Source organism: Streptomyces sp. NPDC000594 (assembly GCF_040299965.1).
Classification (GTDB): domain Bacteria; phylum Actinomycetota; class Actinomycetes; order Streptomycetales; family Streptomycetaceae; genus Streptomyces.
On sequence record NZ_JBEPCY010000037.1, the window covers coordinates 1 to 57,041 of the forward strand.

Consider the following 57,041-nt stretch of genomic DNA (forward strand, 5'->3'; position numbering starts at 1 on the left):
CATGGACTCCCTCCTCCGCCTTGCGATTGCACGCACCAGACCCCGCCCGGCCCGCCCTCCGGGCGAACGACGCTACTTTGAAGACACTCCCTAGCCCGCCTCTCCTACGGCCAGGCCCGCGCGCTGCTCGACCAGCACACCGCGCACGCCGGGCCGGGCACCGGCTGGGACCTGCACGAGTACCGCCACTCCGGCTTGACCCACCTCGGCGAGCAGGGCGCCTCCGAGCTGATGCTGATGGCCAAGTCCCGGCACAAGAAGGTCGAGAACGTCCGCCGGTACTTCAAACCCTCGGCGGCCGCCATCGCGGACGTCACCGCTCTGCTCGCGCCCGGGGACGCCCGCCGCTGACCCGCGCGCGGAGCGGTGCGCGCTGGTGTGCGCTCCAGCGCGCTCCCCGGCAGGGCTGTTCGTCCTGGTGGCGGGGCTGGTGAACTGGTTCACGGCCAGGCCCCGCGGTGCACCACCCTTCACGCCGACACCGGCTACCCGGTGACGGGCCACGGGCTGGCCGGAGGAGCGTGAACGTCGTGCGGTTGCCCCCTGACCCCCTGACCCCCTGACCCCCTGGACCTGCGGGACGTGCGTCGCCGTGTCGATGCGGTGCTGCAGGAGTTCCTCGACCACCAGGCCCTCCCCGGTCGTCCAGGCCCGCGCGTCCAGGAAAAGTCCAGCAGCGGCCCGGAGGGGCGGGCGTCCAGCCGGTGCGCCGCGGTCGACGGATTGCCCGGCACCGGCCCCTGGGTCACTCGGCCGGTGCGCGGGCCGAAGGGCCCGGTCGCTCAGGTTCCGCCGGGTTTGCCCGTCGAGACCAGCAGGAGGACGGACGAGCCCGGTGCCACCGGTTCTGCGCCGCCCCGGGGCTGACTGCTGATCACCTGCCCGGCGGGAGCGTTCCAGTCCGTGTGCCGCATGATCGTGCAGCTCAGTCCGAGTCCGCGCAGCAGGCTTCCGGCCTGTTCGACCGGCATGCCGGCCAGGTCCGGCAGCGCGATGCCCGCTCCCGCGGTCTGCTCCTGCTCCTGTGTCGGAGTCGCCTCGGCGCTTCCGCTCTTGGGGGTGCCGGTGGCGAGCGGGGTGCACGCCCCGTTCGCCGGTGGGGACAGGGACGGGGAGGCGCCGGGCGCGGGCGGCACGGGCTTCAGCGCGAAGAACCCCACCGTGGCGCCCGCCAGCACGCAGCACGCCGCAGCGGTGGCGAGGAGCGCCCGGCGGGTGCGGCTGCGGCTGACGGCTCGCTCGATCGCGGCCGCGTCGACGACCGGCGCCGTCGGCCCGTCGGCGAAGGAGGCCACCGCGGCACGCAGCTCGGCTTCGAGGCCCGGCTCGAACGGGGCAGGTCCGGACGACGTGTTCCTCACTTCGTACCTCCGAAAGCGGCCGACGGCGTGTGCGGCGCCTGGGCGCCCGATACGGAATCGCGCAGCTTGGCCAGGCCGCGGGCGAGCTGGGACCTCACCGCACTCGAAGAGATGTCCAGGACGTCGGCGACCTGCCGGGCGTCCAGATCGTGCAGGTAGTACAGGACCACCACGCTGCGCATGCCCATCGGCAGCCCGAGCAGTGCCTCGATCAGTTCCGCGCGCAGATCCACCTGCCCGAACCGGTCCCGGGGGTCGGCCGTCTCGGGCACCCCCGACAGCCCGGGGCGCTCGCCCCGGCGCGACAGCCGCCGCCAACGGTCGTTGGCCAGGTTGACCAGCACTTTGCGCACGTACGCCTCCGGCGAGTCCGCCACCGCGACCTTCCGCCACTGTCGGCACGCCCGCTCCAGCGCCTCCTGCACCAGATCCTCGGCCACGTGCACGTCACCGGTCAGCGCATACGCGGTGCGGAACAACGCTCCCGACCGATGTGCGACGAACTCCGTGAATCCGATGCCCGGACCGCTCCTGCGAAACCTCACCCGCCGACCTCCTCTCCTCGTCCCGTCCCGATCACTGCCCCCATGACGGCGGAGCGGGGCCGAGTGCTGCACCGAGCCGCCGGCAGTGACGTGAATCACAGCCGGGACGGAAGGGTGTCCCAGGACCTCGCGCCGCTGCCGCCCGGGGTGCGGGCGGGGCCCGGCGAAGCGGAGGGCCGCCGGGCGGGCGGCCCGCAGTCGGCCGAGCCGTCAGAAACTCGACCGGCACCCCGGACCTCCAGGCAGTTGATCAACACGACTGCCGAAGGTTCAACCACCACGGAACCGCAGGTCAACGGGCTCTGGAGAGCACGGAGGGCTTAGCGCCGGTTTTCGTTCCGATGTTCCTCAATCCCCGTTGCCCCGACAGCCAGTCCGAGCGGCCTCCAGCCGGCTGAAACCTCCCACGCGGCCCGCCGCGCTGGCCACGAAGCTTGAAACCTCGGCCAGAAACCCTGAACACACAGGCCAAGTGGCGTGAAACTGGCCAGTTGGCCTGCAAGGCCTCAGTGGTGTGGAACACTTTTGCAAGCACTTGCTTGCAAAAGTTAGCGAGGGTGGGCACCATCGGAGCATGGCATCACTCAACGTCGGCAATCTCGGAGAGTATCTGCGCGAGCAGCGGCGCACGGCCCAGCTCTCGCTGCGGCAGCTCGCCGATGCCGCCGGGGTGTCCAATCCGTATCTGAGCCAGATCGAGCGCGGGCTGCGCAAGCCCAGCGCCGAGGTGCTCCAGCAGGTCGCCAAGGCGCTGCGGATCTCCGCGGAGACGCTGTACGTACGCGCCGGGATCCTGGACGAGCGGGATCGGGACGAGCTGGAGACGCGGGCGGTGATCATCGCCGACCCGTCCCTCAGCGAGCGGCAGAAGGCCGTACTGCTCCAGATCTACGACTCCTTCCGCAAGGAGAACGCCCTGGAGGCGGAGGCCGCGGCGGATCCGGGTGGCTCCATAGCGGACGCGGGAGCCGGCGCGGCCGAGGCCGCGACGGACACCGACTCCCGCGCCGGGGCGGACACCACGGCCGAGGGGCCCCGCGATGCCGCGGGTGGCCCCGGCGAGGCCGGCACACCCTCACACTGACCGCGTTCCAGGAGGACCATCCATGGCCATCACCGAAGACCTCCGCAAGACGTTCACCGACCCGACCCCCCTCTACTTCGCCGCCGGTACGGCCGACCTCGCCGTCCAGCAGGCCCGCAAGGTGCCCGCGCTCATCGAGCAGCTGGCCGCCGAGGCCCCCGCCCGGATCGACGCCGTGCGCAACGCCGACCCCAAGGCCGTGCAGGAGAAGGTGACCACCCAGGCCAAGGAGGCCCAGGCCACCGTGCAGTCCGTGGTCACCGATGTGATCGGCGGCTTCGACGCCGATCTGAAGAAGATCGGTGAGACCGCCCAGGACCTGGCCCTGCGCGGAGTGGGCGTCGCCGCCGAGTACGCGGTGAAGGCCCGCGAGACCTACGAGAAGGTCGCCGAGCACGGTGAGCAGACCGTCCGCTCCTGGCGTGGCGAGGCGGCCGAGGAGCTGACGGAGATCGCCGTGGCCGTGGAGCCCGAGCCGAAGCGGGAGCCCGCGCCGGCCGCCGCGGCGAACCCGTCCCGGACCCGTCAGGCCAAGGCCGCCGACGGCGGTGGCGCCAGGACCGCCGGTGACGCCCCCGCGAAGCCCGCCGCCCGCAAGACCGCGCCCCGCAGGCCCGCGGCGAAGAAGAGCACCCCGCCCGCCGCCCAGTAGAAGCGTGCGGACCTCACGGGCCGGGCACCCTTCGGGGCGTCCGGCCCGTTCCACGGGTACCGTGGCGGGGCCGGTCGCTTCCATCACTCACAAGGTCTAGGCGGTGCTGACGATGCTGCACGTGAACTTCGAGAACACCCTGATGCTGATCGTTTCCCTGGTGTTCCTGGTCACCTCGGTGGTGGCGTTCTGCATGGCGCTCTTCACCAGGGAGGACGCCTTCCGCGCCGCCGACAAGCAGACCAAGCCCTTCTGGCTGGTCGTCCTCGGTGTCACCGTCGCGGTGAATCTGCTGGTCGGCTGGTTGTTCCTGTCCCTGCTGGGACTGGTCGCCTCCATCGTCTTCTTCGTCGATGTCCGGCCCGCGCTCGCCCAGGTCACCGGCCGGGGCAAGGGAGGCCGCGGCGGACGCGGCGGCTCCAGCAGCGACGGCCCCTACGGCCCGTACAACGGCGGCCGGTAACACCGCCCGCCCCGGCCGGGGCGGGCGACGGCCCGGTCAGGCCCCGCCCAGCAGCAGCACCGCGAGATCGTCGGTCAGCTCCCCGCCGTTGAGCCGCCGCACCTCTGCGACGGCGGAGTCGAGCAGCGCCTCGCCCCGGAGCCCCTCGGCCAGCTGCCGGTTCACCACGGTCAGCATGCCCTCGTCACCGAGCCGCCGCCGCTCGCCCGGGGCGGCCCGGCCCTCGATCAGCCCGTCGGTGTAGAGCATCAGGCTCCACTCGGGCCCCAGCTCCACCTGATGGCGCGGCCAGCGCGCACACGGCAGCAGCCCGAGCGCCGGACCGTGGTCGTACGGCAGCAGCCGCCCCGCCCCGCCGTTCTGGGTGATCAGCGGCGCCGGATGGCCCGCCAGACACAGCTCGGCCCGCTCGCCGTCCGGAGCGATGTCGACCGTGCAGAGCGTCGCGAAGATCTCCTCGCTCTCCCGCTCGTGCTCCAGCACCCGCTGGAGCGTCGACAGCAGCTCGTCCCCGTACAGCCCCGCCAGGGTCAGCGCCCGCCAGGCGATCCGCAGCTCCACCCCGAGCGCCGCCTCGTCCGGGCCATGGCCGCAGACATCGCCGATCATGGCGTGCACCGTGCCGTCCGGGGTGCGGACGGTGTCATAGAAGTCCCCGCCGAGCAGCGCCCGGGAGCGGCCCGGACGATAGCGGGCGGCGAACCGCAGCGCCGACCCCTGGAGCAGCGGTGTGGGCAGCAGCCCGCGCTCCAGCCGGGCGTTCTCCTGGGCCGTGAGCCGGGACTCGGCCAGCTTCCGCTGGGCGGTGTCGGCGCGCTTGCGCTCCACCGCGTACCGCACGGTGCGCCGGACCAGCCGGCCGTCCAGCTCGTCGCGGAAGAGATGGTCCTGGGCCCCGAGCCGGACCGCCTCGGCGGCCCGCTCGGCGTCGTCCGAGGTGGTCAGGGCGAGCACCGCCTGCCGGGGCGCGAGCCGCAGCACCCGCCGCAGCGGCTCCAGACCGTCCCCGCCGCCGTCCCCGCCGTCCGGCAGGGCGAGGTCCACCAGGACGCAGTGGACATCGTCGGTGAGCAGCCGCCCGGCCTCGGTGAGGTTGCGCGCGCTGCGCACCCTGACCCGGGAGCCGGGGGAGTCCAGCAGCTCCGGAACGGCGAAGGTGCCCGCCGGATCGTCCTCGATCACCAGCAGGGTGAGATCGCCGGTGGCCGGGACGGGACCGCGGGTGACGGTCTCCACGGCGCCCTCCACGGTGGCTGCGCTCTGCTGGAGCGGTACGGATACGGGTGGTGCGGGCATGGGTACGGGTCCTTCCCTCCCCCCGGGCGCGGCGCGGCGACGTTCGTCGCCCGCCCGTCGGGGACCTTAGCGGTCCGTCCGGCCGCAAGGGAACGAGAACGGGCCGGGGAGTGGCGATATGCCGGGCATGGACCGGCGGTTGGGGCTCCGCTCATGACGAACATCACGCCTTCGGCGGCCCGCCGTCACGGGGTGGACACCCTCGGTCAGCCGGCGGAGGGCTGCCCTCTGGCTGCTCCGTGACACCTCCGTGTCCCGCCGGCCGCACGGTGGATCACTCCGCCGGGCGCGCCGGCCCGGTGGACGGTGGTGCGCTACGCCGACGGGCGGACCACGCCGAGGATCTTCATCGAGCCCGCGCCCGCCACCGACACCATGCGTCCGGGACGGGGCGCATGGATGATCTGTCCGTCGCCTATGTACATCCCCACATGGCTGGCGTCGGCGTGGTAGATGATCAGATCGCCGGGCCGCATGTCCTCCACCGCCACCCGGGGCAGCTTCCGCCACTGCTCCTGCGAGGTGCGGGGTATCGCCACATCCGCCGCCGCCCACGCCTTCGAGGTCAGCCCCGAGCAGTCGAACGCCCTGGGCCCCTCCGCGCCCCAGCCGTACGGCTTGCCCAGCTGCGCCCTGGCGAAGTCCACCGCCTCGGCACCCGCGCCCGACCCCGGGCCGCCCTCCCGCGGGCCGTCCGCCTGGCGGCCATCGCTCCCCGAGTCACCCGCTCCGTCGGCCGTCTCCTGCCGCAGCTCGGTGGCCTCCAGCCACTCCCGCTGCGCCCGCTCGGCCGCCGCCCGCTCCAGCGCGAGCATCCGCTCGCGCTCCTTCTCCTCCAGGCTGCTCTCCAGCTCGCGGGCCTCGGCGATCCTGGCGGTGATCTCCTTCTTGGCCTTCTCCTGCGCCTGGCGGTCCCGGTCGAGCCGCCGCCACTCGGTGCCGGCCTGCCGGGTGTACGCCTCCAGCTCCCGCTGGGCGCGGTCCAGCTCGGTCACCAGGTCCCCGGTGGCCTTCATCCCCTGGCGCACCCGCTCGGCGCTGTCGAGGAACAGCCCCGGGTCGTCCGTCAGCAGGAACTGGGCGCCCTGCGGCAGCCCGCCGCCCCGGTACTGCTCCCGGGCGGCGGCGCCCGCCCGCTCCTTCAGCCGGTCGAGCCGCTCCGCCCCCTGGTCGGCCTGGCGTGCCAGCTTCACCAGCTCGGCCGACTGCCGCTCGGTGCGCTCCTTGGCGAGGTTGTACGCGTCGGTGGCGGAGACCGCCTGGTGATAGAGGTCCTCTATCTCCAGGCGCACCTGCTCCAGCGAGGGTTTGCCCGGTGTCCCGGGCGCGGGCGGCTCGGGGGCCAGGGGCGGCCCCAGCGGCACGGTCGCCACCGTCCCGGCCGGGGCGGCCAGTGCGACGCCCGGTGTCACGAGCACGGTCAGAGCGCAGACCACGGTGATCGCTGCGGTGGTCCAGCGGCGTCGTCGGAGCACCGATCCCCCTCCTGGGCTCTCCGGCCGGCGGAGTGCCCATTCCTCTGATGTACCGTCTGATGGATCGCCTGATTTACCGTCAGTAACGCCCACGGCGACTACGTGATGGTGCCACGGAGCCCGCCGAAACGACAGGGTCGACCGCCGTCCACCCCCGGCGGTGGACCCGGCGGTGGCCCCAGTTGCGGACCCGGCGACGGGCACCTTCCGGCGACCGCCTCCGACAGCGCTGACGAACGGCACCGCCCCCGCGTTCCCTCGATCATCGATTCACAGGAACATTCACCCGTTCGAGCGAATGTTCGAGAGGGCTGCTCGGGGAGCGGGCCGGTCAGGGCGGCGGCGGGCCATCGGAGGGGATCGCTCAGAAGGTGGCCCCCGGGCCCGGCGCGAGCGCCGCCCACTCGACCGTCACCTCTCCCTGCCGCCACCGCCGGTGGTCGTCCGCCAGCGGCCAGTCCGCCCCCAGCTCCCGTACCGCTCTGATCCAGCGCTGCCGGGCACCGAGCGAGGCATAGGGGGCCGCCGCCGCCCACGCCCGGTCGAAGTCCCGCAGAAAGGCATGGACCGGCTCGCCCGGCACATTGCGGTGGATCAGCGCCTTCGGCAGCCGCTCCGCCAGGTCCGATGGCCGGTCCAGGGAGCCGAGCCGGGTCGCGAAGGTCACCGTGCGCGGCCCCGACGGCCCCAGCGCCACCCAGACATGCCGCCGCCCGATCTCGTCACAGGTCCCCTCCACCAGCAGCCCCTCCGGCGCCAGCCGCCCGCACAGCCGCTCCCAGACCGCCCGGACCTGGTCCTCGTCGTACTGCCGCAGCACATTCGCGGCACGGATCAGCAGAGGGCGCCCCGCCACCGGGACCTCGAAGCCGCCATGGCGGAAGGCGAGCCCCTCCCGCTCATAGGGCCGGGCCGCCTCGACCCGCTCCGGAGCGATCTCGATCCCGACGACCGCACACCGGGGATCGGCGGTCCGCAGCCGGCGCAGCAGCTCAAGCGTGGTCCAGGGGGCCGCGCCGTACCCGAGGTCGACCGCGAGCGGATGGTCGCTGCGGCGCAGCGCCGGGCCCTGCACGGCGGCGATCCAGCGGTCCATCCGGCGCAGCCGATTGGTGTTGGTCGTCCCGCGCGTGGGGGTGCCGACCGGGCGGGAGTGGGTCATGGGGACGAGCCTAAGCCGACCGTACCCCCGGGGAGTCCCACGGTAACGATTGGGCAAAGTGGCCGGGGCGCGGAAATGGAATCCTCCCTCCCGCCGTTGTGGGCCGTGGAGAGCGGACCCAGCCGGGCCGGCTCGCCATGCCCCGAGACCGCCCCCGCCAGCCCCGCCCGGCACCCGGCCACCGCGCCCGGCCGGAACGAGGAGGAAACGCCGACGTGAGCCACTACGGCCAGTACGTCTCCCGGCTCGGCAGCACCGGCGATGTCACCGGACGGGTCACCGAGCGGGCCGCCGAGGCCGTTGGGCGGGCCACGGATGTCACCGGGCGGGTCACCGAAGCCGGGGGACGGGCCACGGATGTCACCGGGCGGGCCGCCGATACCGGAGGACGGGTCACCGGCGCCGCTTTCCGGGGGCCGCGCGTCGCCCTCTCCGGCCCCTCCCGCGTACCGCGCCGGATCGCGATGCTCAGCGTCCACACCTCCCCCCTCCACCAGCCCGGCACCGGCGACGCGGGCGGGATGAACGTCTACATCGTCGAGCTGGCCCGCCGTCTCGCCGCCCTCGGCATCGAGGTCGAGATCTTCACCCGGGCGACCTCCGGAGGGCTGCCCCCCACCGTCGAACTCACCCCGGGTGTCCTGGTCCGCCATGTCGACGCCGGACCGTACGAGGGGCTCGCCAAGGAGGAGCTGCCCGGCCAGCTCTGCGCCTTCACCCACGGGGTGATGCGCTCCTGGGCCCGCCACCGGCCCGACCACTACGACCTGGTCCACTCCCACTACTGGCTCTCCGGCCATGTCGGCTGGCTCGCCGCCGAACGCTGGGGCGTGCCCCTGGTCCATGCCATGCACACCATGGCCAAGGTCAAGAACGCCTCCCTCGCCGAGGGCGACACCCCCGAACCCGCCTCCCGGGTGATCGGCGAGACCCAGATCGTGGGCGCCTCCGACCGGCTGATCGCCAACACCGCCGAGGAGGCCGATGAACTCGTCGCCTTCTACGACGCCGACCCGGCGAAGGTCGCCGTCGTCCACCCGGGGGTCAATCTCGACCGCTTCCGCCCCGCCGACGGCCGGACCGCCGCGCGGGCCCGGCTGGGCGTCCCCCAGGATGCCTTCGTCCCCCTCTTCGCGGGCCGAATACAGCCCCTGAAGGCCCCGGACGTGCTGCTGCGCGCGGTCGCCCGGCTGCTGGAGCGGCGTCCCGAACTGCGCCCCCGGCTGTATGTCCCGGTGGTCGGCGGCCCCAGCGGCAGCGGACTCGCCCGCCCCGAAGGGCTCCAGAAGCTCGCCGCCCGGCTGGGTATCGCCGATGTCGTCCACTTCCATCCGCCGGTGCGCCAGGAGGCGCTCGCCGACTGGTTCCGCGCCGCCTCCGCACTCGTGATGCCGAGCCACAGCGAGTCGTTCGGCCTGGTCGCGATCGAGGCACAGGCGGTGGGCACCCCGGTGGTCGCCGCCGGGGTCGGCGGTCTGCCGGTCGCCGTGCGCGACGGTGAGACCGGCATCCTGATCGCCGGCCATGACCCCGACGACTACGCCGACGCGCTCCACCGGCTGCTGGCCGACCCCGCGCTGGCGGACCGGATGGGGACGGCGGCGGCCCGGCACGCCGGGACCTTCGGCTGGGACCGGGCGGCGGAGGCCACCGCCTCCGTCTACGCGGCTGCCCTGCGCGAACACCGGGGCCGGGTACGCTCGCACCATGTCTGACGCACGGCAGGCCCCGGATCCGGCGACGCCCTCCGCCCCGGCCGCAGGCGCCGGCACCGCCCCCGGGGCCGGAGACGACCCCGGCACCGCCGAGGAGCAGGGGCCCGGTACCGCCGTCGCCTCGGTCATCGAGCGCACCCTCACCGACGCCGGCCTCTCCTGGGAGACCCCCGCCCCCGGCTCCTATGTGGTCGCCCTCCCCGGCACCCGGAAGCTCTCCACCACCTGCTCGCTGCGGGTCGGCCGCCACTCCCTCTCCCTCAACGCCTTCGTCATCCGCCACCCCGACGAGAACGAGGCGGCGGTCCACCGCTGGCTGCTGGAGCGCAATCTCCGGCTGTACGGGGTGACCTACGCGATCGACGGCCTCGGCGACATCTATCTCACCGGCCGGCTCCCGCTCGCCGTGGTCACCTCCGAGGAGCTGGACCGGCTGCTCGGCTCGGTGCTCGAAGCCGCCGACGGGGCCTTCAACACCCTGCTGGAGCTGGGCTTCGCGGAGGCGATCCGGCGGGAGTACACCTGGCGGGTGTCGCGCGGCGAGTCCACCCGCAATCTGGACGCGTTCACACACCTGACCAAGGATCTGCCGACCACGGAGTCCTGACCCTTTCCGTGCGGCCTCGTTGACCAGCCATCACTTTTCCGCGCCTCCCGGGTGCACGACCCCTTCCCGCGCCCGTGCGGGCCATGGCATGCTCACCCCGCGCACTGACGTACACGTGAACATCGTTCATATCCATGATTCTGCAAGGGAACTCGGGAGCCCCCGGGCCGTCTGATGTCCGGGCGCGGCGCGGAAGGCGGGTACGGGATGGAGAACGACCGGCGCGACATCGGCAGACGCACCCTGATCGGTACCGCCACCGCCGTGGCGGCGGCCTGGGCCTCCAGGGGGAGCGCCGCCGCCGCGGGGCGGGAGACGACACGGCCACCCGGCACGGCGACGGGCTCCGGCACGGCGATGGGCCCCGCGACGATGGGCCCCGGTGCGGCCGCGGGTCCCGGAGCTCCACAGCCCCCCGCCGCCGCGCTCTGGGAGGAGTACCGGCGCACCCCCTTCACCCATCCGCAGATCCCCTATGTCGGCCGGGCGGGCAGCCGCAGCCCCCGCCGCCGCCATCGCGCCCGTACCGTCAGCGCCCTCGACCACGGAGCCGTCCCCGGCGGATCCACCGACTGCGCCCCCGCGATCAACCGCGCCCTCGCCGCCGTCGGCCGGCGCGGCGGCGGTACGGTCACCCTGCCACCCGGGGTGTTCCGGATCGACGGGGTCATCCGGATCGCCCACAGCGGTGTCGTCCTGCGGGGCGCGGGCAGCGGCCGGACCACCCTGCTCGCCACCCGCCATCTGACCGAGCTGATCGGCCCCTACGGCAGCCGGTACGGCGGCGACAAGTCCTCCTGGTCCTGGGCGGGCGGGCTGATCTGGCTCTGCCCCGAGGCCCGCTGGACCTCCCTCGTCGACGCGATCAAGGCGAAGGACTGGCCCTTCGAGGGCTGGACCGGCAACCGCCGGGACGAGTGGCGCACCCTCACCCCCGTCCGCCCGGCCCGCCGGGGCGACTGGACGATCACCGTGGCCGACCCCCGGGGGCTGTACCCGGGCCGGCTGGTGCTGCTGCGGATCGCCGACGACGACCGGTACACCCTGCTGAAGCACATGGCGGGCGGCGGACCGGGCCCCGAGTCCTATGAATGGTCCGACAAGACCAAGCTGACCAGCTATGTCCCCTACGAGTGGCCGGTACGGATCATCTCGGTGAAACAGGACCGGGTCACCCTGGAACGTCCGCTGCCGCTGGATCTGCGCCCCGAGTGGGACCCCCGGATCGTCACCCCGGTCGCCCCGCTCACCGACGCGGGGGTGGAGGGGCTGACCCTGGAGGCGGTCGAGACCCCGCAGTCGCCGCATCTGCTGGACAAGGGGTACAACGGCGTCACCTTCCAGTGCGCGTACGACTGCTGGGCCGACGACATCACGGTCCGGCACGCGGACAACTCCTTCGGGTTGGTCGCCGCCTCCGCCTGCACCCTCACGCGCACCCGGGTGGAGGGGCGGGGCAACCACCACCCGTACTTCTGCCGGGAGGGCGCCCACGACAATCTGGTGGAGGACTTCACCGTCGCCCGCGCCACCGTCCCGTTCCCGCCCGGCACCCAGCTGCACGGCATCAATGTGGAGGGGCTCTCCAGCCACAATGTCTGGTCGCGGGGGGTGATGGGGATGGGGACCTTCGACACCCACCGGGGCATGCCGTTCGCCAATGTCCGGACCGAGATCACCGTCGACAACAACGGGCGGCACGGCGGGGACGCCTCCGCCGGACCGCTCTACGGCGCCCGGTTCGCCCATTGGAATGTGACGGTCACCAATGGGCGCGCCGGTCTGGTGCGGATCGACGGGGTCGCCCCCTGGAGCGCGACGGTGGCGATCTCCACGGTCCGTGAGTTCGACCAGACCGACCGCCCGGACTTCACCGGGGCGCTCGACTCCCGGCTGGAGGCGTACGGGGCGCCGGGCGGGGTGTGGCCGCCCAATCTCCACCGGGCCCAGCGCGCGCTCTGAGCCGGACCCGCGCCCCCGCACCCCCTGGGCGCCCGCCGCCCGGGGGCCGGGGGCCGGGGGGCGTCCCCCACCCGCTCACTGGGCGTGCGCCACCCCGTACCCCCGGTGAGAATCCCCCTATGGCTTCTGTGCCGGGTGACGGCGGCCCCGGGGACCCGCGCCGCACCTCCGGGGCCCCGACCGGAGCGCCGCCCTCCGCCGGAGGTGCCGGAGGGACCCCCTCCGGACTCCCGGCGGCGGAGGGCGCCACCCCGGGTGCCCCGGGACACCCGGAGCACCCGGGGCACCCGGAACCCCGCCGACAGCTGGCCCTCGCCGCGATGATGTTCGCGGTGGCGATGACCTTCATCGACCAGACCATCGTCGCCATCGCCGCCCCGGACATCACCGAGGAGCTGGGGCTCACCACCGCCGGCATCCGCTGGGTGGTCAACGCCTATCTGCTCGCCCTCGCCGCCTGCTTCGCCCTCGGCGGCCGGCTGGCCGACATCCACGGCCACCGCCGGGTCACCCTCATCGGCACCCTGATCTTCGTGACCGCCTCCGTCCTCTGCGGCTGCGTGCCCGCCGGGGAGTACGCCCAGGCATGGATGATCACCTTCCGCGCGGTCCAGGGCGTGGGCGCCGCACTGCTCTTCCCCGCCGCGCTCGCCGTGGTCACCGCCGTCTTCCCGGTGGAACGCCGGGGCCGCGCCCTCGCCCTCTTCTTCGGGCTCTCCGGCGCGCTCACCGCCATCGGCCCGCTGCTCGGCGGGGTGCTCACCGCCTGGACCTGGCGGGCGATCTTCTGGGTGAACGTCCCCGTCGCCCTGGTCGCCGTCGTCCTCACGGTGCTCGCCCGCATCCCCGACACCGGACGCCGCGAACGGCTCGACATCCCCGGCGCGGTCCTGGTCGCCCTCGGGATGGCACTGAGCGTCCTCGGCCTCCAGCAGGCCTCCGAATGGGGCTGGGCCTCGCCCGCCACCTGGGGCTGTGTCCTGGTGGGCGCCGCGCTGCTGGTGGTCTTCTGTGTGTACGAGCTACGGGTCCCCGCCCAGCCCCTGATCAAGCTGCGGGTCTTCCGGGACCGCGCCTTCAGCGCCGACACCGCGACCGTCTTCTTCGCGATGCTCGCCTTTGTCCCGCTCTTCTTCTTCGCCTCCGTCTACGCCCAGGTCTCGCTGGGGAAGTCGCCCAACGAGGCCGCCCTCTACCTGCTCTGGTTCTTCCTCGGCTTTGTGATCGCCACCCAGATCGGCGGCCGGATGCTGGACAAGCGGGGCGCCCGGCCCGCGCTGCTGCTCGGCTCCGCGATCGGCGCCGTCGGCTTCTGGCTCTGGTCCCTGAAACTCACCGATCTGTCGTTCTCGGCGCAGTGGCCCTATGTGGTCCTCGCGGGCGCGGGCATCGGGCTGCTGCTCGCCCCGGCGTCGACGGACTCGGTGAACCGCGCCATCGACGCCTCGTACGGCGAGGTCACCGGGATCACCCAGACGGTCCGCAACTACGCGGCGGCGGTGGGACTCGCGGTGTACGGGACGGTCCTCAGCCGGGTCACCGTCGACCGGATCACCGGGACGCTGGAGTCCAGGGGGGTGCCCGACGCGGTGGCCGCGGAGGCCGCCCAGGGCATCGCGCGGACGGTGGCGGGCCATGGCGGCGGACGGGAGCCGCTGGCGGGGGAGGGGCCGGTGGGGGAGGCGCTGCGGGACTCGGCGGGGGCGATCCGGATGGACTTCGCCGAGGCCAATCAGTGGGTGTTCCACGGGATGGCCCTCGCCCTGGTCGCCGCGTTCCTCTGCGCGCTCGCCCATCCGGGCACCCGGGTGACCGCCGCCGGCCCCGGCGCCCCGGCCCCGGGCCCCGGCGGTCCGCCTCCCGAGCCCCCCAAGGCCCCCCAAGCACCCTGAGCACTTCCGAATGCCCTCTTCGGTACGTCCACGGCGCGCCCGAGGTTCAATCGGCACGGCCTGAATCCATGGAAACGGCTGAAAGAACAGGGCGCCGTATATCGGGAATCGGCCATTCGCCGGGCTCTCCGACAGGGCTATGTCCGTATAGCGGTGCATCCGCTTAGGGGTTTGTTTCAGGAATGTTGCACAGGCCAACCCGCCTTCAACTGCGGTGCCCGGGGGTTCCTTCAGCCCTGGCGCATATCTGACTCGGGAACACCTGCTCTCTTTACCGCTGTGTGACATCCGATGGACCATCGGTCGGCCGAGAGCACTTCCCTCGTCAGGAACAGCGCGATCATGACGTGATTTTCCCCCGACACATGCCGGAAAGGCTTCTCCTGTGCGCCAGTTAAGGCGAATAATCCTGCCCTCCGTGGCCACGCTCGCCCTGATCATCGGAACGGTCGAGATCGCCGCCGCCAAGCCCTCCGTCCCCGGAGGCCCGGACAAGGCCGGTGCCACCACCACCGCGACGGCCGCACTCTCCGACGGGTCGGCCGTCGACTCCCGCGGTGACCTCGCCAAGCTGGAGAAGTACTGGACGCCGGAGCGGATGGCGAAGGCCATCCCCGCCGATGTCCCGCCCGGCGCCCCGCTCACCGAGGGCGCCCCGCGCAAGGCCGGACCCACCGGCGCCCCCGGCTCCACCCCCGCCGCCAGGCCCACTGTGAAGGGGGACCGGGCGGCGCCCCGGATCAATGAGTCGGCCGCGGTCGGCAAGGTGTACTTCCGGAACCCGGTCAACGGCCTCAACTACATGTGCTCGGCCGCCGCGATCAACAGCGCGTCCAAGCAGATGGTCACCACCGCCGGGCACTGTGTGAACACCGGCGGCAGCGGCAGCGCGGGCCAGTGGATGCAGAACTGGGTCTACATTCCCCGCTACCGGCAGGGCGCCCGCCCGTTCGGCACCTTCGCGGCGAAGCAGTTCCGCTCCTTCACCAGCTGGGTCAACAGCAGCGATCTCACGCGTGATGTCGCCATGGTCACCACCTGGCCGCTCAACAACAACAAGGTCGTCAATGTCACCGGCGGCCACGGTCTCAGCTGGAACTTCAGCCGTAATCAGCCGATGACCATCTTCGGTTACCCCGGAAACCGGGACAACGGCGAGCTGCAATGGGTCTGTCAGGGAACCACCCGGGCCTACGGCCTCTTCGACCCGCGCATCGAGATGCAGTGTGATTTCGGCGGCGGATCGAGCGGCGGTCCCTGGCTGCGTGAGTTCAACGACGCCAATGGTCTCGGCTCGCAGAACGGTGTGATGAGCACGATCAGCTCGGGCGGCTGGAATCAGAGCCCGTACTTCGACGACAGCGTGAAGGCGATGTGGGACGCCCAGGGCAGCATCACCTGACCTGACCCGACCCCGCTCGGGCCGGCCGGCCGGAACGCCGGCCGGCCCCGTCCTCCTTCGGGGGGACCTTTCCGCCCGCGGCCACCACGCTCTCCGGCAGCTTCCGCATCAGCGCCCAGTACCCCACCGCGGCGAGCGTGCCCAGCGCCGCGGACATCCCCCACAGCCAGGCCGCCCCGAAGCCGTCGATCACGAACCCCGCCGCCAGCGGTGCCACCAGCGTCGCCACCGACCAGGTCAGCGCGTACACCCCCTGGTAGCGCCCCCGCCCGTGCACCGGCGAGAGCCGTACCACCAGGCCGGTCTGGGTCGGCGCGTTCACGATCTCCGCCAGCGTCCAGACGACCACCGTCAGCGCGTACAGGCCCACCGATCCGGCGAACGCGGTCAGCCCGAAGCCGTACCCCGCCAGCAGCGAGGAGACGATCAGCAGCCGGCGTGGATCGCGGTGCTCGATGAGACGGGTGACCGGGATCTGGAGGACCACGATCAGTACCCCGTTCAACGCCATGACCGTGCCGAAGTCCGAGGTGGAGAGCCCGTCCGCGCCCATCGCCAGCGGCACCCCGACATGGCCCTGCATAAAGATCAGCGCGATCAGGAAGGAGAGTCCGACCACGCCCATGAACCGGCGGTCGCGCAGTACGGTCCCCAGACCGACCTCGGGCTCCTCCACCCCCGGCGCCGCCGGGTCGCGCTCGGGCCGGGACTCCGGCACCTTCACATAGACGAGGACCGCGCAGAGCAGGGTCATCGCCGCCTCACCGAGGAAGCCCGCCAGATAGCTGTACTCGGCGATGAAGCCCGCCGCGACCGCGGAGATCGCGAAGCCGAGGTTGATGGCCCAGTAGTTCAGCGAGAACGCCCGGACCCGGTCCTCGGGCGGCACGATGTCCGCCATCATCGCCTGGACGGCGGGCCGGGAGGCATTGGTCGCCATGCCCACCAGACAGGCCACGGCGGCGATGGCCACCGGGTGGTGCACAAAGGCGAGCGCCGCCACCGAGACCGCGGTGCCCAGCTGGGCGATGAGCAGGGTGGGGCGGCGCCCCAGCCGGTCGGCCATCACCCCGCCGCCGAGCGATGAGACCACTCCGCCGAGCCCGTAGAGCGAGACCACCAGTCCCGCGAAGGCGGCGGAGTACCCCTGGTCGGCGGTGAGATACAGGACCAGGAAGGTGGCGACGAAGCCGCCCAGCCGGTTCACCAGGGTGCTGGCCCACAGCCACCAGAACTCCCGGGGCAACCCCGAGACGCTCTCCCTCACCGCACGGCGCACAGCGGCAGCGGACATCTGTTCCCCCCAGGACCCCAGGACGTTCACGCCGATGGCGTAAGTGGCTCATTCGGTAGGCGCACGTTACGTACGGGATGCGCCGGAAGGCCAGTCGATTGACGTTCCCCGTCAATCGACCGTCAATCGGGCGTCGATCGGGGTCCCGCCGTCTCGTCCACCGGCCGGTCCGGCCGTCTCGCCGACCGGACGCGGGGCCGGTCCCCGCACGTCCGTGCGCAGGGCTCGGATACTCTCGGAGCCATGGCCGACGCACCGTACAAGCTGATCCTCCTCCGCCACGGCGAGAGCGAATGGAACGCGAAGAACCTGTTCACCGGCTGGGTGGACGTCAATCTCACCGAGAAGGGCGAGAAGGAGGCGGTCCGCGGCGGCGAGCTGCTGAAGGACGCGGGTCTGCTCCCCGATGTCCTGCACACCTCGCTCCAGAAGCGCGCGATCCGCACCGCCCAGCTCGCGCTGGAGTCCGCGGACCGGCACTGGATCCCGGTCCACCGCTCCTGGCGTCTCAACGAGCGCCACTACGGCGCCCTCCAGGGCAAGGACAAGGCCCAGACGCTCGCCGAGTTCGGCGAGGAGCAGTTCATGCTCTGGCGCCGCTCCTACGACACCCCGCCGCCGCCGCTTGCGGACGGCACGGAGTTCTCGCAGAGCGACGACGCCCGCTACGCGAGCATCCCGCCGGAGGTACGCCCCCGTACCGAGTGCCTGAAGGACGTCGGCGTCCGGATGCTCCCGTACTGGTACGACGGCATCGTCCCGGACCTGCTGGCCGGCCGCACCGTCCTGGTCGCCGCCCACGGGAACAGCCTCCGTGCGCTGGTCAAGCACCTGGACGGCGTTTCCGACGAGGACATCGCCGGGCTGAACATCCCCACCGGCATCCCGCTCGTCTACGAGCTGGACGCCGACTTCAAGCCGCTCAAGCCGGGTGGCACCTACCTCGACCCGGACGCCGCGGCCGCCGCCATCGAGGCGGTCAAGAACCAGGGCAAGAAGTAGCGCGACCGGTAGCGAAGGAAGCGGCGCACGCGTCCCGTACGGGCCGTGCGCCGGGCGCGGAACGGACCGGGACCCCCGTCCGTCCGGAGATCCGGGCGGGGCGGGGGCCCCGGGCAGTGGTACCGCCGGCGGTCAGCCGCAGCCCCCGCCGCACTGGCAGGAGCCGCCCGACTGGCAGCCGCAGCCGCAGCCCGGACCACAGGCGCAGCTGGAGAGCGGTGCGAGACCGGGCGGGGTCTCGCGTGGGATGGATGTCGTGGAATCGGCCATGGGTCCCTCCTCAGGAGCGTACGAGCCATGACGGAGCGGGCGGGTGGTGAAGGCAGCGCCCCTGGCCATTGGACGCCCGGCGCGGCGGGCGCATCAACAGCGCGTGGAGGCATGCGCCGGTCCACCCGAATGCGGACCTTATGCGCCCTCCTCCGTGGTGCTGGGCTGGAGCTCATTGGCGTGCTCACCTGTCACCAGGTACACCACCCGCTTCGCCACCGATACCGCGTGATCGGCGAAGCGCTCGTAGTAACGGCCCAGCAGGGTCACATCGACGGCGGTCTCGATGCCGTGCTTCCAGCGGTCGTCCATCAGATGCTGGAAGAGCGTGCGGTGGAGCAGATCCATCTCGTCGTCGTCGGTCTCCAGCTGGAGCGCCAGGTCTATGTCCTTGGTGATGATCACTTCGGCGGCCTTGGCCATCAGTCGCTGGGCCAGCTGCCCCATCTCCAGAATGGTCGCCTGGAGATCCCGCGGCACCGCGGAATCGGGGAAGCGCAGCCGGGCCAGCTTGGCCACATGCTGGGCCAGATCGCCCGAGCGCTCCAGATCCGCGCTCATCCGCAGCGAGGTGACCACGATCCGCAGATCGGTGGCGACCGGCTGCTGCCGGGCCAGCAGGGCGATGGCCCGCGCCTCCAGGTCATGCTGAAGGCTGTCAACCTTCTGATCTGCGGCAATGACACTTTCGGCCATCTTGAGATCCGCGTCGAGCATGGCCGTGGTGGCGCGCCCTATGGCGGAGCCGACCAGCCTGGCCATCTCGACCAGCCCCTCGCTGATCGAGTCCAGTTCCTCGTGGTACGCGTCCCGCATCGAATTCCCTTTCGACAGGTGAACGGGTGTCCGCATGGCTCTCGGACCCCCACGCTCCCACGGTGGGCTCGCAACGCGTCCGACGCCTCCCGGCCAAATGAACCGGCCCGGTCCCCTCGGTGAACTCTGGGCGACGACTGATCGCGCCGCCCCCCGATCGGCTGTGAGCATGTCCGACGCCCCGCATAACCTGGAAGCATGGACGTGAACGCGGCGGTCGCCGCAGTGGCTGCGATCGCCGGTCTGCTGACCGGCGTGGTCGCCATGCTGGCGTTCCGCTGGAGCGAGCGGGAGCAGCGCAGGCCCAGCCGGACCTCGCTGCATACCGACGCGGTGCTGCCGCCCGGTGTCGACACCGTCCTGTCCGTGCTGCGCTCCTCCGCGGTCGTGCTGGACGAGAGCGACTCCGTGGTGAAGGCCAGCTCGGCGGCGTACGCCCTGGGGCTGGTGCGTGGCGGAAAACTGACGGTCGACGCGATGCTCCAGATGGCCCGGGACACCCGCAGGGACGGCGAGATACGCCAGGTGGAACTGGATCTTCCACGCCGGGGCACCGGCCGGGGCGAGGCGCTGGCCGTCTCCGCCCGGGTGGCTCCCCTCGGCTCCCGGCTGGTGCTGCTGCTGGTCGAGGATCTGACCGAGGCGCGCCGGATCGAGGCCGTGCGCCGGGATTTCGTGGCCAATGTCAGCCATGAGCTGAAAACGCCCGTCGGCGCGCTCTCGCTGCTCTCCGAGGCGGTCATGGACGCCGCCGACGACCCGGAGGCGGTCACCCGCTTCGCCGGGCGGATGCAGATCGAGGCGACCCGGCTGACCAATCTCGTCCAGGAGCTGATCGACCTCTCCCGGGTGCAGAACGACGACCCGCTGGAGGACGCCGAGCCGGTCCGGGTGGACGAGCTGGTGGCCGAGGCCATAGACCGTTCCCGGCATCCGGCCTCCACCAAGCAGATCACCATGGCCAGTGGTGGCACCTCCGGGCTGCACATCTGGGGCAATCGCGGCAAGCTGGCCGCCGCTCTCGGCAATCTGGTGGAGAATGCGGTGAACTACTCCCCGGCCAGGACCCGGGTGGGCATCTCGGCCCGCCGGGTCCCCGGCCCGGGGAACGGCTCGGCCGGGTTCATCGAGATCGCCGTCACCGACCAGGGCATCGGGATATCGGAGAAGGACCGCGAGCGGATCTTCGAACGGTTCTACCGTGTCGACCCCGCCCGCTCCCGCGCCACCGGTGGCACCGGCCTCGGGCTCGCCATCGTCAAGCATGTCGCCGCCTCGCACGGCGGTGAGGTCACGGTGTGGAGTACCGAGGGCCAGGGTTCGACCTTCACCCTCCGTCTTCCCGAGGCGCGCTCGACGCGGGACCGTGGTGCACGTACCACCGACAGCTCCGATGTATCCGGCGGCTCCCACGGCGCCGGCGACCCCCACAGCTCCGCCAGCTCCCACAGATCCGACACCACCGGCCGCTCCGACCACCCCACCGGCCCGACCCCCGGGACCTCCCCGGACGACAGACCGGGAGACGCCACCGCATCCGCCTCCGGCCCGGACCCCATCGCGGAACCAGTCCCCGGGCCGGAGGCGTACCAGGCCGCCGTCACCCCCGTCCCGTCCATCCCGTCCGTCCCCGTAGTTGACACCGATACCGACATCCCTGCCCCGGAGGTCCTTCCGTGACCCGAGTGCTCGTCGTCGAGGATGAGGAATCCTTCAGCGACGCCCTGTCCTACATGCTCCGCAAGGAAGGCTTCGAGGTCGCGGTGGCGGCCACGGGTCCCGAGGGGCTCGACGAGTTCGAGCGCAACGGCGCCGACCTCGTACTGCTCGACCTGATGCTGCCCGGCCTGCCGGGGACCGAGGTCTGCCGTCAGCTGCGCGGCAAGTCCAATGTCCCGGTGATCATGGTGACCGCCAAGGACAGCGAGATCGACAAGGTCGTCGGGCTGGAAATAGGCGCCGACGACTATGTCACCAAGCCCTTCTCCTCACGGGAGCTGGTCGCCCGGATCCGTGCGGTGCTGCGCCGCCGGGGGGAGCCGGAGGAGGTCACCCCGGCGGCCCTGGAGGCCGGTCCGGTGCGGATGGACGTGGACCGCCATGTCGTCACGGTCTCCGGGCTCAAGATCGACCTCCCGCTGAAGGAGTTCGACCTGCTGGAGATGTTGCTGCGCAACGCGGGCCGGGTGCTCACCCGGATGCAGCTCATCGACCGGGTCTGGGGCGCGGACTACGTCGGGGACACCAAGACCCTCGATGTCCACGTCAAGCGGCTGCGCGCCAAGATCGAGCCCGATCCGGGGGCGCCGCGCTATCTGGTGACCGTCCGGGGCCTCGGCTACAAGTTCGAGCCGTAGGACGGCGGGCGCCCGGGTCCGTGACACGGCGCCGCCCAGGTGACAGCCGAGCGCCGCACCCGCGGTACGGGAAAGGGCCCCGCCGGAGTTCCGGTGGGGCCCTTCGCCTGCCCGGGGGCCGCCCGGGGTGGAGTCCGTGCTTCCGCGATCAGTGCGCGGCGTCGGTCTCCTCGGTCTGCTCGCCCTCGACGGCACCCTCGGTGCCCTGAGTGGCGCTCTCGACCGGCTCGCCCTCGGCGCCCGGCTGGCCCTCGGCGGGCTGCGAGGCGGTGCCGGAGGGCTCACCCGACGGGGAGGTGGAGGCGGTCGCCGCGGGCTTCGGGGCCGGCGGCGCGGCCGACGGGCCGTACTCCTTGAAGTAGCTCTCCGCGGGGACGACGAAGGCGTCGAGCTTCACGGCGCCGGTGTCGCTGAGGTTGAAGACGACCTCCTGCACACCGCCGATGTTCCCGGTCAGCGCGGTGCCGTCGGCGATCATCGCGGTGGCGTTGTCCTTGCCGCCGATGATGACCATGCCCTCGGCGGGCACGACGAGCGGGCCGGCGCCCTTGGCGGGCTTCAGCTCGACCGAGGCGCCGTCCTTGAGGGTGATCGACTCGACCGTCTGGTCCTTGGTGCCCTTGTTGAAGATGGTCGCGGAGACCACCGCGGGGCCCGCCTGGCCGGCCTTGGGCTGGGTGATGACGTTCGCGTTCTGGACGCTGATCGTGTCGACGTTCACCATCGGGTTGTCCGGCTTGACGCCGAGGGACTCCGCGTTGTTGCCCGCGCCACAGGCGGTCAGGGCGGTGAACGACAGCACGACAGCGGTCACGGCGAGGGCGCCGCGGCGAAGGCGAGGGGCGCCCCCGGACGGAGTTTGGGGGAGGCTCACGGCGGCGGCATCTCCTTGGGCGTAGCGGTACGGTCGGGTGACGGTTCGTGCGAAGCCGGGCAATCCCGGTCCCGGCCGCGTCAGTTCGCGATACCGCCCGAGATCACCACAGTTCGCCGATCACATTACAGAGGCGCGTCCGGCCGGTCTCACCCGACCCGCCACTTGGGGGTACGGGGCTCCGGCACCCTCCTCCGCGCCCTCGCGCCCGCCTCCGTGCCGGGCTCCGGGGGGCGTGGCGTTCGCCACATTCCGTACGGCGCCCCGTACCGCGTCCCGTATCGCGCCGCCTCCGGTGAACGCCGGAACGGACCCCCCGGAAGTTCCGGAACCGTGTTTCGCGTGCCGTTCCCAAAACCGCTGATGATCAATTCTGGCGACCCCGTACACATTCCTTTCTTTTGCGTTCGCCGGGAGTTCGTTGATCAATTTCGGATTCGGCGGGACGGTCGTCCGGACGGGTGAGCGACCGCCGAACGGAGTACGGGAAGTTCACCGCCCGGAACCCGGCAAAACGGGACGTTCAGCCATGTCCGGGCCCTCCGGGGCGGGTGTAACGTACGCCTTTCGCCTCCCCCGCGCAGCGGCTCCGACCTGCGAATACCCCCTTCCGGAAGTCGCCCGCAGCACGTTCGCATCGCTGTTGTCAAGCCCCGAGATATGCCCTGACCTGCGAAAACGCCATTCAGTAGAAGCCGTATCCGTGTTACCCTGGATAGCCACGGAAGGGGTACCTGTCACATGACGTTCAAGGTTGGCGACACCGTGGTCTATCCCCATCACGGGGCCGCGCTGATCGAGGCCATCGAAACTCGCCAGATCAAAGGCGTGGACAAGACCTACTTGGTGCTCAAGGTCGCGCAGGGTGACCTGACGGTTCGCGTGCCGGCGGACAACGCCGAGTTCGTGGGTGTACGGGACGTGGTCGGTCAGGACGGGCTGGACCGGGTCTTCGAGGTGCTGCGGGCACCCTACGCGGAGGAGCCGACCAACTGGTCCCGCCGCTACAAGGCAAACCTTGAGAAGCTCGCCTCCGGCGATGTCATCAAGGTCGCCGAAGTCGTCCGGGACCTGTGGCGTCGCGAGCGCGAGCGCGGGCTTTCCGCCGGCGAGAAGCGGATGCTCGCGAAGGCGCGACAGATCCTGGTGAGCGAGCTGGCGCTCGCCGAGAACACCAACGAGGACAAGGCCGAGGCTCTGCTCGACGAGGTCCTCGCGTCCTGACGTAAGGCGCACCAATGCCGCGGTGCCCGTTGACATATCATGATCATTTCTGACCATGGGACTGTCGCCGGGCGCTGCGGCATGTTCGTCTCCCCTGTGTGTCGCACCACAGGGGTGTCGTACCACGGCGCGGGACACCCGCAAGGGGGCACAGGGCACCCATGACGGGTGTGCCGGGCCCGGGTGGCTGGCGCAGACCGGATCGTCACGGAAGGGTCCGTCAAGGCGTCGCGCCCGGCACGCTGTGGCCATACCCATGTCGGCCGAGGAAACAAACCTGTCGGAGTGCAACCGATGTCGAACGTCTCGCTCCCGCCCCGTACCGCGGCCGTGATCCCGGCCGCCGGCCGCGGGCTGCGGCTGGGCCCCGGCGCCCCCAAGGCGCTCCGTACGCTCAACGGCACGCCCATGCTCGTGCACGCCGTCCGCGCGATGGCGGCCTCCAACGCGGTCTCGCTCGTCGTGGTCGTCGCCCCACCGGACGACACCCCGGCGGTCCGGACCCTGCTCACCGATCTCGCCCTGCCCGACCGCACCGATGTGGTCGTCGTGCCCGGCGGCGCCAACCGCCAGGAGTCGGTCCGCCTCGGTCTGGAGGCGCTGCCCGGCGATGTCTCCATCGTCCTCGTCCACGACGCCGCCCGCCCGCTGGTCCCCGTCGACACGGTGGACGCCGTCATCGACGCCGTACGGGACGGGGCCCGTGCCGTGGTCCCGGCGCTGCCGCTGGCCGACACCGTGAAGGAGGTCGAGCCGCGCGAGGGGGCGGAGAAGGGTGAGCCGGAGCCCGTCGTCGCGACCCCCGAGCGGGCCCGGCTGCGGGCTGTGCAGACCCCGCAGGGCTTCGACCGCGAGACCCTGGTCCGCGCCCACGCCGCCACGGGCGGGAGCGACGGCGACGGCGCCACCGACTGCGCGGGGCTCGTGGAGCGGCTCGGCGGCCCGGTGGTGGTCGTTCCCGGCCACGAGGAGGCGTTCAAGGTGACCCGTCCGCTCGACCTCGTCCTGGCCGAGGCCGTACTCGCCCGCAGGAGGGCCAACGATGGCTTCTGAGACCGTGCCCGCCGCGCTTCCCGCCGCGCTGCCGCTCATCGGAGTCGGTACCGATGTCCACGCCTTCGAGACGGGCCGCGAGCTGTGGTGCGCCGGGCTCCTCTGGCCGGGCGAGGACGGCCTCGCCGGGCACTCCGACGGCGATGTGGCCGCACACGCCGCCTGTGACGCCCTCTTCTCCGCCGCGGGCGTCGGCGATCTCGGCGCCCACTTCGGCACCTCCCGCCCCGAGTGGTCCGGCGCCTCCGGGGTCGCCCTGCTGACGGAGGCGGCCCGGATCGTGCGGGCCGAGGGCTTCGCCATCGGCAATGTGGCCATCCAGGTCATCGGCGTACGGCCCAAGATCGGCAAGCGCCGGGAAGAGGCCCAGAAGGCGCTCTCCGAGGCCGTCGGCGCACCGGTCTCCGTCTCCGGCACCACCACCGACGGACTCGGGCTCACCGGGCGTGCGGAGGGGCTGGCCGCCATCGCGACCGCACTGCTGGTCCGTACCGGCTGAGAAACCGGGCCGGGGGGACACCCCGGGGCGCACGGACCCGTGGGTGGGGAAATATCCACGGGCCGTGACGCGCTGCCACCACCGGGGTAGGCGTCGTCTCTGCGTACCCCCGCACCAGCCCTGTGTCCGTTCTTGTCAGAAAGGCCGCACCCATGACCGTCGCCCTCTCGGACGAACTGAAGACGCTCCTCGACACCCCGGTCTTCGTCAGCATCGCGACCATCCAGCCGGACGGCAGCCCCCAGGTCTCCCCGGTCTGGGTGAAACGCGACGGGGACGACCTCCTGGTCTCCACCACCGTCGGCCGCCGCAAGGAGCTGAACCTGCGCCGGGACCCCCGGGTCACCGTGCTGCTCCAGCCCTTCGACGCCCCCTACACCTATGCGGAGATCCGCGGCGAGGCCACGCTCACCACCGAGGGCGGCCAGGAGCTGATCGACGAGCTGGCGGTCAAGTACACCGGCAAGCGGTACGCCGAGTTCAACGCGGCGGCGGCCGAGGACGCCCCCCGGGTCGTGGTGCGCATCACCCCCCGGAAGGTGGTCGGGCGCATCTGACCCCCGGCGCCGCCCGCGCACGGGCCGGGTCCCCGCGACCCTGCCCGTGCGCCACGGGTCACGGCGTTGTCCACAAGGGCCACTCGGCTGTCCACAGGGGTCGCGGGGCACCGGGGTCCGCCCACTACCCTGGTTGCGTGACTCTTCGCCTGTACGACACCAGCGCCCGCGAGATTCGTGACTTCACCCCGCTCGTGCCGGGCCGCGTCTCGATCTACCTGTGTGGTGCGACCGTGCAGGCCGCTCCGCACATCGGTCATATCCGGTCCGGACTCAACTTCGACATCATGCGCCGCTGGTTCGCCTACCGCGGCTATGAGGTGACCTTCATCCGGAATGTCACCGATATCGATGACAAGATCATCAAAAAGTCGGCCGAGCAGAACCGCCCCTGGTGGTCGATCGGTTACACCAATGAGCGCGCCTTCGACGACGGCTACACCGCCCTCGGCTGCCTGCCGCCGACCTATGAGCCCCGCGCCACCGGCCACATCACCGAGATGATCGAGATGATGCAGGGCCTCATCGAGCGCGGCCACGCCTATGCGGCCGACGGCAATGTCTACTTCGACGTGCGCTCCTTCCCCGGCTATCTCTCCCTCTCCAACCAGGATCTGGACGATCTGCTCCAGCCCTCGGGCGAGGGCGAGACCGGCAAGCGCGACCCCCGTGACTTCGCCATGTGGAAGAGCGCCCGGCCCGGCGAGCCGAGCTGGGCGACGCCCTGGGGCCGGGGCCGTCCCGGCTGGCACCTGGAGTGCTCGGCCATGGCCCACAAGTACCTGGGCACCGCCTTCGACATCCACGGCGGCGGCCTCGACCTGATCTTCCCGCACCATGAGAACGAGATCGCGCAGGCCAAGGCGTTCGGCGACGACTTCGCGCGGTACTGGGTGCACAACGCCTGGGTCACCATGAGCGGCGAGAAGATGTCCAAGTCGCTGGGGAACTCGGTCCTCGTCTCCGAGATGGTCAAGCACTGGAAACCGATCGTCCTCCGCTACTACCTGGGCACCCCGCACTACCGCTCGATGATCGAGTACAGCGAGGAGGCCCTGCGCGAGGCCGAGTCGGCGTTCTCCCGGATCGTCGGCTTCATCCAGCGGGTCGGCGAGAAGGCCGGGGGTACGGTCGAGCCCGCCGCCGAGGTGCCCCCCGCCTTCGCCGAGGCGATGGACGACGACCTGAGCGTCCCGCAGGCGCTCGCCGTCATCCACACCACCGTCCGCCAGGGGAACTCGGCCCTCGCCGCCGACGACAAGGAGTCCGCGGTCGCCCGGCTCGCCGAGGTCCGCGCCATGCTCGGGGTCCTCGGTCTGGATCCGCTCGACCCGCACTGGGCGGGGGTGACCGACGGCGGCGAGGATCTGCACGGAGTCGTCGACACCCTCGTCCGGCTGGTGCTCCAGCAGCGGGAGGCGGCCCGTACCCGCAAGGACTGGGCCACCGCCGACGCCATCCGGGACCAGCTCCAGCAGTCCGGCCTGGCGATCGAGGACGGTCCCGACGGCCCGCGCTGGACACTCGGACCCCGCTGAGCAGGGACGATGTGCCGCCCGGGGCTCCGAGCGGCACACTGTCATACGTACACGCACATCAGTACACGCACACCCGTGCACCCGTACGGGTACCTCGGTACCCGCACACCCACACGCACGACGACCCAAGAGCAGGTAGCAGTCATGGCCGGGAACAGCCAGCGCAGGAACCGCCGCACGTCCAACAAGAAGGGCGCGCAGGTCGGCAGCGGTGGCAAGCGGCGCCGCGGCCTGGAGGGCAAGGGCCCGACCCCGCCCGCCTCCGCCCGCAAGGGGCATGTGAAGAACCGCGTCGCCAACGCCAAGGCGAAGCACACCGCCCGCCGTCCGGTCGCCCGCCGGGGCGGCAAGGGCAGCTCCGAGATGGTCGTCGGCCGTAACCCCGTCTTCGAGGCGCTGCGCGACGGGGTGCCCGCCACCACCCTCTATGTCCAGCAGTTCATCGACAACGACGAGCGGGTGCGCGAGGCGCTCCAGCTCGCCACCGGGCGCGGCAACATCCACATCATGGAGGCGCCCCGCCCCGAGCTGGACCGGATGACCAATGGCCTCAACCACCAGGGTCTGGTCCTCCAGGTCCCGCCGTACGAGTACGCGCACCCCGAGGACCTGGCCGCCTCCGCCGCCGACCACGGCGAGGACCCGCTGATCGTGGCGCTGGACGGGGTCACCGACCCGCGCAATCTGGGTGCCGTCGTCCGCTCCGTCGCCGCCTTCGGCGGCCATGGTGTCGTGGTGCCCGAGCGCCGCGCCGCCGGGATGACCGCGGGCGCGTGGAAGACCTCCGCCGGTACCGCCGCGCGCACCCCGGTGGCCCGCGCCACCAACCTCACCCGCGCGCTGGAGGGATACCAGAAGGCCGGGATCACCGTGGTCGGCCTCGCTGCCGACGGTGAGCACGAGGTGGGCGACCTGGAGGCGCTGGGCGGTCCGGTCGTGATCGTCGTCGGCAGCGAGGGCAAGGGTCTCTCCCGGCTGGTCGGCGAGACCTGCGACTACCTGGTCCGGATCCCCATGCCGGGCGGTGCCGAGTCGCTGAACGCCGGTGTCGCCGCAGGTGTGGTGCTGTACGAGGCGGCCCGCCGCCGCGCCTGACGGTGCTGTGCCGGTCCCGGGACACCGGGGCCGGCGGCCGTGCGTTGACGTACCGGAACGGGCCCTTCCGGAGCGCTCACCAGCCTTGACGGGTCTCGGACAGATCGGCTCCGCGGTGCCAGTGTCCTAACCCGCTGTCACTCGGTTAGATGAGTGTGGACACCAGAACGCCCCGGCCCGGGTTCGATGATCAGCCCGCTCTGAGCATGGTCAAGGTCGACTGCGATCCCGCGCAGGTCATCGTGAACCACGCCAGCTTCCGGGTGCGGCTCGCACAGAGCCCGCGCCCCGCACGTGCCTTCGCCGACACCCTGCGCGTACCCGCCGTCGCGGGCGCCGGGGCGCGTCGGCGCGCGCCCGTCGTCTGGACCGGTAGAACCGAGCCCGGGGACGCGGGCGCGACGGGGCTGCTCCAGGCCGTGCGGAACAGCACCGCGACCACCGCGGAGCGTGGCGGCGGATACGACGCCGGGGCGACCCAGGTGATCCCGAGGATCGACCTCGGCCCCGGGGCGCGCCCCTACGGCGACCCCGCCGACACCGGGACCGCCCCCGTACCGAAGCTCCCCGCCGGGCCGCTGCTGCCGCCGATGCGGCAGGCCGTCGGCGCGTACGACGCCTATCCGCCGGACGGCCGCGGCCCCTACGGGGGGTCCGGCCGGTACGACGAGTACCCCGACGGCCCCGGTGACACCGCCGGCACCGACCGGGACCGGCGCGCGGGGGCGGACTCCGTACGCCACGCCTACTACCCCGGCCGCCGGATGAACCTGGGCGTGGTGCTGCTGCCGCTGCGGGTCTTCCTCGGCCTCATCTCCGTCTACGCGGGCATGGGCAAGCTCTGCGACCCCGTCTACTTCGACGGCGGCGAGCGCGGCTCCATGGTGAAGTGGCTCAACTCCCTGAACCCCTGGGCGCTGGCCGAGCCGCTGCGGGACTTCGCGCTCTCGCACCCGGTGGGCGCCGGGCTCACCGTCGCCTTCCTCCAGGTCGTCGTGGGGGTGCTCACCGTCCTCGGGCTCTGGCAGCGGGTCGCGGCGGGTGTCGGCGTGCTGCTCTCCGCGGCGCTGATCCTCACGGTGAGCTGGCGGACCGTTCCGGTGTACGACGCGCCGGACTTCATCTATCTCGCCGCCTGGTCGCCGCTGATCATCGCGGGGGCGCCGGTCTACTCCATCGACGGACGGCTCGCCGGTGAGGCGTGGCGGACCCTCGGCCCCCGTGCGGAGCTGTGGGAGCTGCGGCGGCGGGTGCTGCGCCGGGGCGCGGTCGTGGCGACGGTCGTGGTGGGGCTCACGCTGCTCATCGGGTCGATGCTCGGGGGGGCGGTGCGCTCCACCGACATGGTCACGGTGCCGAGGCCGGACCAGGACCCGAGCAACCATCTGCCGGGGTCGCCGCTGCCGAAGGACCGGCCCTCGGGGGAGCGGTCCTCCGCCGGTCCCGAGGGGCGGGAGCCGGGGTCGCCGCGGCCGGCGGCGAGCAGCACGGGGACGCCTGCGGCGGAGCCGCCGGTGGAGCCCGCGGCGGGCACGGGTGCGGGTGCGGGCGCGGGGGTGGCGCCGGAGACGGCGGCGGGGCGGCCGAGCGAGAGCCAGGGGGTGCGGGAGGCGCCGCCGTCGGCGGTACGGGAGCAGGTGCCGCCGCCGTCGGGCTCGGGTTCGGGCTCGGGGTCGACGGGGACGTCGTCGGGCTCCTCCTCGCCCGAGGGGACGGATGCGCCCGGCTCGTCGTCGGGGGGTGACTCGGCGCCGGCCCGCGTGATCGGCGGCCTCCTGGGCTGACCAGGTATTTCAGCCCGTCCGGCGTTTGAGGACGGACCCGAGGCCCGAGTCGGCAAACCAAGCCCGTCCGGCGTTTGAGGACGGACCTCGGCACCGAGTCTCCTCGGGCGGACGTCGGGGCCAGCCCCGAACCCCGCTCCTCAATCGCCGGAGGGGCTTGATTTTGAGGCCCCCGCTCCTCAATCTCCCCCGGACTTCGTCCGGGGGGACCCCATGGGGCTTGATTTACGGGGATCGAAAGGCGGGGCCGGGCCTACCGGGAGGAGAGTTCCTTGGCGGCCTCGGTGAGGTCCTTGGCCGTGTCGATGGCCCGCCAGTACGCCCCCTGCGGCAGCGGGAAGCCCGCCAGGCGCCGTTCCCGGGCCAGCCCGGGGAAGGTGGTGCGTTCGTGGTCGCCCAGCTCCGGGAGGAGGTCGGCGAAGGCGGCGGAGAAGACGTAGACGCCGGCGTTGATGAGGAACGGCGAGGGCGGCGCCTCGATGAAGTCGGTGATGTGGCCGAAGGCGTCGGTCTCGACGGCGCCCCAGGGGATCCGGGGCCGGGCCAGCGCGAGGGTGGCCGTGGCGTCGCGTTCGGCGTGGAAGGCGGCCATCTCCCGCAGGGAGAAGCGGGTCCAGATGTCACCGTTGGTGGCGTACCAGGGAAGGTCCGGCCGGGGCAGTCGCGCGGCGGCGAACTTGAGGCCGCCGCCGCGCCCCAGCGGCTCCGGCTCGACCACGGTCTGGACCCGCAGGGGCAGATCCGTGTCGGCCAGCCACTCCTGGAGGACCTCCGCGAGATGGCCGCAGGAGACGACCGCGTCGGTCACGCCCTCCGCGGCCAGCCAGGCGAGCTGATGGCCGATGATCGGGGTCCCGGTCCCCGGGATCTCGACCATCGGCTTGGGGCGGTCGTCGGTGTACGGTCGCAGCCGCGAGCCCTGGCCGCCCGCCAGGACCACGGCCTGCGTCGGATACGTAGGCGTATGCATGCCGTGAACGATATGCGCATATGCGCGGTGGCACGGGCGGTGCCCGTCAGCTCCCCTGGGCCTGCTTCGCGACGCCCGCGGCGAACGAGGTGTCGCAGACCGGCTTGGAGTAGGTCTGGGCGCGGGTGGGCCCGAGCCGGTCGACGGCGGCGCGGCCGAGGGCGCGGGCGATCGACATGCAGTGCCGGGCGAGTGAGGGGCGGGCCTCCACCTCGCTCTGGAGACGGGTGAGGGCGGCGCCCGGGTTCTTCTCCTGGAGTTCGGTGAGCAGCCGCTCGCGCAGGACGTCCTGGGGCGCGCGCGGCTTGGCGCGGACCGAGACGTCCTGGGAGGAGGCGCTCAGGAGCTGGGGTCCGCTCGGTCCGGCCCACGGCACGCTGGTGACCGCGAGGGTTCCGGAGAGCACCAGGACCACGGGGAGGACGAGGGCGAGACTACGGCCGATTCGGCGGGCTGAGTGGGTCACGCGGGCAGCGTAGCGGCCGGTAACGCGGTGGCGACATTCAGTCACTCCCCTGAGGGATCGTTCGAGGGAATCTTTCGAATGCCGGGTTGACGGGAAAGCGTGAAATGCCCCTGGATAAGCGGTCATTGGCCGCATCGGGGACATCCAGGGGCGTTGGACAACGAACGGCCCCGTGCAACCCAGGGGTCGCACGGGGCCGTCCAAGCAGCGGGCGTCCCAGAGGACGCCCAGGGAGTGTCAGTCGGTCAGACGCTCGCCCGTGGAGGTCGAGAAGACGTGCATCTCGTCCGGCCGCGGCACCACGTGCAGCTCGGAGCCCTTCGCGGGCACGGAGCGGCCGCCGACGCGGACGACCAGCTCCTTCTCCTCGTCACCGCCGACCTTGGCGGAGCCGTAGACGAAGCCGTCGGAGCCCAGCTCCTCCACGACGTTGACCAGGACGGCGAGGCCCGCCGGGGCGTCCTTGGAGTCCTTGGTGAGCGCGGTGGCCGCGGCGCCGCCGTGCTCGACCACATCGAAGTGCTCGGGCCGGATGCCGACGGTGACGGTCTTGTCGCCACGCTCGGCGGCGGCGGAGAGCGCCTCGCGCGAGACCGGGACGACGCTGTTGCCGAACTTCACACCGCCGTCGGTGATCTTCACCTCGACCAGGTTCATCGCGGGCGAGCCGATGAAGCCGGCGACGAAGAGGTTGGCCGGGCGGTCGTACATGTTCCGCGGCGAGTCGACCTGCTGGAGCAGACCGTCCTTGAGGACCGCGACCCGGTCGCCCATGGTGAGCGCCTCGGTCTGGTCGTGGGTGACATAGACCGTGGTGATGCCCAGCCGGCGCTGGAGCGACGCGATCTGGGTACGGGTGGAGACCCGGAGCTTGGCGTCGAGGTTCGACAGCGGCTCGTCCATGAGGAAGACCTGGGGCTCACGCACGATGGCGCGGCCCATCGCCACACGCTGGCGCTGACCGCCGGAGAGCGCCTTCGGCTTGCGGTCGAGGTACGGGGTGAGGTCGAGGATCTTCGCCGCCTCCTCGACCTTCTTGCGGATCTCCGCCTTGTTGACGCCGGCGATCTTGAGCGCGAAGCCCATGTTGTCGGCGACGGACATGTGCGGGTAGAGCGCGTAGTTCTGGAACACCATGGCGATGTCCCGGTCCTTGGGCGGCAGGTGGGTGACGTCGCGGTCACCGATGCGGATCGCGCCCCGGTTCACGTCCTCCAGGCCCGCGAGCATCCGCAGGGAGGTGGACTTGCCACAGCCGGAGGGGCCCACGAGGACGAGGAACTCGCCGTCCGCGATGTCGATGTTCAGCTCGTCGACGGCGGGCTTCTCGGTGCCCGGGTAGATCCGGGTCGCCTTGTCGAACGTAACGGTAGCCATGGTGCTGTTCCCTTCACCGGCAGGAACGTGCCGGACGATCCGAAGTAAAGGATTGGTGTAGTCCACTCGGGTGAACTGCGAGCGACGCTACCTGGCGTTCCGCCGCATGTCAGTAACGGGATGGGAACGAGATGCACGGGCCCGCCCCAACCGCCCGAAAAGCCCCCCGCGTGCGCGCTCTCCCCGTACCCGATCTTCATGGCCTCCGGAACCCGCCGCTGTGTAGAGTGGGGGATCTCCGTGCGGGGGCCCGCCTTCGCGCGATGCCGCCTTAGCTCAATTGGTAGAGCAGCGATCTTGTAAGTCGCAGGTCGTCGGTTCGATTCCGACAGGCGGCTCGGTCAGAACAGTGTCCCGGCCCCTCATGGTCCGGGACACTGGCGTTTGGTGGGTGCGGTGGTACGGACGCCGGGGGGCGGTCCGGTGGGGAGGGCGCGGGAATGAGTCGACGCTCGGGCGGGATGATCGGGGCGTGGGCCGAGGCGCAGCGCCGCCAGCAGCGTGAGCGGGAGGCACAGATCCGTGCCGCCCAGCGGGCGCAGCGGGAGCGGGAGCGCGGGCAGCGGGCGTACGAGCGGGACATGGCCCGCAGACACCGGGAGCAGCAGGCGGCGTACAAGCGCGGCCGGGAGGCGGATGCCCTGGCCCGGACCGGGGAGATCGAGTCCCGGGTGGCGGAGCTGACGGGGCTGCTGGCGACGGGCTGCCGGGGGCCGGCCTTCCGGGCCGCCGCGCTGGTCAGGGCCGAGCAGCAGATCGAGCCGTTCGCGCCGGGCCCGCTGGCCCATCCGGTGCCGCCGCCCGATCCGGCGTTCTACCGTCCGCAGGGCGGCTGGGCGTGGTCGCGGGAGCGGGCCGAGCGGGAGGCGCAGGAGCGCTATCAGCACGATCTGGGGCTGGCGCGGGCGGCCGAGGAGCAGCGCCGGGCGCAGCTCGCCGAGTACCGGCGGCGGTACGACGCCTGGGCGGGCGCCCAGCTCGCGGAGGTGCGGCAGCACAACGCGGGTGTGGCGCGGATGGTGGAGGGGCTGCGGTCGGGTGACCCCGACGCGGTCGTGGAGTACTTCTCGGCGGCGCTGTACTCCTCCCAGGAGTGGCCGCAGGGGCTGCCGCGCCAGCTGTCGGCGGCGTTCGACCGGGGTGCCCGGCAGCTGGTGCTCAGCTGGGAGCTGCCCGGTTTCGATGTGGTGCCCCCGGCCCGGTCGGTGCGGTACGTGGCCGCCTCGGACCAGTTGAAGGAGGTCGCGCGGCCGGTGACCCAGCGCCGTGCGGTCTACCGCGATGTGCTGGCGCAGTGTCTGCTGCTGGCGCTGCGGGATCTGTTCGCCGCCGATGAGCACGGGGTGCTGGACTCGGTGGCGCTGAGCGGTTTCGTGGACGATGTGGACCCGGCGACGGGCCGCCATGCGGAGATCGTCCTCGCCTCGGTCACGGTCTCCCGCCAGGACTTCGCCCCGCTCCGGCTGGACCAGGTGAGCGCGGTGGACTGTCTGGAGGGCATACGGGGACGGCTGTCCGCGAAGCCGGACACCCGGGTGGCCGTCCGGCCCGACCGGCTGCCCGGGGATGTGGGCGCCGGGGTGGTCTCGCACGGCGGCGGTGACGATCCGGATCTGCTGGAGATGGATCCGGTGGAATTCGAGGGCCTGGTCGCCGAGTTGTTCCGGGCGCGGGGGATGCGGGCGGTGACCACCCAGCGCTCCAACGACGGCGGGGTGGATGTGGAAGCCTTCGATCCGGATCCGATCAGCGGTGGCCGGATCATCGTGCAGGTGAAGCGGTACCGGAACACGGTCCCGCCGACCGCCGTCCGCGATCTGTACGGGACGGTGCAGGACGCCGGGGCCAACAAGGGTGTACTGGTGACGACTTCGGGCTTCGGCCCCGGCTCGTACACCTTCGCCAATGGCAAGCCGCTGACCCTGGTCAGCGGGGTGGAGCTGGTGGAGCTGCTGAACGGCCACGGGCTGCGCGGGCGGCTCGGCCCGGTGGCCGGCGGGGCGCCGTCGCGGCGCACCCCGGGGCCGGGGGAGCTGGCGCCGGAGGACATCGCGCCGCCGCCCGATGACGACGGCTTCAATGTGCTGGGGATGGTCTGGTCGGGCGGGGTGGCGCTGGATGTCTGCGCGCTGGTCTGCCGGTACGACCGGGTGCTCAGCGAGGCCCATTTCGTCTTCTTCAACAATGAGCGCACCCCGGACGGTTCGGTGCGCGCGGTGGAGCCGTCGGCGGGGGACCGGGCGGCGGTCCGGGTCTCCTTCGACGCGCTGCCGCCGGAGGCGGACCGGCTGGTGCTGGTGGCGGCGGTGGACCCGGAGGTGAACCCGGGGGCGGATCTGTCCGGTTTCACCGGTGCGGGGATCGTGCTGCGGGACGACCGGGGCGCGGAGCTGGACCGGCTGGAGGTCTCGGACGGCCGGGCCGGTGAGACCGCCCTGGTCCTCGGTTCCTTCCGCCGCCGGGCCAACGGCAACTGGGAGTTCGTGATCGGCGGCAAGGGGTACGGGGGCGGCCTGGAGGAGCTGGTGGGGGAGTACGGCATCGAGGTGGAGTAGAACCCTGGAGATCCCCGGGACCCCGGCCCCCGTACCGCCCCGTACAGCTCCGTACCGCCCCGTACCGTCCTCAGTGGCGGCCCGAGATCCGGTCCGCCAGCCGGGCGACGCGGTCCGTCTCCGTGCTGTGGCCCCTGGACTCACGGCGGTCCGCGCCCCGGTACGCCGCGTACATCGCCCGCACCCCGAGCCAGCGCAGCGGCTCCGGCTCCCAGGGGCGGACCCGGTGGTTCACCCAGGGCAGCGTGGTCAGTTCGGTCGCCCCGCCCTGCCCCGAGTCCTGCTGGACGAGATCGCTGAGCGTCCGCCCGGCGAGATGGGCGGTGGCGACCCCGGAGCCCACATAGCCGCCCGCCCAGCCGAGGCCGGTGGAACGGTCCAGGGTGACCGTGGCGCACCAGTCGCGGGGGACGCCCAGCACCCCCGACCAGGCGTGGTCGATCCTTGCCCCCGCCGTCGTCGGGAAGAGCGCCGTCAGCATCTCGCGCAGCGCCTCCACGGTCGCGGGCCGGGTGCGGCCGTCGTTGTCGGTCCGGGAGCCGTAGCGGTACGGGACGCCGCGCCCGCCCAGCGCGATCCGGCCGTCGGCGGTGCGCTGGGCGTAGATGTACGCGTGGGCCATGTCGCCCAGGGTCTCCCGGCCGTCCCAGCCGATGGTCTCCCACACCGCGTCCGGCAGCGGCTCGGTGGCGATCATCGAGGAGTTCATGGGGAGCCAGTCCCGGCGCCGGCCCTTGATCCCGGCGGTGAACCCCTCGGTGCAGCGCAGGATGTACGGGGCGCGGACGGTGCCGTACGGGGTGACCGCGTGCCCCTTCTTGATCTCGGTGACCGGGGTCGACTCATGGACCGTGACGCCCAGCGCCTCCACGGCGGCGGCCAGCCCCTTGACCAGCTTCGCCGGGTGCAGCCGGGCCCCGTGCGGGGTCCAGGTGGCGGAGACCGCCCCGGCGACCCGGATCCGCCGCGCGGTCTCCCGCGCCCCGTACAGCACCCGGTCCCGCTCGCCGAAGGAGACCTCGGCGTCGTGGAAGGCGCGCAGCCGGGCCGCCTGGGCGGGGGTACGGGCCACTTCGAGGACGCCGCCGTGGTGGATGTCGGCGTCGATGCCCTCCTCGGCGGCGACCCGGATCACCTCGCCGACGGTGTCGTTCATGGCCCGCTGGAGCCGGATCGCCGCGTCCCGGCCGTGCAGCCGGGCGTACCGGTCCCGTCCGGCGATCCCGTTGTAGAGCCAGCCGCCGTTGCGGCCGGAGGCCCCGTACCCGCAGAACTTCGCCTCCAGGACGGTGATGTCGAGGAAGGGGGCGGCCTTCTTGAGGTAGTACGCCGTCCAGAGCCCGGTGTAGCCGCCGCCGACGATGCAGATGTCCGCCGAGGTGTCCCCGGGGAGCGGTTCACGGGGTGCCGGGAGTCCGTCCTGCGCGTACCAGAACGCTATGCCGCCGTTGACGGTGTGCTGGCTCATGGTGTCCCTGCTGTTCCGGGTGGGGCGGGTGGGAGCGACTGTACGCAAGGATCGCCGCGCCGAAAACGGGGGGAGCGGCGGCGGAGTGATCCGTACCATCACGGCATGGTCGAGATCCCCGCGCTCCTGGTCTCCCGGCAGCTCCAGTACGGCGGCCCGGCGGGGCGCGCCTTCATCGACGGGCTCCCCGCCCGGACCCGGCACTTCCTCGACGTGTGGGAGCTGCGGCGGGACGGGCCGTTGATGCACGGCTGGGCGGCGCTGGTGGTCCCGGTGCGGTGCGCGGACGGCACCCCGGCGGTGCTGAAACTCCCCGTACGGGACGAGGAGACCGAGGGTGAGCCGGACGCGCTGCGGGTATGGGACGGCGACGGGGCGGTACGGCTGCTGCGCCACGACGGGCCGACCGGCACCCTGCTGCTGGAGCGGCTGGACGCGGAGCGCTCGCTGGAACGGCTCCCGGTCCCTACGGCGGCGCGAATCATCGCCGAGCTGCTGGCCCGGCTCACCGACCGGCCGGCGCCCCCGGGCATGCGGCGGCTCGGCCCCCTCGCCACCCGGATGCTCCAGGAGGCGCCCGACGCGCTGCCAAGGCTCGCCGACCCGGGGGAGCGGCGGCTGATCGCGGACTGCGCGGCGGCGCTGCGGGAGGTCGTGGACGAGCCCGGCGACCGGCTGCTCCACTGGGATCTCCACTACGAGAACGTCCTGGCGAACGTCGTGGCGCCGGAGCGCGGGCCCTGGCTCGCCATCGACCCCAAGCCACTGGCCGGGGACCCCGGGTTCGAGCTGCTGCCCGCGCTCCTGAATCGGTTCGATGAGGCGGACATCCGTCCCCGCTTCGATCTGATGACGGAGGTCCTGGGGCTGGACCGGGAACGGGCCCGGGCCTGGTCCCTGGGACGTGTCCTCCAGAACACCCTCTGGCAGATCGAGGACGGCGAAGGGCGCCTGGAGCCGGAGCAAGAGTCCCTGGCCCGGGTGCTGCTGGGTCGCTGACCGGGGATTTCGCTGGCGCGACGGGCGGGGGCTCGGGGAGTCTGTCCCCATGATCCGTAGCGCTGTGCCCGAAGACATCCCCGAGATCCACCGCATGATCCGCGAGCTGGCGGAGTACGAGAAGTGCGCGGGGGAGGCGCGGGCCACCGAGGAGCAGCTCCACGAGGCGCTCTTCGGCGAGCGCGCGGCGGCCTTCGCCCATATCGCCGAGACGGAGGCCGGCGAGCCGGCCGGGTTCGCCCTCTGGTTCCTGAACTTCTCCACCTGGCGCGGGGTGCACGGCATCTATCTGGAGGACCTCTATGTCCGCCCTGGGCTCCGGGGTGGTGGCCATGGGAAGGCGCTGTTGCGGGAGCTGGCCCGTATCTGTGTGGAGCGGGGGTACGAGCGCCTGGAGTGGTCGTGCCTGAAGTGGAACACCCCCTCCCTCGACTTCTACCGCGCACTCGGGGCGCGTGAGCAGGACGAATGGTCCGTCCTCCGCCTCACGGACGACGCCCTGGCCGAGCTGGGTACGTCCATTTCCTGACGATCGCCTGGCGCCGGGCAAAGCGGGGGCCTCAACACTCAGCCCCTCCGGCGAGGTAAATCCAGCCTGTCCGGCGATTGAGGACGGACCTCGGCACCGAGTCGCCTCGGGTGGACGTCGGGGCCAGCCCCGAACCCCGCTCCTCAAACGCCGGAGGGGCTGAATACTGCTGCCTCGGGCCCAAGGCTCACATGACGCAACCCGGCTGGAGGCCGCTGCTCAGGGGACGAGGACCACCTTCCCCATCGTCCCGCGCGTCTCCACCGCGCGATGCGCCGCCACCGCCTGGTCCAGCGGGAATCGCTGGACCACCGGTCGCACCACACCCTCCGCCGCCTCCCTCAGCGCCCGCTCCTCCAGCGCCCGCAGCCCGCCCCCGCGGGCCACCATCTCCGGGCCGATCATCGCGGAGGTGATCCCGCGCCTGGCCTGCTCGTCCTCCGGGTAGGTCAGCGGCTCGCCCTCGTGGAGCCGCTGACCGACCCAGCCGTAGACCACATGCCGTCCGCCGGGCCCGAGGAGGTCGACCGCCGCGCGGGCGGTGTCGCCCCCGACCGCGTCGAAGACGGTGTCGGCCCGGCGCTCCCCGAGGAAGTCCCGGACCGTCGCCGCCCAGTCGGGCAGCAGATAGTCCACCGCGAGATCGGCGCCGTTGGCCCGTACCCGCTCCCCCTTGGCCGGGCCGCCCGCCAGCCCGATCACGGTCGCCCCCGCATGCTTCGCGTACTGCGTCAGCAGTGTGCCCAGGCCGCCCGCCGCCGCCGTGACGATCACGATCTGTCCGGGGGCCGGTTCGGCGTAGCCGAGGATGCCGAGTGCGGTGCGTCCGGTGCCGATCATGGCGACGGCCGCCGCCTCGTCGAGCCCGCCGGGCAGCTCGTGCAGCCGCTCGGTGTCGGTGACGGCGCGTTCGGCGTATCCGCCGGGGGCCATGCCGAGGTGGGCGACGACCCGCTTGCCGAGCCAGGCCGGGTCGGTGCCCTCGCCGAGTGCGTCGACCGTGCCGGAGACCTCCCGGCCGGGGATCGTGGGCAGCGGGACCGGCTCCGGGTACGGGCCGCTCTCGCCCTGGCGGAGCGAGGTGTCGAGGACATGGACCCCGGCGGCGGCGACGGCGATCCGTACCTGGCCGGGGCCGGGTACCGGGTCCGCGGCCTCCTCGTAACGGAGGTTCTCGGCGGGACCGAAGGTGTGGAGCCGGATGGCGTGCATGGCTGCTCTCCCCTGTGAGCGATCTGCGCTGACAGGGACAACTCTCCGACCTCGACCTTGCTTGAGGTCAAGCCCGGCCGAGGTCGCACCGGGCCTTGGCCGTCAGACCCGGGGGAATCGTGCCTGAAGATCCCAGATGGCCGGGTTGTCGGCGAGTTCTTCGTGCAGATCGGTCAGGTCCGCGATCAGGTCATGGAGAAAGTCCCGGGCCTCCCGGCGCAGATCCCGGTGGCTGAAGGTGAGCGGCGGCTCGTCCCGGCGCATCCAGTCCGCCTCCACATCGACCCAGCCGAACCGCCGCTCGAAGAGCATCCGGTCCGCCGACTCGGTGAAGTCCAGCTCGGCCTGTTGCGGCACCGACGCCCTGCTGCCCCGGGGGTCGCGGTCGATCCGTTCCACGATGTCGCAGAGGGCCCAGGCGAAGTCGAGGACGGGCACCCAGCCCCAGGCGGTGGCGACCTCCCGGTCCGCCTCCGTGTCCGCGAGGTACACATCGCCGCAGAAGAGGTCGTGGCGGAGGGCGTGGGTGTCCGCCCTCCGGTAGTCCGTCTGCGGGGGGTCGGGGAAGCGGGGCGACAGCGAGTAACCGATATCCAGCACCCCCCGATGCTCCCACGCCCCGGGGGCCCCGCCCGGCCCCGGGCGCCAGGACGGCCCCGGGCACACGGACGGCCCGGAGGCGTGGGCCCCCGGGCCGTCCATGGGTGCGGGCCGCTGCCCGCCCGCTGTCAGAAGCGGTTGGGCTGCTGCGGCAGCGGGTTCGGGAACGCCGGGGCGTCCGCGCGCTCACCGCTGCGGGCCGCCGGGGCCGTGCAGGTGGCGTCCTTGGCCGGGAGCTTCCCAGTGGTCAGGTACGACGTGGTGAGACGGTCGGCGCAGCTGTTGCCGCCGAAGAGGTAGATCCCGTGGCCGACGCCGTTCTTCACGGTCACCAGCTTGGCGCCCTTGAGCGCCTTGCGCATGCCGACACCGGCGGCGTACGGGGTCTGGGAGTCCCACTCGTTCTGGAGGATCAGCGAGGGAACCGAGTTGTTGATCTTGATGGCGGGCTCGACCGAGGCGTCCCAGAACGCACAGGGCTTGATGTTGGAGCCGAAGTCGCCGTACAGCGGGTAGCGGGCCTTGTCGCGGATCGCGTCCTTGCGGTACTGCTCGACATCGCGCGGCCAGGCGGCGGAGTTGTCGGCGCAGACCACGGACCAGAAGCCCGCGTCCATGTTGTCGACCGGCACCGGCTTCAGGAAGCCGCGCTCGGGGGCCTGCTGCGGGGCCAGCCGCTTGCCGGCCTTGCCGGCGGCGGCCTTCTTCAACTCGACGACCTGCTCGGCGGCGAACTGCACCTCGAAGAAGAGCTGCCGCATCCCGCCGCGGATGTCGTCACCGGTGATCTTCTCGCCCTCGATCACGATCGGCTTGCGGTCGGCCTGGGCCACCAGGTCGTAGAAGGTCTTGGTGACCGCGGCCTCGGTGGTGCCCAGCTTGTAGGTGGAGTTGCGCTGCGCGGTCCAGGAGGCCCAGCGCTTGAACGCGGGCTCCGCGCCCTCCGCCCAGATCTGGATCATGCCGCGCCAGGCCAGCTTGGGGTCGACGGCGCTGTCGAGGACAAAGCGGCCGGTCTTGGTCGGGAAGAGCTGGGAGTAGACCGCGCCGAGGTGGGTGCCGTAGGAGTAGCCCAGGTAGTTGAGCTTCTTCTCACCGAGCACGATCCGCAGGACGTCCATGTCCCGGGCGGTGTTGCGGGTGGTGATGTACTTGAGCTTGTCGCCCTGCTTCTTGCGGCACTTGTCCGCTACGCCCTTGGCCCAGGAGACGTCCTTGGCGAAGGTCTTCTCCTTGTAGGGGCGGGGCCACTGCATGTCGGAGTTGGTCAGCCCACAGGTGACCGGCGAGCTGTTGCCGATGCCCCGGGGGTCGAAGCCGACCAGGTCGTAGGCGTCCCGTACGGACTTGGGCAGCGCTTCGCGCATCATCTCGGGCATGTCCAGACCGGCGCCGCCGGGACCGCCGGGGTTGAACAGCAGCACACCCTGGCGCTTGCCCTTGACGCTGGTCTTCACCCGGGATATCGCCAGGTCCAGCGTCTTGCCGGTGGGCCGCTTGTAGTCCAGCGGCACCTTGATGGTGGCGCACTGGAAGGAGGCGGACAGCTCCTTGTCACATCGCTTCCACACCGGCTTCTGCTTCTCGTACGAGGCCAGCGGGCCCGCCTTGGGGGCCTGGGTCGCGGGCGCCGCCGGGGTCGCGGTGGCGATACCGGGCGCGGCCAGCGACGCGATCACGCTCACCGCCAGCAGGGGTACGAGTCGTCGTTGCACGTAAGGTCCTTCCCAGCCAAGTGTTCGGTCAGGGAGACCCTTTCGCCTTGTCCATGTCCGGTAATCCCTCGCCCAGCCGGGATTTGTCTCCATCTCTGGGATTACGCACGGATCAGGAATCGTCCTTGCGGCGTACATCACCTGGGATTTGCCGGGCTTTGGGGTGAGTTGAGGACCCGCCGTGATCGGGTGGTACGGGACTCTTACCCCGGTCCGGTGCGGTACGGGCGGGAAACGCCGCAGGGCGGCACCCCCCTCGGAAGGGGAGTGCCGCCCTGTACGGCTGGTGGAACCGCCGATCCCGGGGGATCAGAAGTCCATGTCACCGCCCGGCATACCGCCCGGAGCGGCCGCGGCGGCCTTCTCCGGCTTGTCGGCGATGACGGCCTCGGTGGTGAGGAAGAGCGCCGCGATGGAGGCGGCGTTCTGCAGCGCGGAGCGGGTGACCTTCGCCGGGTCGAGGATGCCCTCGGCGATCATGTCCACGTACTCGCCGGTCGCGGCGTTCAGACCGTGACCCGGGGTGAGGTTGCGGACCTTCTCGACCACGACGCCACCCTCAAGGCCGCCGTTGACGGCGATCTGCTTGAGCGGGGCCTCCAGGGCCAGACGGACGGCGTTGGCACCGGTGGCCTCGTCGCCCTCCAGCTCCAGCTTCTCGAAGACGGAGGAGGCCTGGAGCAGCGCCACGCCGCCACCGGCGACGATGCCCTCCTCGACGGCCGCCTTCGCGTTGCGCACGGCGTCCTCGATGCGGTGCTTGCGCTCCTTGAGCTCGACCTCGGTGGCGGCACCGGCCTTGATGACGGCCACGCCGCCGGCCAGCTTCGCCAGACGCTCCTGGAGCTTCTCGCGGTCGTAGTCCGAGTCGGAGTTCTCGATCTCGGCACGGATCTGGTTGACCCGACCGGCGACCTGGTCGCTGTCACCGGCACCGTCGACGATGGTGGTCTCGTCCTTGGTGATGACGACCTTGCGGGCGCGGCCCAGCAGGTCCAGGCCGGCGTTCTCCAGCTTGAGGCCGACCTCCTCGGAGATGACCGTACCGCCGGTGAGGATGGCGATGTCGTTCAGCATGGCCTTGCGGCGGTCGCCGAAGCCCGGGGCCTTGACGGCGACGGACTTGAAGGTGCCGCGGATCTTGTTCACGACCAGCGTGGACAGGGCCTCGCCCTCGACGTCCTCGGCGATGATCAGCAGGGGCTTGCCCGACTGCATGACCTTCTCCAGCAGCGGAAGGAGGTCCTTCACGTTGCCGACCTTGGAGTTCACGATCAGGATGTACGGGTCGTCCAGGGACGCCTCCATACGCTCCATGTCGGTCGCGAAGTACGCCGAGATGTAGCCCTTGTCGAAGCGCATACCCTCGGTGAGCTCCAGCTCCAGACCGAAGGTCTGGGACTCCTCGACGGTGATGACGCCTTCCTTGCCGACCTTGTCCATGGCCTCGGCGATCAGCTCGCCGATCTGGGTGTCGGCGGCGGAGATGGAGGCGGTGGAGGCGATCTGCTCCTTGGTCTCCACATCCTTCGCCTGCTCCAGCAGGGCGGCGGAGACGGCCTCGACGGCCTTCTCGATACCGCGCTTCAGGGCCATCGGGTTGGCACCGGCGGCGACATTGCGCAGACCCTCGCGGACCAGCGCCTGAGCCAGGACCGTGGCGGTCGTCGTACCGTCACCGGCGACGTCGTCCGTCTTCTTGGCGACTTCCTTGACGAGCTCGGCGCCGATCTTCTCGTACGGGTCCTCCAGCTCGATCTCCTTGGCGATGGACACGCCATCGTTGGTGATCGTGGGCGCGCCCCACTTCTTCTCCAGGACCACGTTCCGGCCCTTGGGACCGAGGGTGACCTTGACGGCGTCGGCGAGCTGGTTCATCCCGCGCTCAAGGCCGCGCCGCGCCTCCTCGTCGAACGCGATGATCTTTGCCATGTGAAGTGTCCTCCACGGACTGGTGGGAAGCTCTGGTGGACCGCGCTGGCGCCCGCGACGGACGGTCCCGCTGCCCTGGTGGACACTGGTCCACCCCGGCCTGGAGACCTCACCGACCCGGTCCTTCTTTGTCACTCTCACGGGGAGAGTGCTAACGCCAATGATTAGCACTCGCCCAGGGAGAGTGCAAGCGCCTTGGGGAGAACCGGACCCTCACGGGGCACGCTCCGGGGCGCGCGGGGCGGCGCACGGAGGCACCTGTGGGGCACCCCCGACCGCCGGGGCGCCGCGCTCGCCGGGGTGCTGTGCCGGCCGGGGGTGCCCCGCCTTCCGCGCCCGCCGGCGCCGGCCGTCGCCGGGAATGCCTGTGGGGTCCGCACCCCGTCTCCGGGATGCGGACCCCACATGCTGCGTCATCGCGTCGGTGGCCGATCGCGTCGCAGGTTCCTCCGCGGGTGGTACGGGCGCGAACCGCCCCTCCGGCCGTCCTGGCCCGTCGGTGGCGCCCGCTCAGGCCGTCAGCTTCACCATGTCGGCCTGCGGTCCCTTCTGCCCCTGCGAGATTTCGAACTCGACTCGCTGACCCTCCTCCAGGGTGCGGTAGCCGTCCATCTGGATCGCGCTGTAGTGGACGAATACATCCGCACCACCGTCGACCGCGATGAAGCCGTAGCCCTTCTCCGCGTTGAACCACTTGACGGTGCCCTGAGCCATGCCTAACTCCCCTATTACTGGCCCTTGCGCAGGACCGCACTTCACGGACCCGGGTCAGATCTCACCCGCAGTGCCAACTCCGCCGAAGACGGGACGAAGACACCCACAGGTGTGCGTCGGAACGCGTCGACCGCGGCTGAATGTATCTGCCCAACTGCCCTCTGCAACAGGTCAATCGGACGAGAAATCCAGGCATGGCGGAAGGTGTAATTACCAAGAATTCACGAAATTCCAGGGCAACTCGGGCCCGGCAAAGGAGACTTATGAGACATAGTCAACGCGCACATTGGCTGCTTCTTATCGCGCTCGGGCGCATTCCCATAGGGCGTCCGTCGAGGCGAATCCGGGGGCGTTCCCCAACTGTAGCGTGCTCAACCATGCAGAATTGCCCCCTCCGTTTGTCTTACGGAGGGGGCAATCGAAGTGACGTTGCGTAAGTGGCGACGGGGTCAGCCGCCGGCCACCGCGGGGATGATCGAGATGCCGGCGCCGTCCGGCGTCGCGGTCTCCAGACCCTGCTCAAAACGGACATCGTCGTCGTTCACATAGATGTTCACGAAGCGGCGCAGCCGCCCCGTGTCGTCCAGGACGCGCGCGGCGATCCCCGCGTGGTTCTTCTCCAGGTCGGCGATCACCTCGGAGAGGGTCGCCCCCTGGGCGGGGACCTCGGACCGGCCGTCGGTGTAGGTGCGCAGAATGGTCGGGATGCGGACGGTGACGCTCATCGGTGGCTCTCCAGGGTGCTCGGCGCGCCGGGCGCGGCGCGGACACGGCGGTGACGCTGATACGGCGGTGACGCGGCGGCGGCGCTGATACGGCGCCGCCGCGGATACGGCGGTGAAGGGGGCGGCGTGGCTCAGTCCGCGAGGCCGGCGGCGCGGAACGCCTCCAGGCTCGGGCGGATGGTCGCCGTCGGACCGCTGGTCGGGGCGACCGCGTCCAGGGTCTTCAGCCCGTCACCGGTGTTGAGCACCACCGTGGTGAGCGACGGGTCCAGCACCCCGCTCTCGATCAGCTTCCGGGTGACACCCACGGTGACCCCGCCCGCCGTCTCGGCGAAGATCCCCTCGGTCCGGGCGAGCAGCTTGATCGCGTCCACGATCTGCTCGTCGTCGACGTCCTCCACCGCGCCACCGGTCCGGCGGGCGATGTCCAGCACATACGGGCCGTCCGCCGGGTTGCCGATCGCCAGCGACTTGGCGATGGTGTCCGGCTTCACCGGGCGGACCACGTCGTGGCCCGCCTTGAACGCCGCCGACACCGGGGAGCACCCCTCGGCCTGCGCGCCGAAGATCTTGTACGGCTTCTCCTCGACCAGGCCCAGCTTGATCAGCTCCTGGAACCCCTTGTCGATCTTCGTGAGCTGGGAGCCGGAGGCGATCGGGATCACGATCTGGTCCGGCAGCCGCCAGCCCAGCTGCTCGCAGATCTCGTACGCCAGGGTCTTGGAGCCCTCGCCGTAGTACGGGCGCAGATTGACGTTGACGAAGCCCCAGCCCTCGCCGAGCGGGTCGCCGATCAGCTCCGAGCAGAAGCGGTTCACATCGTCGTAGTTGCCCTCGATGCCCACCAGCTCGCCGCCGTACACCGCGGCCATCACGACCTTGCCCTGCTCCAGGTCGTGCGGGATGAAGACACAGGAGCGGAAGCCCGCCCGCGCCGCCGCCGCGCCGACCGCGCCCGCGAGATTGCCGGTGGAGGAGCAGGAGAGGGTGGTGAAGCCGAAGGCGCGGGCCGCCTCGACGGCGATGGCCACGACCCGGTCCTTGAAGGAGTGGGTCGGGTTGCCCGAGTCGTCCTTGATGTGGAGGGAGCCGGTGATGCCCAGCTCACGGGCGAGGTTGTCGGCCTTGACCAGCTGGGTGAAGCCCGGGTTCAGACTGGGCTTGCTCGCGACGTCCGCCGGGACGGGGAGCAGCGGGGCGTACCGCCAGATGTTCTGCGGTCCGGCCTCGATCCGCTCGCGCAGCGCCTCGGGCCCGTCGTCGGGCAGGTCGTAGGCGACTTCCAGCGGTCCGAAACACTCGGCACAGGCGAAGATCGGTCCGAGCGGGAAGCGCTGGCCGCACTCGCGACAGGAGAGCGCGGCGGCGGGGCCCAGATCGGGGGCGACGGCGGCGGGGTCGGTGTCGGCGGTGGTGCTTGCGACGGTCTGCACAGCCATGGAGGCGAGGCCCTTTCTCCTCATCTTCCTCATGACGCGTTTCGCCATGAGACGGATTTGGCACCTTCCCGAGCCGGGAGCCTCGCTGCGCTGTACGCGACGAGACCGGCTGGAGGGTTGCCGGGGCTTCAACGGGCCGTATCCCTCTGCCCCTCTGGATGAGCGGTATTCGATTGTTGAACTGCGACCGTTCGCTGCGATCGTTCACGGCGATCTTTTATCGCGACCGGTCGACGGGGGGACCCGACATGCGCCGGACCTCCGCGTTGTTCAAGACTGTAACGGAAGGTCCGGTGGGTTGAGATAGTCGTCCGAACCGCGAGATGCGTCACAGGCTGTGGGGAGATGGGCAAACGTGCTCGATGAAGTGGAGCGCTGGATGAGCAGGCGCTCCTGGTCGGTGGCGGATCGCCCGCTGTCCCGGACCATGGCGGCGAAGCGGTCGGCCAGGGTCAGTGTGGTGCTGCCCGCCCTCAATGAGGAGGCGACGGTGGGAGCCATCGTCGCCGAGATCAGGGGCGAATTGATGGAGCGGGTTCCGCTTGTGGACGAGCTGGTGGTGATCGACTCCGGCTCCACCGACCGCACGGCGGAGGTCGCCGCCGCGGCCGGCGCCCGGGTCGTCCACCGGGATGCGGTGCTCCCCCGGATACCGGCGGTCCCCGGCAAGGGCGAGGTGCTCTGGCGGTCACTGATGGTGACCAGCGGGGACATCGTCTGCTTTGTCGACGCCGATCTGGAGGAGTTCTCCGCGGACTTCGTCTCCGGCATCGTGGGGCCGCTGCTCACCGACCCGGAGGTGAGCCTGGTGAAGGCGATGTACGACCGCCCGCTCGCCGGGACCCCGGGCCAGGGCGGCCGGGTGACCGAGCTGGTGGCCCGGCCGCTGCTCAATCTGCACTGGCCACTCCTGGCCGGGTTCGTCCAGCCGCTCGGGGGCGAGTACGCGGCCCGGCGCTCGCTGCTGGAGCGACTGCCGTTCCCGGTGGGGTACGGGGTGGAGCTGGGCCTGCTGGTGGACGCGCTGCACACGGTCGGTCTGGACGGGCTCGCCCAGGTCGATGTGGGCCGCAGGATCCACCGTCACCAGGACGGACAGGCGCTCGGCCGGATGGCGGCGGCGATCTACCGCACCGCACAGCTCCGGCTGAAGCCCGGCCATCTGGTGAGGCCCGCGCTCACCCAGTTCGAGCGGGGCGCGGACGGGTTCGTCCCCCGGACCCATCCCGTGGACACCGAGGAGAGGCCGCCGATGCGGGAGATCCGGGAGTACGCGGCCCGCCACGCGGCCTGACCCCCGTACCGGCGCCTGACCCCGTACCGGCGCGCCTGACCCCCGTACCGGCACCGGGTGCGCACAGGCCCGGGGTGGGCGGACACAGATCCGGGGCGGGCGGACACAGGTCTTCGGGGCGGGTGGGCGACGGGGTGCCGATGGCGGGCATGCGCCAACCGAGGCGTACGTACGTTTGAGGCATCCCGGCACGGGCTAGGTTCGCGCTATGGCCCCCGATCCCTCCGGAACACCCCGTGCCGCCACCGTTCTGGTCGCCTCCAACCGAGGCCCGGTCAGCTACACCCTCGGCGACGACGGGGAGCTGACCTCCCGGCGCGGCGGTGGCGGGCTGGTCTCGGGCCTCTCCGCCATCGGCTCCGGCGCCGACACCCTCTGGGTCTGCTCCGCCCTGGGCGAGGGCGACCGCGAGGCGGTGCGCCGGGGCGTCGGCGAGCCCGGGGTGCTGATGCTCGCCATCGACGAGGAGACCCACACCGCGGCCTACAACGGCATCGCCAACTCGGTGCTGTGGTTCATCCACCATCTGCTCTACCAGACCCCGCTGGAGCCCGTCTTCGACGACGGCTTCCGGCGCCGCTGGGAGGCGTACGAGCGGTACAACGCGTCCTTCGCGCGGGCGCTCGCCGACCGGGCCGCCACCGGCGCCGCCGTCCTGGTCCAGGACTACCACCTGGCGCTGGTGCCGGGGCTGCTCCGGCAGCTCCGCCCCGATCTGCGCATCGGCCACTTCTCGCACACCCCCTGGGCCCCGGTGGACTACTTCCGGCTGCTCCCCGACGACATCGCCGCCCAGCTGCTGCGCGGGCTCCTCGGCGCCGACCGCACCTGTTTCCTCACCCGCCGCTGGGCGGATGCCTTCGGGGAGTGCGCGGTACGGATCCTGGGCCCGGACGCGCTGGCCGGCACCCGGATCGGCGTCCACGGTCTCGGCGCGGACGCCGCCTTTCTGAAGGAGCGGGCGCACCGGCCCGATGTGGCGGAGCGGATGGCCGCTCTCCGGGAGCAGATCGGCCCCGACCGGAAGACGATCGTCCGGGTCGACCGCACCGAGCTGTCCAAGAACATCGTGCGCGGGCTGCTCGCCTACCGGCAGCTGCTGCGCACCCGGCCCGAGTGGCGCGAGCGGGTGGTGCATCTCGCCTTCGCCTACCCCTCCCGCCAGGACCTGGCGGTCTACCGCGACTACACGGCCGAGGTGGCCCGGCTCGCCGGGGAGGTCAACGACGAGTTCGGCACCGACGGCTGGACCCCGGTCGTCCTCCATGTACGGGACGACTTCGCCCGCTCCCTCGCCGCGTACCGGCTCGCCGATGTCGCCCTGGTCAACCCCATCCGGGACGGGATGAATCTGGTCGCCAAGGAGATCCCCGTGGTCTCCGACGCGGGGTGCGCGCTGGTGCTCTCCCGGGAGGCGGGCGCCCATGAGGAGCTGGGCGAGTACGCGATCACGGTCAATCCGTACGACGTGACCGGCACCGCCGACGCCCTGCACACCGCGCTGACCATGCCGGAGGCGGAGCGCACCCGGCGCACCGGGGAGCTGGCGCGGGCGGCGACGGCGCTGCCGCCCAGCCGGTGGTTCCTGGACCAGCTGGAGGCGCTGCGCGCCTGATCACCGCCCGCTCGGGGCACAGGATCAGGGTCCGTCCGGACGGAGCCGGGCGGCGAGTGCCGCGAGGAAGGCGACCACGGCCGCCGGGCCGGGCAGCAGCAGATCGGCCCGCTCGGCCAGCTCGGTGACCTCGGCGCTGCCGCTGCACACCAGCAGCCCCGGCACCCCGTCCGAGCGCAGCTTCTCCACGGCGGCGTAGGCCGGGAGGTCGCCCAGGTCGTCGCCCGCGTAGAGGACGGCACGGGCGCCGACCTCACGGACGTACTCGCCGAGGGCGACCCCCTTGTCCATGCCGGGCGGGCGCAGCTCCAGCACCATCCGGCCCGGTTCCAGGACCAGACCGTGGCGGGTGGCGAGGGCGGCGAGCGGTTCGCGCAGGGCGGCGAAGGCCGCGGAGGGGTCCTCGGCCCTGCGGGTGTGGACCGCGACCGCCTGGCCCTTCTCCTCGATCCAGGTGCCGCTCCAGGCCCCGATGGAGTCGAGGAAGCCGGGCAGCTCGGCCCGGACGGCGGCGACCCCGGGGTGCGGGGCGGGGGTGCGGACGGTGCCGCTGACCGCGTCCCAGCGCTCGGCGCCGTAGTGGCCGAGGACGACCAGGTGCTCCAGGCCCGGGACGCCGGCGAAGCCTCCGTAGCGGACGGCGACCCCGGCGGGGCGCCCGGTGACCACGGCCACCGAGGCGACCTCGGGGGCGAGCCGGGCGAGGGCGGGGACGGCGTCCGGGTGGGCGCGGGCCCGCTCGGGGTCGGGCACGATCTCGGCGAGCGTGCCGTCGAAGTCGAGGGCGACAACGGCCTCACAGGGCCGTTCCAGCAGTGCGGCGAGACCGTCCCGGCCCTCGGGCGTCGACGGCTGCGGCAGGGGATGCGCGTGCGGTGGGCTGCCCATGTCCCGACCCTATCGGCGCGCGCGTTTCTCGTCTCTGACCCGGCGCAGCCGGTTCACCGTGACCGGATCGTGGGCCAGCGCGCGGGCGTCGTCGAGCAGGGCGTTGAGCAGCTGGTAGTAGCGGACGGGGGAGATGCCGAGCCGTTCCCGGACGGCCCGCTCCTTGGCGCCGGGGCCCGGCCAGGAGAGCCGCTCCATCGCGAGGACGGCCCGGTCCCGCTCCGTGAGACCCGTGCGGGGGGTGTCGTCGGTCATGGTTCCACCGTAACGGCCCGCCCCGGGCCCGTGGCTCCGCACCGGCCCTCGGGAGACCGGTCGCCGGGCCCCTGGCTCCGGGCCCGCAGGGCGTGCCCCGGCCCGACCGCGAGCGCCTACTCCTCCTCGCGGGTCTCCTCCTCCGAGGCGCGCTGGGCGATCCGCCCGAGGACATCGGCGGGCCGCTTGCCGGGCACCATCGCCTCGCCGATGGACTTCTTGATCTCCTCGCTCACCGGGCCCCAGGAGACCTTGTTGACCGGCGGCAGCTGCGAGGTCGGCAGCTCCACCAGGAAGTTCTTGAGGATCTTGTGCTCCGGGTCCACCTCCATGGACTCGGTGGCGGACACCGTCGGCGGCAGCAGATCGTTCTGGGCGGCGAATGCCTTCACATTCTTGTCGGTGAAGACGAAATTGAAGAACTTGCCGATCTCCGAACGGTGGCCGTTCTCCTTGAATCCCAGGATCCAGTCGGCCACGCCCACCGCGGACTTGGGTTTGCCCTCCTTGCCGGGCACGGGCACCCTGCCCACCTCGATCCCGGCGTCCTGGGCCTCCCGCAGCAGCGAGGGATGGCCGTTGACCATCCCGACATCGCCCTTGACGAAGGCCTTGAACGCGGCCTTGCGGTTCAGCTTGCCGGGCGCGTCGGGCCCGACCAGGCCGGGTTCGACCAGATTGCTCTTCACCCAGTCCAGCGCGTCGGTGTTCTGTTTGGAGTTCAGCGCGTACGAACCACCGGGATCCACATAGCCGTTGCTGCCGCCGCCCAGCATCCACAGCATCGTCTCGATCTGGGCCTCCTCCGGCCCGAGCGGCAGGGCGTAGGGGTACTTGACCCCGGCGTCCTTCAACTTCTCGGCGGCGGAGCGGAGTTCGTCCCAGTTCCCGGGCTCCTTCTCGACACCCGCCTCGGCGAAGAGCGACTTGTTGTAGAAGAGCAGCCGGGTGGAGGCGGCGAACGGCATCGCGTACTGCACCCGGCGCTGTTCGCCCGCGTCCACCAGGGGGCGGAGGAAGTTCGACTGGACGGGTATGGAGAGGAGTTGGTCGGCGCTGTACAGCTTTCCGTCGGCCGCGTAGTCGGCGTACGAGCCGATCTGCGCCATGTCGGGAGCCTTGCCCTCCTCGACCAGCTTGGCGACCTCGGCGTGGATCGTGTCCCAGGAGGTGATGGTCACATCGACCTTGATGTCATGACTGGCCTCGAACTCCTTGACCAGTTGGGCCCAGTACTCCTTGGTGCTCTGGTCGCCGCTGACGTTGTAGTCCGGTGCGAGCAGCGTCAGGGTGACATCGCCGGACGAACCGCCCGTCGCACCGCACCCGGAGAGGGTGACCGTCGTTCCCAGGGCGACCGCAGCCGCCGTCAGACTCAACCAGTGACGCCGCAAAACTCTTCTCCCACTGTGCAGTTACGTGTTTCCGCGCGGTGATCCGCTGTTGCCGTCCGCCGGGATGAGGAGCGATTTTCCACCATGGGAGGTTCGGTGGTCCATGCCCAGTGGTCTCACTTCTGCAACAGACAAAACGCAGTGTTCCTGCGTAACAACACGCCCCGGGGGACCATTGCCCGGATGTGTCCGGGACTGCTAAGCACATCTCGGCACGAATGCGTCAGGTGCCTGTCCGAATACACGTGTACGCGCTAGGAGTCATGTCACATGTCCCGTACGGCAGAGGAAATAGCCACACAGCCCGAGTGCTGGCGGAGGGCGGCACGGGCGGCGGTGGATTTCGATGGTTTTCCCCGCCCGGGGGAGCGGGTGGCGGTGACCGGATGCGGGACGTCGTGGTTCATGGCCATCGCGTACGCGGCGCTGCGCGAGGCGGCGGGCCAGGGGGAGACGGACGCCTTCGCCTCCTCGGAGTTCCCGGTGGGGCGGGCGTACGACCGGGTGGTCGCGATCACCCGCTCCGGCACCACGACGGAGGTGCTGGAGCTGCTGGAGCGGCTGAAGGGCTCGGTGCCGACGACGGCCCTCACGGCGGACCCGAAGACCCCGGTGATGGCGGTGGCCGACACGGTCGCCGTACTGGACTGGGCGGACGAGGAGTCGGTGGTCCAGACCCGGTTCGCCACCACGGCGCTGGCCTTTCTGCGGGCGGGCCTCGGTGAGGTGCCGGGAGTGAAGCCGGTGGCGGAGGCGGCGGTGGACGCGGAGCTGGCGGTGACGGAGCCCCTGGCGGACCCGGTGGTCTCGGCGGAGCAGTGGACCTTCCTGGGCCGGGGCTGGACCTACGGGCTCGCGCTGGAGGCGGGGCTGAAGATGCGGGAGGCGGCGGGGGCCTGGACGGAGGCGTACCCGGCGATGGAGTACCGCCACGGGCCCATCGCGATCACCGGGCCGAACCGGGTGGCCTGGGTCTTCGGCGCGGTGCCGGAGGGGCTGGCGGCGGATGTGGCCGGGGTCGGGGGGCAGCTGGTCGCCGATCCGACCGGCGACCCGCTGGCGGATCTGATCCGCGCCCAGCGGCTGGCGGTCGCCCTCGCCGAGTCCCGTGGCTTCGACCCCGACCGCCCCAGGAACCTCAGCCGCAGCGTGATCCTCCCCTGACACAGGGTCCCCCGGCCCGGCACTCCGGTGCGCCCCCGGCGTTCCCGGGGTGTCGGGTTCGTACCGGACCACCCCTCCACCGGGCCCGGGCTCAGGCGCCAGGCCCCCGGCCCCGGGGTCCGAAATCGCCTGGCCGGCGGGCCTGACCTGGAGCGGGATCCCGGTGTGCGGCTTCCGTAAGGACCCCGTGGGGGTTTGTACGGTTCGGCAACAATCGGAGCTAGTGGACTAGACCTTTCGGGTGGTCTCGCGCCAGACTGTCCACGTGAGACACGTCATCGCCCTCGATGTGGGCGGCACCGGCATGAAGGCCGCCCTCATCGGGCCGGACGGAGCCCTACTCCATGAGGCCCGCCGCGCCACCGGGCGCGAGCGAGGGGCCGATGCCGTCGTGCGGTCCATCCTCGACTTCGCCGCCGACCTGCGCGCCTTCGGCCGGGACCACCTCGGGGAAAGCGCCCTCGCCGCAGGCGTCGCCATCCCCGGAATCGTCGACTCCGAGGAAGGCATCGCGGTCTACGCCTCCAACCTCGGCTGGCGTGACGTCCCCCTGCGCGCCCTGCTCAGCGAGCGCCTCGACGGCATCCCCGTCGCCCTCGGCCACGATGTCCGCACCGGCGGCCTCGCCGAGGGCCGGATCGGCGCCGGCCGCGAAGCCGACCGCTTCCTCTTCGTCCCGCTCGGCACCGGTATCGCCGGAGCCATCGGCATCGGCGGCGCCATCGAGGCCGGGGCCCATGGCTACGCCGGAGAGATCGGCCACTGCGTCATCCGCCCCGACGGCCCCCTCTGCGGCTGCGGCCAGCGCGGCTGTCTGGAGATGTTCGCCTCCGCCGCCGCCGTCTCCCGCGCCTGGGCCGAGGCCAGCGGCGACCCCGACGCCGACGCCGCCGACTGCGCCAAGGCCGTCGAGTCCGGCCACCCCGGCGCCATCGCCGTCTGGAACGACGCCGTGGACGCGCTGGCCGCCGGACTGGTCACCGCCCTCACCCTCCTGGACCCCCGCGCCTTGATCATCGGTGGCGGTCTCGCCGAGGCGGGGGAAACCTTGTTCACACCCCTCAGGGCCGCCGTCGCGGAGCGGGTCACGTTCCAGAAGGTGCCCGCCATCGTCCCGGCAGCCCTCGGGGACACCGCCGGATGCCTGGGCGCGGGACTGCTCGCCTGGGATCTGATCGCCACCGACTCGGAGGTAACCGCCTAATGGCCGCACGCGCCGCACTCGCCGACAGCGCCGCACGCGCCGACTGCACCGTCCTCACCGGAGCCCGGGTGGTACTGCCGACCGGGACCGTCGAGAACGGACGGCTGATCGTGGACGGTACGAAGATCGCCGGTGCGGCGCCCGAGCACGCGCCGACCCGAGATCTCTCCGGCCACTGGATCGTTCCCGGCTTCATCGACCTCCACAACCACGGCGGCGGCGGAGCCTCCTTCACCGGCGGCACCGCCGAGGATGTGCTGCGCGGGGTGCGCACCCACCGCGAGCACGGCACCACCACCCTGGTCGCCTCCCTGGTCACCGCCGAGACCGACTTCCTGGCCCAGCGCGCCGGCGCCCTCTCCGAACTGGTCGAACAGGGCGATCTCGCGGGCATCCACTTCGAGGGCCCCTTCATCAGCCCCTGCCGCAAGGGCGCCCACAGCGAGGAACTGCTCCGCCACCCCGACCCCGCCGAGGTCCGCAAGCTCCTCGACGCCGGGCGCGGCACCGCCCGGATGGTGACCCTCGCCACCGAACTGCCCGGCGGCATCGACTCCGTACGGCTCCTCGCCGAGCACGGGGTGATCGCCGCCATCGGCCACACCGACGCCAGCTATGAGCAGACCGTCGAGGCCATCGACGCGGGCGCCACCGTGGCCACCCACCTCTTCAACGCGATGCCCCCGCTCGGCCACCGCGCCCCCGGCCCCATCGCCGCCCTGCTGGAGGACGAGCGGGTCACCGTCGAGCTGATCAACGACGGCACCCACCTCCACCCCGCCGCCCTGGAACTCGCTTTCCACCGCGCGGGCGCCGCACGGGTCGCCTTCATCACCGACGCCATGGACGCGGCGGGCTTCGGCGACGGCCGCTACCAGCTCGGACCGCTCGCCGTCGATGTGGTCGACGGTGTCGCCCGGCTCGCCGAGGGCGGCTCCATCGCGGGCTCCACCCTCACCCTGGACACCGCCTTCCGCCGCGCGGCCACCATCGACAAGATCCCCGTCGGCGACATCGTCCAGGCCATCTCCGCCAACCCCGCCAGACTCCTCGGCATCGCCGACCGCGTCGGCTCGCTGGAGCCCGGCAAGGACGCCGACCTCGTCGTCCTGGACGAGGAGTTCCGGCTCAAGGGCGTCATGCGGCAGGGCTCCTGGGTGATCGAGCCCGCGTAACCTCCGCACCGGGACGCGTAACCCCCGTACCGGGGCGCGAACCCCCGCACCACGGACGCGTACACCCCGCGCACCACAAGGCGGTTGGCCCAGGGTCTGGGCCAACCGCCTTACTTTTGGCATGATCAGGACCGTACGCGCATGTGACGGCCCGGCAGGCCGGAAGGGGTGGCACCGTGATCCTGACGGTCACACTCAACACCGCCCTCGACATCACCTACACCGTCGACACCCTGGCCCCGCACACCAGCCACCGCGTCGGCGAGGTCGTCGAACGCCCCGGCGGCAAAGGGCTCAATGTCGCCCGGGTGCTCGCCGCCCTCGGCCACTCCACCGTGGTCACCGGCTTCGCGGGCGGACCGGTCGGCACCGTACTGCGCGGCCTCCTCGCCTCCGAGGGCCCCCACGACGCCCTGGTCCCCACCGCCGGGAACACCCGCCGCACCATCGCCGTCGTCGACACCGCCACCGGCGACACCACCCAGCTCAACGAGCCCGGGCCACTGATCTCCCCCGGGGAGTGGGCCGCCCTCCTCGGCCGCTACACCGCCCTGCTGCCCGAGGCCCGCGCCGTCGCCCTCTGCGGCAGCCTGCCGCCCGGTGTCCATGTCGGGGCGTACGCCGATCTCATCCGCCGGGCCCGCGCGGCCGGGGTCCCCGTCCTCCTCGACACCAGCGGCGAACCACTGCGCCGGGGCATCGCCGCCCGCCCCGACCTGGTCAAACCCAACGCCGATGAACTCGCCCGGCTCACCGGCGCCCGCGATCCGCTGCGCGCCACCCTCGACGCCCGCCGCCGGGGCGCCCACAGCGTGGTCGCCTCCCTCGGCGCCGACGGGCTGATCGCCGTCACCCCGGACGGCGTCTGGCGGGCCGCCCCGCCCGCCCCGGTCCGCGGCAATCCCACCGGAGCCGGTGACTCCGTCGTCGCCGCGCTGCTCGCCGGGCTGGTCGACGGCCTGCCCTGGCCCGAGCGGCTGGCCCGGGCGGTGGCCCTCTCCGCGGCGACCGTGCTCGCCCCCGCCGCCGGGGAGTTCGACCGGCCGGCCCATGACGAGCTGCTGCCCCTGGTCCGGGTCACCGAGCACGCCGCCGCGGCGTGACCCCGATCCGCCGGACCCGCCCCCACCACGGCGTGACCGCGACTCGCCGGACCCGCCCCCGCTCCCGGCCGCCCCGGGCACACCCCCGTACCGGCGGAGCGCGCGCGGCACCCCCGTACCCCCGGGCCGTACCACGGACCCGGTGCCGTCCGGAAAGTGAGAAGAACGCACCATGCCGCTCGTCAGCACCGCCGAACTCGTCTCCGCCGCCACCGACGGGAAGCGCGCCGTAGCCGCCTTCAACGTCATCACCCTGGAACACGCCGAGG

50 protein-coding genes, 1 tRNA gene, 1 pseudogene and 1 riboswitch (1 of these 53 running past the window's edge) are annotated in these 57,041 nt (G+C 71.8%); of the genes and pseudogenes, 30 read left to right on the plus strand and 22 right to left on the minus strand.

Translation table 11 applies throughout. From position 1 onward, the window contains the following. Positions 1-82: 82 nt before the first annotated feature. Positions 83-351: pseudogene (locus ABT354_RS31955) on the plus strand (site-specific integrase); the annotation flags it as partial. A 431-nt stretch (positions 352-782) separates the two neighbouring features. Here ABT354_RS31955 and ABT354_RS31960 read toward each other — a convergent pair. Together ABT354_RS31960 and ABT354_RS31965 are read right to left on the minus strand one after the other, a co-directional pair. Beyond that, positions 783-1,361, minus strand: a complete 579-nt coding sequence (locus tag ABT354_RS31960; protein ID WP_351500273.1) for a PASTA domain-containing protein — start codon at positions 1,359-1,361, stop codon at positions 783-785. Beyond that, positions 1,358-1,879 carry a SigE family RNA polymerase sigma factor gene (locus ABT354_RS31965; protein WP_351500409.1) on the minus strand — a complete coding sequence of 174 codons (522 nt, stop codon included), beginning with the start codon at positions 1,877-1,879 and terminating at the stop codon, positions 1,358-1,360. The genes ABT354_RS31960 and ABT354_RS31965 overlap by 4 nt, the downstream gene beginning before the upstream one ends. Before the next feature lie 601 nt (positions 1,880-2,480). Here ABT354_RS31965 and ABT354_RS31970 point away from each other — a divergent pair. From ABT354_RS31970 to ABT354_RS31980, 3 genes are all read left to right on the plus strand, one after another. After that, the gene (locus tag ABT354_RS31970) at positions 2,481-2,990 is read left to right on the plus strand and encodes a helix-turn-helix domain-containing protein (protein WP_351500275.1); all 510 of its coding nucleotides are present in this window, start codon (positions 2,481-2,483) and stop codon (positions 2,988-2,990) included. Positions 2,991-3,012: 22 nt separating this feature from the next. Continuing rightward, a complete protein-coding gene (locus ABT354_RS31975) occupies positions 3,013-3,642 on the plus strand; it encodes a hypothetical protein (RefSeq protein ID WP_351500277.1) in 630 nt (209 codons plus the stop codon). Positions 3,643-3,754: 112 nt separating this feature from the next. Further along, positions 3,755-4,105, plus strand: a complete 351-nt coding sequence (locus ABT354_RS31980; protein ID WP_351500280.1) for a DUF2516 family protein — start codon at positions 3,755-3,757, stop codon at positions 4,103-4,105. Between the two features lie 36 nt (positions 4,106-4,141). Here the strand turns inward: ABT354_RS31980 and ABT354_RS31985 are convergent, their stop codons facing one another. From ABT354_RS31985 to ABT354_RS31995, 3 genes are all read right to left on the minus strand, one after another. Continuing rightward, positions 4,142-5,401 (minus strand): PP2C family protein-serine/threonine phosphatase, encoded by a 1,260-nt coding sequence (locus ABT354_RS31985; RefSeq protein WP_351500282.1) that lies wholly within the window; start codon positions 5,399-5,401, stop codon positions 4,142-4,144. A 314-nt stretch (positions 5,402-5,715) separates the two neighbouring features. Then, positions 5,716-6,876: a C40 family peptidase gene (locus ABT354_RS31990; protein ID WP_351500284.1), complete on the minus strand. Its 1,161-nt coding sequence runs from the start codon at positions 6,874-6,876 to the stop codon at positions 5,716-5,718. Positions 6,877-7,240: 364 nt separating this feature from the next. Next, positions 7,241-8,038 carry a class I SAM-dependent methyltransferase gene (locus ABT354_RS31995; RefSeq protein WP_351500286.1) on the minus strand — a complete coding sequence of 266 codons (798 nt, stop codon included), beginning with the start codon at positions 8,036-8,038 and terminating at the stop codon, positions 7,241-7,243. A gap of 215 nt (positions 8,039-8,253) precedes the next feature. Here ABT354_RS31995 and mshA point away from each other — a divergent pair, with 215 nt between their 5' ends. The 5 genes from mshA to ABT354_RS32020 all read left to right on the plus strand — a co-directional run bounded on the left by mshA (position 8,254) and on the right by ABT354_RS32020 (position 15,616). Further along, on the plus strand, positions 8,254-9,753 hold the full coding sequence (mshA, locus tag ABT354_RS32000) for a D-inositol-3-phosphate glycosyltransferase (protein ID WP_351500288.1): 1,500 nt from the start codon (positions 8,254-8,256) through the stop codon (positions 9,751-9,753). Then, positions 9,746-10,360 (plus strand): type III secretion system chaperone family protein, encoded by a 615-nt coding sequence (locus tag ABT354_RS32005; protein WP_351500290.1) that lies wholly within the window; start codon positions 9,746-9,748, stop codon positions 10,358-10,360. The genes mshA and ABT354_RS32005 overlap by 8 nt, the downstream gene beginning before the upstream one ends. 207 nt (positions 10,361-10,567) lie before the next feature. Next, a complete protein-coding gene (locus tag ABT354_RS32010; protein ID WP_351500292.1) occupies positions 10,568-12,322 on the plus strand; it encodes a glycosyl hydrolase family 28-related protein in 1,755 nt (584 codons plus the stop codon). A 119-nt stretch (positions 12,323-12,441) separates the two neighbouring features. Further along, positions 12,442-14,214: an MFS transporter gene (locus ABT354_RS32015; RefSeq protein WP_502983537.1), complete on the plus strand. Its 1,773-nt coding sequence runs from the start codon at positions 12,442-12,444 to the stop codon at positions 14,212-14,214. Between the two features lie 418 nt (positions 14,215-14,632). Then, the gene (locus ABT354_RS32020; protein ID WP_351500294.1) at positions 14,633-15,616 is read left to right on the plus strand and encodes a trypsin-like serine peptidase; all 984 of its coding nucleotides are present in this window, start codon (positions 14,633-14,635) and stop codon (positions 15,614-15,616) included. Here ABT354_RS32020 and ABT354_RS32025 read toward each other — a convergent pair. Further along, the gene (locus tag ABT354_RS32025; RefSeq protein WP_351500296.1) at positions 15,609-16,910 is read right to left on the minus strand and encodes an MDR family MFS transporter; all 1,302 of its coding nucleotides are present in this window, start codon (positions 16,908-16,910) and stop codon (positions 15,609-15,611) included. The genes ABT354_RS32020 and ABT354_RS32025 overlap by 8 nt on opposite strands. Before the next feature lie 243 nt (positions 16,911-17,153). Between ABT354_RS32025 and ABT354_RS32030 the strand changes: the two genes are divergently transcribed. After that, on the plus strand, positions 17,154-17,912 hold the full coding sequence (locus tag ABT354_RS32030) for a phosphoglyceromutase (RefSeq protein ID WP_351500298.1): 759 nt from the start codon (positions 17,154-17,156) through the stop codon (positions 17,910-17,912). A 408-nt stretch (positions 17,913-18,320) separates the two neighbouring features. Here the strand turns inward: ABT354_RS32030 and phoU are convergent, their stop codons facing one another. After that, positions 18,321-18,998 (minus strand): phosphate signaling complex protein PhoU, encoded by a 678-nt coding sequence (gene phoU, locus ABT354_RS32035; protein WP_351500300.1) that lies wholly within the window; start codon positions 18,996-18,998, stop codon positions 18,321-18,323. Positions 18,999-19,196: 198 nt separating this feature from the next. On the opposite strand from phoU, the gene ABT354_RS32040 reads away from it, so the two are divergent. Together ABT354_RS32040 and phoP are read left to right on the plus strand one after the other, a co-directional pair. After that, a complete protein-coding gene (locus ABT354_RS32040; protein ID WP_351500302.1) occupies positions 19,197-20,678 on the plus strand; it encodes a sensor histidine kinase in 1,482 nt (493 codons plus the stop codon). 5 nt (positions 20,679-20,683) lie between these two features. Continuing rightward, complete coding sequence (phoP, locus tag ABT354_RS32045; protein ID WP_502983540.1) at positions 20,684-21,355, plus strand: two-component system response regulator PhoP; 672 nt, start codon at positions 20,684-20,686, stop codon at positions 21,353-21,355. Between the two features lie 148 nt (positions 21,356-21,503). Here the strand turns inward: phoP and ABT354_RS32050 are convergent, their stop codons facing one another. Continuing rightward, a complete protein-coding gene (locus tag ABT354_RS32050; RefSeq protein WP_351500306.1) occupies positions 21,504-22,169 on the minus strand; it encodes a hypothetical protein in 666 nt (221 codons plus the stop codon). Between the two features lie 801 nt (positions 22,170-22,970). On the opposite strand from ABT354_RS32050, the gene ABT354_RS32055 reads away from it, so the two are divergent. The 7 genes from ABT354_RS32055 to ABT354_RS32085 all read left to right on the plus strand — a co-directional run bounded on the left by ABT354_RS32055 (position 22,971) and on the right by ABT354_RS32085 (position 29,979). Further along, the gene (locus tag ABT354_RS32055) at positions 22,971-23,453 is read left to right on the plus strand and encodes a CarD family transcriptional regulator (protein WP_003953493.1); all 483 of its coding nucleotides are present in this window, start codon (positions 22,971-22,973) and stop codon (positions 23,451-23,453) included. 294 nt (positions 23,454-23,747) lie between these two features. Further along, the gene (gene ispD, locus ABT354_RS32060; protein WP_351500308.1) at positions 23,748-24,506 is read left to right on the plus strand and encodes a 2-C-methyl-D-erythritol 4-phosphate cytidylyltransferase; all 759 of its coding nucleotides are present in this window, start codon (positions 23,748-23,750) and stop codon (positions 24,504-24,506) included. Further along, positions 24,496-25,005, plus strand: coding sequence for a 2-C-methyl-D-erythritol 2,4-cyclodiphosphate synthase (gene ispF, locus ABT354_RS32065; protein WP_351500310.1), 510 nt, complete (start codon positions 24,496-24,498; stop codon positions 25,003-25,005). Before ispD ends, ispF begins: the two co-directional genes overlap by 11 nt. A gap of 152 nt (positions 25,006-25,157) precedes the next feature. Further along, positions 25,158-25,562, plus strand: a complete 405-nt coding sequence (locus ABT354_RS32070; protein WP_351500312.1) for a PPOX class F420-dependent oxidoreductase — start codon at positions 25,158-25,160, stop codon at positions 25,560-25,562. Positions 25,563-25,699: 137 nt separating this feature from the next. Further along, positions 25,700-27,100, plus strand: a complete 1,401-nt coding sequence (gene cysS, locus ABT354_RS32075) for a cysteine--tRNA ligase (protein ID WP_351500314.1) — start codon at positions 25,700-25,702, stop codon at positions 27,098-27,100. 144 nt (positions 27,101-27,244) lie between these two features. Then, positions 27,245-28,195, plus strand: a complete 951-nt coding sequence (rlmB, locus tag ABT354_RS32080; protein WP_351500316.1) for a 23S rRNA (guanosine(2251)-2'-O)-methyltransferase RlmB — start codon at positions 27,245-27,247, stop codon at positions 28,193-28,195. A 149-nt stretch (positions 28,196-28,344) separates the two neighbouring features. Beyond that, entirely contained in the window at positions 28,345-29,979 is a 1,635-nt protein-coding gene (locus ABT354_RS32085; protein ID WP_351500318.1) for a DoxX family membrane protein, read from the plus strand. Positions 29,980-30,232: 253 nt separating this feature from the next. Here ABT354_RS32085 and ABT354_RS32090 read toward each other — a convergent pair whose 3' ends face one another. The 3 genes from ABT354_RS32090 to ABT354_RS32100 all read right to left on the minus strand — a co-directional run bounded on the left by ABT354_RS32090 (position 30,233) and on the right by ABT354_RS32100 (position 32,792). Beyond that, positions 30,233-30,949 carry a nucleotidyltransferase family protein gene (locus tag ABT354_RS32090; RefSeq protein WP_351500320.1) on the minus strand — a complete coding sequence of 239 codons (717 nt, stop codon included), beginning with the start codon at positions 30,947-30,949 and terminating at the stop codon, positions 30,233-30,235. A gap of 46 nt (positions 30,950-30,995) precedes the next feature. Then, entirely contained in the window at positions 30,996-31,415 is a 420-nt protein-coding gene (locus tag ABT354_RS32095; RefSeq protein WP_351500322.1) for a hypothetical protein, read from the minus strand. A gap of 237 nt (positions 31,416-31,652) precedes the next feature. Further along, the gene (locus ABT354_RS32100) at positions 31,653-32,792 is read right to left on the minus strand and encodes an ABC transporter ATP-binding protein (protein WP_351500324.1); all 1,140 of its coding nucleotides are present in this window, start codon (positions 32,790-32,792) and stop codon (positions 31,653-31,655) included. Between the two features lie 265 nt (positions 32,793-33,057). Here ABT354_RS32100 and ABT354_RS32105 point away from each other — a divergent pair. Next, a tRNA-Thr gene (locus ABT354_RS32105) sits at positions 33,058-33,130 on the plus strand. Between the two features lie 102 nt (positions 33,131-33,232). Continuing rightward, entirely contained in the window at positions 33,233-35,347 is a 2,115-nt protein-coding gene (locus ABT354_RS32110) for a restriction endonuclease (protein ID WP_351500326.1), read from the plus strand. A 70-nt stretch (positions 35,348-35,417) separates the two neighbouring features. On the opposite strand, the gene ABT354_RS32115 is transcribed toward ABT354_RS32110, so the two are convergent. Continuing rightward, the gene (locus ABT354_RS32115) at positions 35,418-36,815 is read right to left on the minus strand and encodes an NAD(P)/FAD-dependent oxidoreductase (protein WP_351500328.1); all 1,398 of its coding nucleotides are present in this window, start codon (positions 36,813-36,815) and stop codon (positions 35,418-35,420) included. A 105-nt stretch (positions 36,816-36,920) separates the two neighbouring features. Here ABT354_RS32115 and ABT354_RS32120 point away from each other — a divergent pair, with 105 nt between their 5' ends. Together ABT354_RS32120 and ABT354_RS32125 are read left to right on the plus strand one after the other, a co-directional pair. Further along, a complete protein-coding gene (locus tag ABT354_RS32120) occupies positions 36,921-37,814 on the plus strand; it encodes an aminoglycoside phosphotransferase family protein (RefSeq protein ID WP_351500330.1) in 894 nt (297 codons plus the stop codon). Between the two features lie 49 nt (positions 37,815-37,863). Next, the gene (locus ABT354_RS32125) at positions 37,864-38,343 is read left to right on the plus strand and encodes a GNAT family N-acetyltransferase (RefSeq protein ID WP_351500332.1); all 480 of its coding nucleotides are present in this window, start codon (positions 37,864-37,866) and stop codon (positions 38,341-38,343) included. Positions 38,344-38,562: 219 nt separating this feature from the next. On the opposite strand, the gene ABT354_RS32130 is transcribed toward ABT354_RS32125, so the two are convergent. The 7 genes from ABT354_RS32130 to thrC all read right to left on the minus strand — a co-directional run bounded on the left by ABT354_RS32130 (position 38,563) and on the right by thrC (position 46,680). Then, positions 38,563-39,555, minus strand: a complete 993-nt coding sequence (locus tag ABT354_RS32130) for a zinc-binding dehydrogenase (RefSeq protein ID WP_351500334.1) — start codon at positions 39,553-39,555, stop codon at positions 38,563-38,565. A 102-nt stretch (positions 39,556-39,657) separates the two neighbouring features. After that, positions 39,658-40,155, minus strand: a complete 498-nt coding sequence (locus ABT354_RS32135) for a hypothetical protein (RefSeq protein WP_351500336.1) — start codon at positions 40,153-40,155, stop codon at positions 39,658-39,660. Positions 40,156-40,283: 128 nt separating this feature from the next. After that, positions 40,284-41,870, minus strand: coding sequence for an alpha/beta hydrolase (locus ABT354_RS32140; protein WP_351500338.1), 1,587 nt, complete (start codon positions 41,868-41,870; stop codon positions 40,284-40,286). Positions 41,871-42,179: 309 nt separating this feature from the next. Continuing rightward, complete coding sequence (gene groL, locus ABT354_RS32145) at positions 42,180-43,802, minus strand: chaperonin GroEL (RefSeq protein WP_323449138.1); 1,623 nt, start codon at positions 43,800-43,802, stop codon at positions 42,180-42,182. Positions 43,803-44,312: 510 nt separating this feature from the next. Further along, positions 44,313-44,516, minus strand: a complete 204-nt coding sequence (locus tag ABT354_RS32150; protein WP_003953467.1) for a cold-shock protein — start codon at positions 44,514-44,516, stop codon at positions 44,313-44,315. Between the two features lie 449 nt (positions 44,517-44,965). Beyond that, positions 44,966-45,241, minus strand: a complete 276-nt coding sequence (locus ABT354_RS32155) for a MoaD/ThiS family protein (protein WP_351500341.1) — start codon at positions 45,239-45,241, stop codon at positions 44,966-44,968. Positions 45,242-45,372: 131 nt separating this feature from the next. Beyond that, entirely contained in the window at positions 45,373-46,680 is a 1,308-nt protein-coding gene (thrC, locus tag ABT354_RS32160) for a threonine synthase (RefSeq protein ID WP_351500343.1), read from the minus strand. A gap of 17 nt (positions 46,681-46,697) precedes the next feature. Then, positions 46,698-46,845: riboswitch (SAM riboswitch) on the minus strand. Positions 46,846-47,035: 190 nt separating this feature from the next. Between thrC and ABT354_RS32165 the strand changes: the two genes are divergently transcribed. Both ABT354_RS32165 and ABT354_RS32170 read left to right on the plus strand, forming a co-directional pair. Further along, entirely contained in the window at positions 47,036-47,974 is a 939-nt protein-coding gene (locus ABT354_RS32165; protein ID WP_351500345.1) for a glucosyl-3-phosphoglycerate synthase, read from the plus strand. A 208-nt stretch (positions 47,975-48,182) separates the two neighbouring features. Continuing rightward, entirely contained in the window at positions 48,183-49,589 is a 1,407-nt protein-coding gene (locus tag ABT354_RS32170; protein WP_351500347.1) for an alpha,alpha-trehalose-phosphate synthase (UDP-forming), read from the plus strand. A gap of 24 nt (positions 49,590-49,613) precedes the next feature. Here ABT354_RS32170 and otsB read toward each other — a convergent pair whose 3' ends face one another. The 3 genes from otsB to ABT354_RS32185 all read right to left on the minus strand — a co-directional run bounded on the left by otsB (position 49,614) and on the right by ABT354_RS32185 (position 52,126). After that, positions 49,614-50,477 carry a trehalose-phosphatase gene (otsB, locus tag ABT354_RS32175; RefSeq protein ID WP_351500349.1) on the minus strand — a complete coding sequence of 288 codons (864 nt, stop codon included), beginning with the start codon at positions 50,475-50,477 and terminating at the stop codon, positions 49,614-49,616. 9 nt (positions 50,478-50,486) lie between these two features. After that, the gene (locus tag ABT354_RS32180; protein ID WP_351500351.1) at positions 50,487-50,732 is read right to left on the minus strand and encodes a DUF3263 domain-containing protein; all 246 of its coding nucleotides are present in this window, start codon (positions 50,730-50,732) and stop codon (positions 50,487-50,489) included. Positions 50,733-50,848: 116 nt separating this feature from the next. Further along, complete coding sequence (locus tag ABT354_RS32185) at positions 50,849-52,126, minus strand: ABC transporter substrate-binding protein (RefSeq protein WP_502983538.1); 1,278 nt, start codon at positions 52,124-52,126, stop codon at positions 50,849-50,851. A gap of 270 nt (positions 52,127-52,396) precedes the next feature. Here ABT354_RS32185 and ABT354_RS32190 point away from each other — a divergent pair, with 270 nt between their 5' ends. The 5 genes from ABT354_RS32190 to ABT354_RS32210 form a co-directional block, all read left to right on the plus strand. Then, positions 52,397-53,290, plus strand: a complete 894-nt coding sequence (locus ABT354_RS32190) for an SIS domain-containing protein (protein ID WP_351500355.1) — start codon at positions 52,397-52,399, stop codon at positions 53,288-53,290. A 265-nt stretch (positions 53,291-53,555) separates the two neighbouring features. Then, positions 53,556-54,494 carry an ROK family protein gene (locus ABT354_RS32195; protein WP_351500357.1) on the plus strand — a complete coding sequence of 313 codons (939 nt, stop codon included), beginning with the start codon at positions 53,556-53,558 and terminating at the stop codon, positions 54,492-54,494. Next, a complete protein-coding gene (nagA, locus tag ABT354_RS32200) occupies positions 54,494-55,669 on the plus strand; it encodes an N-acetylglucosamine-6-phosphate deacetylase (protein WP_351500359.1) in 1,176 nt (391 codons plus the stop codon). Before ABT354_RS32195 ends, nagA begins: the two co-directional genes overlap by 1 nt. 176 nt (positions 55,670-55,845) lie before the next feature. Next, positions 55,846-56,772 (plus strand): 1-phosphofructokinase family hexose kinase, encoded by a 927-nt coding sequence (locus ABT354_RS32205; RefSeq protein WP_351500361.1) that lies wholly within the window; start codon positions 55,846-55,848, stop codon positions 56,770-56,772. A gap of 172 nt (positions 56,773-56,944) precedes the next feature. Then, a protein-coding gene (locus ABT354_RS32210) for a class II fructose-bisphosphate aldolase (RefSeq protein ID WP_351500363.1) crosses the window boundary here: on the plus strand, positions 56,945-57,041 show its 5' end (the start). The gene runs 770 nt beyond the window's last position; 97 of the gene's 867 nt are visible here — the first part of the coding sequence; its start codon is at positions 56,945-56,947; the stop codon falls past the right edge of the window.

Bases quoted from the DNA above. Each gene is read 5' to 3' on its own strand.
- ispF (WP_351500310.1), top strand. From the start codon at position 24,496: ATGGCTTCTGAGACCGTGCCCGCCGCGCTTCCCGCCGCGCTGCCGCTC.
- ABT354_RS32015 (WP_502983537.1), top strand. From the start codon at position 12,442: ATGGCTTCTGTGCCGGGTGACGGCGGCCCCGGGGACCCGCGCCGCACC.
- ABT354_RS32030 (WP_351500298.1), top strand. From the start codon at position 17,154: ATGGCCGACGCACCGTACAAGCTGATCCTCCTCCGCCACGGCGAGAGC.
- ABT354_RS32170 (WP_351500347.1), top strand. From the start codon at position 48,183: ATGGCCCCCGATCCCTCCGGAACACCCCGTGCCGCCACCGTTCTGGTC.
- ABT354_RS32120 (WP_351500330.1), top strand. From the start codon at position 36,921: ATGGTCGAGATCCCCGCGCTCCTGGTCTCCCGGCAGCTCCAGTACGGC.
- ABT354_RS31985 (WP_351500282.1), bottom strand. From the start codon at position 5,401: ATGCCCGCACCACCCGTATCCGTACCGCTCCAGCAGAGCGCAGCCACC.
- ABT354_RS32110 (WP_351500326.1), top strand. From the start codon at position 33,233: ATGAGTCGACGCTCGGGCGGGATGATCGGGGCGTGGGCCGAGGCGCAG.
- ispD (WP_351500308.1), top strand. From the start codon at position 23,748: ATGTCGAACGTCTCGCTCCCGCCCCGTACCGCGGCCGTGATCCCGGCC.
- nagA (WP_351500359.1), top strand. From the start codon at position 54,494: ATGGCCGCACGCGCCGCACTCGCCGACAGCGCCGCACGCGCCGACTGC.
- ABT354_RS32005 (WP_351500290.1), top strand. From the start codon at position 9,746: ATGTCTGACGCACGGCAGGCCCCGGATCCGGCGACGCCCTCCGCCCCG.
- ABT354_RS32055 (WP_003953493.1), top strand. From the start codon at position 22,971: ATGACGTTCAAGGTTGGCGACACCGTGGTCTATCCCCATCACGGGGCC.
- ABT354_RS32130 (WP_351500334.1), bottom strand. From the start codon at position 39,555: ATGCACGCCATCCGGCTCCACACCTTCGGTCCCGCCGAGAACCTCCGT.
- ABT354_RS31980 (WP_351500280.1), top strand. From the start codon at position 3,755: ATGCTGCACGTGAACTTCGAGAACACCCTGATGCTGATCGTTTCCCTG.
- thrC (WP_351500343.1), bottom strand. From the start codon at position 46,680: ATGGCTGTGCAGACCGTCGCAAGCACCACCGCCGACACCGACCCCGCC.
- groL (WP_323449138.1), bottom strand. From the start codon at position 43,802: ATGGCAAAGATCATCGCGTTCGACGAGGAGGCGCGGCGCGGCCTTGAG.
- ABT354_RS32010 (WP_351500292.1), top strand. From the start codon at position 10,568: ATGGAGAACGACCGGCGCGACATCGGCAGACGCACCCTGATCGGTACC.
- ABT354_RS31995 (WP_351500286.1), bottom strand. From the start codon at position 8,038: ATGACCCACTCCCGCCCGGTCGGCACCCCCACGCGCGGGACGACCAAC.
- phoU (WP_351500300.1), bottom strand. From the start codon at position 18,998: ATGCGGGACGCGTACCACGAGGAACTGGACTCGATCAGCGAGGGGCTG.
- ABT354_RS32040 (WP_351500302.1), top strand. From the start codon at position 19,197: ATGGACGTGAACGCGGCGGTCGCCGCAGTGGCTGCGATCGCCGGTCTG.
- ABT354_RS32085 (WP_351500318.1), top strand. From the start codon at position 28,345: ATGAGTGTGGACACCAGAACGCCCCGGCCCGGGTTCGATGATCAGCCC.
- ABT354_RS32115 (WP_351500328.1), bottom strand. From the start codon at position 36,815: ATGAGCCAGCACACCGTCAACGGCGGCATAGCGTTCTGGTACGCGCAG.
- ABT354_RS32180 (WP_351500351.1), bottom strand. From the start codon at position 50,732: ATGACCGACGACACCCCCCGCACGGGTCTCACGGAGCGGGACCGGGCC.
- ABT354_RS31970 (WP_351500275.1), top strand. From the start codon at position 2,481: ATGGCATCACTCAACGTCGGCAATCTCGGAGAGTATCTGCGCGAGCAG.
- ABT354_RS32190 (WP_351500355.1), top strand. From the start codon at position 52,397: ATGTCCCGTACGGCAGAGGAAATAGCCACACAGCCCGAGTGCTGGCGG.
- rlmB (WP_351500316.1), top strand. From the start codon at position 27,245: ATGGCCGGGAACAGCCAGCGCAGGAACCGCCGCACGTCCAACAAGAAG.
- ABT354_RS32025 (WP_351500296.1), bottom strand. From the start codon at position 16,910: ATGTCCGCTGCCGCTGTGCGCCGTGCGGTGAGGGAGAGCGTCTCGGGG.
- ABT354_RS32155 (WP_351500341.1), bottom strand. From the start codon at position 45,241: ATGAGCGTCACCGTCCGCATCCCGACCATTCTGCGCACCTACACCGAC.
- ABT354_RS32150 (WP_003953467.1), bottom strand. From the start codon at position 44,516: ATGGCTCAGGGCACCGTCAAGTGGTTCAACGCGGAGAAGGGCTACGGC.
- ABT354_RS31975 (WP_351500277.1), top strand. From the start codon at position 3,013: ATGGCCATCACCGAAGACCTCCGCAAGACGTTCACCGACCCGACCCCC.
- ABT354_RS32100 (WP_351500324.1), bottom strand. From the start codon at position 32,792: ATGGCTACCGTTACGTTCGACAAGGCGACCCGGATCTACCCGGGCACC.
- otsB (WP_351500349.1), bottom strand. From the start codon at position 50,477: ATGGGCAGCCCACCGCACGCGCATCCCCTGCCGCAGCCGTCGACGCCC.
- ABT354_RS32125 (WP_351500332.1), top strand. From the start codon at position 37,864: ATGATCCGTAGCGCTGTGCCCGAAGACATCCCCGAGATCCACCGCATG.
- ABT354_RS32070 (WP_351500312.1), top strand. From the start codon at position 25,158: ATGACCGTCGCCCTCTCGGACGAACTGAAGACGCTCCTCGACACCCCG.
- ABT354_RS32090 (WP_351500320.1), bottom strand. From the start codon at position 30,949: ATGCATACGCCTACGTATCCGACGCAGGCCGTGGTCCTGGCGGGCGGC.